Annotated in this window: 53 protein-coding genes; 35 read left to right on the top strand and 18 right to left on the bottom strand. The window is 73.1% G+C overall.

Features of this window, described 5'->3' with window-relative positions:
- Positions 1-94: 94 nt before the first annotated feature.
- Positions 95-304: a winged helix-turn-helix domain-containing protein gene (locus ABZV78_RS15405; RefSeq protein ID WP_355639061.1), complete on the top strand. Its 210-nt coding sequence runs from the start codon at positions 95-97 to the stop codon at positions 302-304.
- 321 nt (positions 305-625) lie between these two features.
- Here ABZV78_RS15405 and ABZV78_RS15410 read toward each other — a convergent pair whose 3' ends face one another.
- Both ABZV78_RS15410 and ABZV78_RS15415 read right to left on the bottom strand, forming a co-directional pair.
- On the bottom strand, positions 626-1,108 hold the full coding sequence (locus tag ABZV78_RS15410; RefSeq protein WP_355638983.1) for a hypothetical protein: 483 nt from the start codon (positions 1,106-1,108) through the stop codon (positions 626-628).
- Between the two features lie 155 nt (positions 1,109-1,263).
- The gene (locus ABZV78_RS15415; protein WP_355638985.1) at positions 1,264-2,943 is read right to left on the bottom strand and encodes a DNA repair helicase XPB; all 1,680 of its coding nucleotides are present in this window, start codon (positions 2,941-2,943) and stop codon (positions 1,264-1,266) included.
- Between the two features lie 175 nt (positions 2,944-3,118).
- Between ABZV78_RS15415 and ABZV78_RS15420 the strand changes: the two genes are divergently transcribed.
- Both ABZV78_RS15420 and ABZV78_RS15425 read left to right on the top strand, forming a co-directional pair.
- Entirely contained in the window at positions 3,119-3,982 is an 864-nt protein-coding gene (locus ABZV78_RS15420; protein WP_355638987.1) for a L,D-transpeptidase family protein, read from the top strand.
- Positions 3,983-4,085: 103 nt separating this feature from the next.
- Positions 4,086-4,322, top strand: coding sequence for a hypothetical protein (locus tag ABZV78_RS15425; protein ID WP_355639063.1), 237 nt, complete (start codon positions 4,086-4,088; stop codon positions 4,320-4,322).
- An 8-nt stretch (positions 4,323-4,330) separates the two neighbouring features.
- On the opposite strand, the gene ABZV78_RS15430 is transcribed toward ABZV78_RS15425, so the two are convergent.
- Complete coding sequence (locus ABZV78_RS15430; protein ID WP_355638988.1) at positions 4,331-6,802, bottom strand: helicase-associated domain-containing protein; 2,472 nt, start codon at positions 6,800-6,802, stop codon at positions 4,331-4,333.
- Between the two features lie 61 nt (positions 6,803-6,863).
- On the opposite strand from ABZV78_RS15430, the gene ABZV78_RS15435 reads away from it, so the two are divergent.
- On the top strand, positions 6,864-7,487 hold the full coding sequence (locus ABZV78_RS15435; RefSeq protein WP_355638989.1) for an HAD hydrolase-like protein: 624 nt from the start codon (positions 6,864-6,866) through the stop codon (positions 7,485-7,487).
- A 28-nt stretch (positions 7,488-7,515) separates the two neighbouring features.
- Positions 7,516-7,902 (top strand): cold shock domain-containing protein, encoded by a 387-nt coding sequence (locus ABZV78_RS15440; protein WP_088997128.1) that lies wholly within the window; start codon positions 7,516-7,518, stop codon positions 7,900-7,902.
- Here the strand turns inward: ABZV78_RS15440 and ABZV78_RS15445 are convergent.
- The gene (locus ABZV78_RS15445) at positions 7,863-8,693 is read right to left on the bottom strand and encodes a 1,4-dihydroxy-6-naphthoate synthase (RefSeq protein ID WP_355638990.1); all 831 of its coding nucleotides are present in this window, start codon (positions 8,691-8,693) and stop codon (positions 7,863-7,865) included. The genes ABZV78_RS15440 and ABZV78_RS15445 overlap by 40 nt on opposite strands.
- Before the next feature lie 543 nt (positions 8,694-9,236).
- On the opposite strand from ABZV78_RS15445, the gene ABZV78_RS15450 reads away from it, so the two are divergent.
- Positions 9,237-10,100 (top strand): GNAT family N-acetyltransferase, encoded by an 864-nt coding sequence (locus ABZV78_RS15450; protein WP_355638991.1) that lies wholly within the window; start codon positions 9,237-9,239, stop codon positions 10,098-10,100.
- On the opposite strand, the gene ABZV78_RS15455 is transcribed toward ABZV78_RS15450, so the two are convergent.
- Positions 10,072-10,722: a futalosine hydrolase gene (locus tag ABZV78_RS15455; RefSeq protein WP_355638993.1), complete on the bottom strand. Its 651-nt coding sequence runs from the start codon at positions 10,720-10,722 to the stop codon at positions 10,072-10,074. The two genes, ABZV78_RS15450 and ABZV78_RS15455, sit on opposite strands and share 29 nt — an antisense overlap.
- A complete protein-coding gene (locus ABZV78_RS15460; protein ID WP_355638995.1) occupies positions 10,719-12,317 on the bottom strand; it encodes an MFS transporter in 1,599 nt (532 codons plus the stop codon). Before ABZV78_RS15460 ends, ABZV78_RS15455 begins: the two co-directional genes overlap by 4 nt.
- A gap of 87 nt (positions 12,318-12,404) precedes the next feature.
- On the opposite strand from ABZV78_RS15460, the gene ABZV78_RS15465 reads away from it, so the two are divergent.
- On the top strand, positions 12,405-13,244 hold the full coding sequence (locus ABZV78_RS15465) for a DUF3027 domain-containing protein (protein WP_355638997.1): 840 nt from the start codon (positions 12,405-12,407) through the stop codon (positions 13,242-13,244).
- A 4-nt stretch (positions 13,245-13,248) separates the two neighbouring features.
- On the opposite strand, the gene ABZV78_RS15470 is transcribed toward ABZV78_RS15465, so the two are convergent.
- Positions 13,249-13,509 carry a DUF2530 domain-containing protein gene (locus tag ABZV78_RS15470; protein ID WP_355638999.1) on the bottom strand — a complete coding sequence of 87 codons (261 nt, stop codon included), beginning with the start codon at positions 13,507-13,509 and terminating at the stop codon, positions 13,249-13,251.
- A gap of 89 nt (positions 13,510-13,598) precedes the next feature.
- Here ABZV78_RS15470 and ABZV78_RS15475 point away from each other — a divergent pair, with 89 nt between their 5' ends.
- The 5 genes from ABZV78_RS15475 (at position 13,599) to thpR (ending at position 18,175) form a co-directional block, all read left to right on the top strand.
- Positions 13,599-15,080, top strand: coding sequence for an NCS2 family permease (locus tag ABZV78_RS15475; protein ID WP_355639001.1), 1,482 nt, complete (start codon positions 13,599-13,601; stop codon positions 15,078-15,080).
- Between the two features lie 71 nt (positions 15,081-15,151).
- Positions 15,152-15,601 (top strand): MarR family transcriptional regulator, encoded by a 450-nt coding sequence (locus tag ABZV78_RS15480; RefSeq protein WP_355639003.1) that lies wholly within the window; start codon positions 15,152-15,154, stop codon positions 15,599-15,601.
- A 76-nt stretch (positions 15,602-15,677) separates the two neighbouring features.
- Positions 15,678-16,964: an MFS transporter gene (locus tag ABZV78_RS15485; RefSeq protein ID WP_355639005.1), complete on the top strand. Its 1,287-nt coding sequence runs from the start codon at positions 15,678-15,680 to the stop codon at positions 16,962-16,964.
- A 119-nt stretch (positions 16,965-17,083) separates the two neighbouring features.
- Positions 17,084-17,593 carry a hypothetical protein gene (locus ABZV78_RS15490; RefSeq protein WP_355639007.1) on the top strand — a complete coding sequence of 170 codons (510 nt, stop codon included), beginning with the start codon at positions 17,084-17,086 and terminating at the stop codon, positions 17,591-17,593.
- A 3-nt stretch (positions 17,594-17,596) separates the two neighbouring features.
- Entirely contained in the window at positions 17,597-18,175 is a 579-nt protein-coding gene (thpR, locus tag ABZV78_RS15495) for an RNA 2',3'-cyclic phosphodiesterase (protein WP_355639009.1), read from the top strand.
- 48 nt (positions 18,176-18,223) lie between these two features.
- Here thpR and ABZV78_RS15500 read toward each other — a convergent pair whose 3' ends face one another.
- The 4 genes from ABZV78_RS15500 to ABZV78_RS15515 form a co-directional block, all read right to left on the bottom strand.
- Positions 18,224-19,210, bottom strand: coding sequence for an aldo/keto reductase (locus ABZV78_RS15500; protein ID WP_355639011.1), 987 nt, complete (start codon positions 19,208-19,210; stop codon positions 18,224-18,226).
- 60 nt (positions 19,211-19,270) lie between these two features.
- Entirely contained in the window at positions 19,271-20,359 is a 1,089-nt protein-coding gene (sepH, locus tag ABZV78_RS15505) for a septation protein SepH (RefSeq protein WP_355639013.1), read from the bottom strand.
- A 188-nt stretch (positions 20,360-20,547) separates the two neighbouring features.
- Positions 20,548-21,675, bottom strand: a complete 1,128-nt coding sequence (gene serC / locus ABZV78_RS15510) for a phosphoserine transaminase (protein WP_355639015.1) — start codon at positions 21,673-21,675, stop codon at positions 20,548-20,550.
- A gap of 248 nt (positions 21,676-21,923) precedes the next feature.
- Positions 21,924-23,030, bottom strand: a complete 1,107-nt coding sequence (locus ABZV78_RS15515) for a citrate synthase 2 (protein WP_355639017.1) — start codon at positions 23,028-23,030, stop codon at positions 21,924-21,926.
- A gap of 273 nt (positions 23,031-23,303) precedes the next feature.
- On the opposite strand from ABZV78_RS15515, the gene pdxH reads away from it, so the two are divergent.
- The 7 genes from pdxH (at position 23,304) to ABZV78_RS15550 (ending at position 29,380) form a co-directional block, all read left to right on the top strand.
- Entirely contained in the window at positions 23,304-23,933 is a 630-nt protein-coding gene (pdxH, locus tag ABZV78_RS15520; RefSeq protein WP_355639065.1) for a pyridoxamine 5'-phosphate oxidase, read from the top strand.
- On the top strand, positions 23,930-25,234 hold the full coding sequence (locus tag ABZV78_RS15525) for an MFS transporter (protein ID WP_355639019.1): 1,305 nt from the start codon (positions 23,930-23,932) through the stop codon (positions 25,232-25,234). Before pdxH ends, ABZV78_RS15525 begins: the two co-directional genes overlap by 4 nt.
- Before the next feature lie 117 nt (positions 25,235-25,351).
- Complete coding sequence (locus tag ABZV78_RS15530; RefSeq protein ID WP_355639021.1) at positions 25,352-26,281, top strand: aldose 1-epimerase family protein; 930 nt, start codon at positions 25,352-25,354, stop codon at positions 26,279-26,281.
- A gap of 2 nt (positions 26,282-26,283) precedes the next feature.
- The gene (locus ABZV78_RS15535; RefSeq protein ID WP_355639023.1) at positions 26,284-26,886 is read left to right on the top strand and encodes a nitroreductase family protein; all 603 of its coding nucleotides are present in this window, start codon (positions 26,284-26,286) and stop codon (positions 26,884-26,886) included.
- 131 nt (positions 26,887-27,017) lie between these two features.
- Entirely contained in the window at positions 27,018-27,323 is a 306-nt protein-coding gene (locus tag ABZV78_RS15540) for a type II toxin-antitoxin system VapB family antitoxin (protein WP_091113285.1), read from the top strand.
- A gap of 31 nt (positions 27,324-27,354) precedes the next feature.
- Positions 27,355-28,515 (top strand): acyl-CoA dehydrogenase family protein, encoded by a 1,161-nt coding sequence (locus ABZV78_RS15545; RefSeq protein WP_355639024.1) that lies wholly within the window; start codon positions 27,355-27,357, stop codon positions 28,513-28,515.
- A 100-nt stretch (positions 28,516-28,615) separates the two neighbouring features.
- The gene (locus tag ABZV78_RS15550; RefSeq protein ID WP_355639026.1) at positions 28,616-29,380 is read left to right on the top strand and encodes a DUF4230 domain-containing protein; all 765 of its coding nucleotides are present in this window, start codon (positions 28,616-28,618) and stop codon (positions 29,378-29,380) included.
- Positions 29,381-29,426: 46 nt separating this feature from the next.
- On the opposite strand, the gene ABZV78_RS15555 is transcribed toward ABZV78_RS15550, so the two are convergent.
- Positions 29,427-29,636: a PspC domain-containing protein gene (locus ABZV78_RS15555; RefSeq protein WP_355639028.1), complete on the bottom strand. Its 210-nt coding sequence runs from the start codon at positions 29,634-29,636 to the stop codon at positions 29,427-29,429.
- Between the two features lie 347 nt (positions 29,637-29,983).
- Between ABZV78_RS15555 and ABZV78_RS15560 the strand changes: the two genes are divergently transcribed.
- From ABZV78_RS15560 to ABZV78_RS15605, 10 genes are all read left to right on the top strand, one after another.
- Positions 29,984-31,354: an L-serine ammonia-lyase gene (locus ABZV78_RS15560; RefSeq protein WP_355639030.1), complete on the top strand. Its 1,371-nt coding sequence runs from the start codon at positions 29,984-29,986 to the stop codon at positions 31,352-31,354.
- Positions 31,355-31,418: 64 nt separating this feature from the next.
- Positions 31,419-32,246 (top strand): ABC transporter permease, encoded by an 828-nt coding sequence (locus ABZV78_RS15565; RefSeq protein WP_355639031.1) that lies wholly within the window; start codon positions 31,419-31,421, stop codon positions 32,244-32,246.
- Positions 32,247-32,990 carry an ABC transporter ATP-binding protein gene (locus tag ABZV78_RS15570; protein ID WP_355639032.1) on the top strand — a complete coding sequence of 248 codons (744 nt, stop codon included), beginning with the start codon at positions 32,247-32,249 and terminating at the stop codon, positions 32,988-32,990.
- Positions 32,991-33,028: 38 nt separating this feature from the next.
- Positions 33,029-34,900: a DUF5941 domain-containing protein gene (locus ABZV78_RS15575; RefSeq protein WP_355639067.1), complete on the top strand. Its 1,872-nt coding sequence runs from the start codon at positions 33,029-33,031 to the stop codon at positions 34,898-34,900.
- A gap of 16 nt (positions 34,901-34,916) precedes the next feature.
- Entirely contained in the window at positions 34,917-37,109 is a 2,193-nt protein-coding gene (locus ABZV78_RS15580) for a bifunctional glycosyltransferase family 2 protein/CDP-glycerol:glycerophosphate glycerophosphotransferase (RefSeq protein ID WP_355639034.1), read from the top strand.
- A gap of 156 nt (positions 37,110-37,265) precedes the next feature.
- Positions 37,266-38,573: an ABC transporter ATP-binding protein gene (locus ABZV78_RS15585; protein WP_355639036.1), complete on the top strand. Its 1,308-nt coding sequence runs from the start codon at positions 37,266-37,268 to the stop codon at positions 38,571-38,573.
- A gap of 697 nt (positions 38,574-39,270) precedes the next feature.
- The gene (locus tag ABZV78_RS15590) at positions 39,271-39,702 is read left to right on the top strand and encodes a VOC family protein (protein WP_355639038.1); all 432 of its coding nucleotides are present in this window, start codon (positions 39,271-39,273) and stop codon (positions 39,700-39,702) included.
- 9 nt (positions 39,703-39,711) lie between these two features.
- Entirely contained in the window at positions 39,712-40,179 is a 468-nt protein-coding gene (locus ABZV78_RS15595; RefSeq protein WP_355639039.1) for a DUF4442 domain-containing protein, read from the top strand.
- Between the two features lie 47 nt (positions 40,180-40,226).
- On the top strand, positions 40,227-40,976 hold the full coding sequence (locus tag ABZV78_RS15600) for a beta-phosphoglucomutase family hydrolase (protein WP_355639041.1): 750 nt from the start codon (positions 40,227-40,229) through the stop codon (positions 40,974-40,976).
- Positions 40,973-43,345: a glycosyl hydrolase family 65 protein gene (locus ABZV78_RS15605; protein ID WP_355639043.1), complete on the top strand. Its 2,373-nt coding sequence runs from the start codon at positions 40,973-40,975 to the stop codon at positions 43,343-43,345. The genes ABZV78_RS15600 and ABZV78_RS15605 overlap by 4 nt, the downstream gene beginning before the upstream one ends.
- Positions 43,346-43,394: 49 nt before the next feature.
- Here the strand turns inward: ABZV78_RS15605 and ABZV78_RS15610 are convergent, their stop codons facing one another.
- The 3 genes from ABZV78_RS15610 to ABZV78_RS15620 form a co-directional block, all read right to left on the bottom strand.
- Positions 43,395-43,574 carry a hypothetical protein gene (locus ABZV78_RS15610; RefSeq protein ID WP_355639045.1) on the bottom strand — a complete coding sequence of 60 codons (180 nt, stop codon included), beginning with the start codon at positions 43,572-43,574 and terminating at the stop codon, positions 43,395-43,397.
- Between the two features lie 61 nt (positions 43,575-43,635).
- Complete coding sequence (locus tag ABZV78_RS15615) at positions 43,636-43,983, bottom strand: thioredoxin domain-containing protein (RefSeq protein ID WP_355639047.1); 348 nt, start codon at positions 43,981-43,983, stop codon at positions 43,636-43,638.
- Positions 43,953-44,345 carry a MerR family transcriptional regulator gene (locus tag ABZV78_RS15620; RefSeq protein WP_091260961.1) on the bottom strand — a complete coding sequence of 131 codons (393 nt, stop codon included), beginning with the start codon at positions 44,343-44,345 and terminating at the stop codon, positions 43,953-43,955. Before ABZV78_RS15620 ends, ABZV78_RS15615 begins: the two co-directional genes overlap by 31 nt.
- A gap of 146 nt (positions 44,346-44,491) precedes the next feature.
- Between ABZV78_RS15620 and ABZV78_RS15625 the strand changes: the two genes are divergently transcribed.
- On the top strand, positions 44,492-45,154 hold the full coding sequence (locus ABZV78_RS15625) for a dienelactone hydrolase family protein (RefSeq protein WP_355639049.1): 663 nt from the start codon (positions 44,492-44,494) through the stop codon (positions 45,152-45,154).
- Between the two features lie 14 nt (positions 45,155-45,168).
- Here the strand turns inward: ABZV78_RS15625 and ABZV78_RS15630 are convergent, their stop codons facing one another.
- Positions 45,169-46,272: an AI-2E family transporter gene (locus ABZV78_RS15630; RefSeq protein WP_355639051.1), complete on the bottom strand. Its 1,104-nt coding sequence runs from the start codon at positions 46,270-46,272 to the stop codon at positions 45,169-45,171.
- 129 nt (positions 46,273-46,401) lie between these two features.
- Here ABZV78_RS15630 and ABZV78_RS15635 point away from each other — a divergent pair, with 129 nt between their 5' ends.
- From ABZV78_RS15635 to ABZV78_RS15645, 3 genes are all read left to right on the top strand, one after another.
- A complete protein-coding gene (locus tag ABZV78_RS15635) occupies positions 46,402-46,584 on the top strand; it encodes an antitoxin (RefSeq protein WP_313723353.1) in 183 nt (60 codons plus the stop codon).
- Positions 46,585-46,714: 130 nt separating this feature from the next.
- On the top strand, positions 46,715-47,452 hold the full coding sequence (locus ABZV78_RS15640) for a cytochrome P450 (RefSeq protein WP_355639053.1): 738 nt from the start codon (positions 46,715-46,717) through the stop codon (positions 47,450-47,452).
- A 25-nt stretch (positions 47,453-47,477) separates the two neighbouring features.
- A complete protein-coding gene (locus ABZV78_RS15645; RefSeq protein ID WP_355639055.1) occupies positions 47,478-47,705 on the top strand; it encodes a ferredoxin in 228 nt (75 codons plus the stop codon).
- Positions 47,706-47,708: 3 nt separating this feature from the next.
- Here the strand turns inward: ABZV78_RS15645 and ABZV78_RS15650 are convergent, their stop codons facing one another.
- A complete protein-coding gene (locus ABZV78_RS15650; protein ID WP_355639056.1) occupies positions 47,709-48,611 on the bottom strand; it encodes an SMP-30/gluconolactonase/LRE family protein in 903 nt (300 codons plus the stop codon).
- Positions 48,612-48,707: 96 nt separating this feature from the next.
- Here ABZV78_RS15650 and ABZV78_RS15655 point away from each other — a divergent pair, with 96 nt between their 5' ends.
- Positions 48,708-49,163 carry an Lrp/AsnC family transcriptional regulator gene (locus ABZV78_RS15655; protein ID WP_355639057.1) on the top strand — a complete coding sequence of 152 codons (456 nt, stop codon included), beginning with the start codon at positions 48,708-48,710 and terminating at the stop codon, positions 49,161-49,163.
- A gap of 55 nt (positions 49,164-49,218) precedes the next feature.
- Here ABZV78_RS15655 and ABZV78_RS15660 read toward each other — a convergent pair whose 3' ends face one another.
- Positions 49,219-49,812: a hemerythrin domain-containing protein gene (locus tag ABZV78_RS15660; protein WP_355639058.1), complete on the bottom strand. Its 594-nt coding sequence runs from the start codon at positions 49,810-49,812 to the stop codon at positions 49,219-49,221.
- Between the two features lie 230 nt (positions 49,813-50,042).
- Between ABZV78_RS15660 and ABZV78_RS15665 the strand changes: the two genes are divergently transcribed.
- The coding region (locus tag ABZV78_RS15665) for an alkaline phosphatase (RefSeq protein ID WP_355639060.1) at positions 50,043-51,210 on the top strand (1,168 nt) is incomplete at its 3' end.

Here is a 51,210-nt window from a genome sequence, read left to right on the forward strand (position 1 = left end):
TCTTCGCCACCGCGGAAGTATCCACGGCCATCGTCGTTTCCGTCATCAGGTGCCGCTCCTTGATCAGGAGTTACACCGTTCTTCTTACAGACCCATGAACGAGTTGATCGAGGATCTGCTGAGGCGGATCGAGGAGGGCGAGTTCCAGCCCGGGTCGCAGATTCCGTCCACCCAGCAGCTGTCCGATCACTACGACGTGTCGGTGTCGACGATCCACCGGGCGGTGGCGACGCTGCGGGAGCAGGGTGTGTTGGTTGGGCGCCCGGGTCGCGGAGTCTTCGTCGCGGAGTCGACCGGGTGCTAAAGGATTGGGACGCACCGCTCGACGGCTGAGCGGAGCGAACGCAGCCCGTGCAGGACCGAGACGTGCTGTAGCTGGAGACGAGTGCTGTAGCTGCTCAACCAACGGGTGGGTTGGCAGCCGGTTCGGACTCGACGGCGGTAGGACGGCGTCAGCAGACTGTCGGGCTGACTTCCGACGCTCCTATTTTCCGCAAGTGGCTGTCGGTGCGGCTCAGACGGAGTTTCCGTCCGATGGACGTGGTCGATCTCGGTGGTGGAACAGGTCGACGTCCGGGATGGTTCGGGCTGTGCTGCGCCGCTCTGCCGTCGCGGGCCGGCACGGTCAGCCGACGTCGGGACCGAGCAGCACCTCAACCGCCTCGGTGGGTGTGTGCGTGAGCAGCCGCGCTCCGTGGTGTTCGTCGAGGAACGCCGCAAGGGTGTCGACCGGCTCGGCCGTCATCAGCGGGTGGTCACCGAGTCGCGGGGCGAAGGCCGCCAGTAGCGCGGCGCGCAGCCCGGCGTCGAGCAGGGGCATCACGTAGGACGCCTGAGCGTCCGGCTCGAAGTCCTCCGGGCAGGTGCCGTGCAGGAACATCAGCGATGACACCCGCTGGGTGGGGCTGGGCGGGTCGCCGTCGGCGGTCACGATCGAGCCGAGGCGGAATCCGGGCGCCACGTCGACGAGGACGTCCAGGACGTCGGTCTCCTTGCAGTTCCACCATCGCCTGACTTCGTCGTCCGGCACGTCGTCGTAGATCGCGACGAGCCACAAGTCCTGGAGCCAGCCCCGCACGCTTGCCCGCTGACCGGTCGCCGACTCCATTCGGTGAGCTTATGGCCGTAAGGCGGCGCCGCGCCACGGCCCCGAAGCGTCACCAGCCGTCGTGGGCGGACGATGGCGGACCGAGACAGCATGTCGGGCATGAGGACCAGGCGGTGGACCAGTGCCAGGGGGTCGACTCGTAATGCGTGAGTCAGTTAGTCGATGGTCGGGAGCTTCGGTCCCAACACGTCGTCCGCGTCCACGATGGTGTAGGCGTACCCCTGCTCGGCGAGGAACCGCTGACGGTGCGCCGCGTACTCGGTGTCGATCGTGTCCCGGGAGACGACGGTGTAGAAGTGCGCCTGCCGTCCATCCGCCTTCGGCCGGAGCACCCGCCCCAACCGCTGCGCCTCCTCCTGCCGCGACCCGAAGGTCCCCGACACCTGGATGGCCACGGCAGCCTCGGGCAGGTCGATGGAGAAGTTCCCGACCTTGGAGATGACGAGGGTCTTCACCTCGCCCGACCGGAACGCGTCGAACAGCCGCTCCCGCTCCTTGTTGGTCGTCGACCCCTGCACGATCGGTGCGTCCAGATACTCCCCAAGCTGGTGCAACTGGTCGATGTACCCGCCGATCACGAGCACCTGCTCGTCCGGGTGCCGGTCCACGAGCGCCCGTACCACCGGCAGCTTCGTCCGCGCGGTCGCCGCCATCCGGTAGCGCTCCTCGGCCTCCGCCGTCGCGTACGCCATCCGCTCCGCATCGGTCAGCGTCACCCGGACCTCGGTGCACTCGGCCGGGGCGATCCAGCCCTGCGACTCGATGTCCTTCCACGGCGCGTCGTACCGCTTCGGGCCGATCAGGCTGAACACGTCGCCCTCGCGGCCGTCCTCGCGTACCAGGGTCGCCGTGAGGCCGAGCCGGCGGCGGGCCTGGAGGTCCGCGGTGAACCGGAAGATCGGCGCGGGCAGCAGGTGCACCTCGTCGTAGACGACCAGGCCCCAGTCGCGGGCCCCGAACAGGTCGAGGTGGGTGAACGCGCCGCCGCGCCGCGAGGTGAGCACCTGGTACGTGGCGATGGTGACCGGGCGGATCTCCTTGCGCTCGCCCGAGTACTCGCCGATCTCCTCCTCGGTGAGCGAGGTGCGGGCGATCAGCTCGCGCTTCCACTGCCGGCCGGCGACCGTGTTGGTGACCAGGATCAGCGTGGTCGCCTTGGCCTCGGCCATGGCCGCCGCCCCGACCAGGGTCTTGCCGGCGCCGCAGGGGAGGACCACCACGCCGGAGCCGCCGGCCCAGAACGCCTCGACGGCCTCCCGCTGGTACGACCGCAGCGTCCACGGCTTGCCGCCGTCCTTGCCGGCCTCGGCCAGCTCGATGGGGTGCGCCTCGCCGTCCACGTAGCCGGCCAGGTCCTCGGCGGGCCAGCCGAGCTTGAGCAGCGCCTGCTTGAGCCGGCCCCGCTCGGAGGGGTGCACCTGGATGGTGTCGTCGTCGAGCTTCGGGCCGAGCATCCCGGCGAGCTTCTTGCTCTTGGCGACCTCGATGAGCACCACCCGGTCGAGGGCGCGGAGCACCAGGCCGTGCGCCGGGTCGTTGGCGAGCTGGAGCCGGCCGTAGCGGTCCATGGTCTCGGCCACGTCGACCAGCAGCGCGTGCGGCACCGGATAGCGGGAGTACTTGATCAGCGTGTCCACCACGCCCTCGGCGTCGTGGCCGGCGGCCCGGGCGTTCCACAGCCCGAGCGGGGTGAGCCGGTAGGTGTGGACGTGCTCGGGGGAGCGCTCCAGCTCGGCGAAGGGTGCGATCGCCATCCGGCACGCCTGCGCGTCGGGGTGGTCGATCTCCAGCAGCAGGGTCTTGTCCGACTGCACGATCAGTGGTCCACCGCTCACGCCAGCGTCCTCTCCAAGAGCCGGAAATTCTCGCCCGCACGGCGGCTGACCTGCCGGAGGCGGACCATCCAGTGTTGCACGCGAATGGGTGTCCGGAAAAAGACTCACTGGACAGGCAACGTCACACTCCTCCCGTACGTCTAGCAAGCGGGACAACTGTCCAAGGGGAGGGCCCATGAAGCGTGTCCGGTTCGCCGTTCGGGCCGTCTGCCTGGCAGTGGTCGTGTTGGTCGGCGTCGGTGCGTGCGCGCTCGATCCGCAGGGCGACGGGACCGGGGCGGCCGCCCCGGCTCCCGTCGGCGTGACGGAGGAGGCATCGGGGGCGAGCGCGCCGCCCACGCCGGAGCAGCCGGCCGCGTCCCCGTCGGCGACGCCGAGCCGGACGGCCACGCCGAAGCCCAGCCGCACCACGCCGAAGCCGGCCACGCCGAAGCCGTCCAAGCCCGCCGGGTGCCCGGAGGGGGAGCACCAGAAGGCCGTGGAGACCTACCTGACCCGGCTGGGCGGTTTCGGGACGCTGACCGTGGACGGCAAGCAGTCGGCCGCCGACTGCAAGGCGATCAAGAAGTTCCAGCTCCGGTACGGGATCAGCCCCGCCACGGGCCGCGCCGGCCCCACCACGTACGACGTGGCGAAGCGGCTGGCGAACACCGACACGGGGCGCTGCAACGCGGGCTCCCGCACCACCTTCTGCGTCGACCTGACCCACCAGACGGTCTGGGCGATGCGCGGCGGGAAGGTGGTCATGGGCCCGACGGTGACCCGCACCGGCATGGCCGGCTACGCCACCCCGACCGGCACCTACTCGGTGGGTGGGAAGAACCTGCGCGAGTGGTCCAACCCGTACGAGGTGTGGCTGCCCTACTGGCAGCGGTTCAACGGGGGGATCGGCTTCCACGAGACCACGACCTACCTGCACAACCCCTGGATCGGCTCGCACGGCTGCGTGAACCTGCTGCACCGCGACGCGGTACGGCTCTGGGAACTGGGCTCGGTCGGCACCCGGGTGGTCGTCTTCGGCCACCGCCCCGGCACCTGAGAGTGACCGTCCCGACCGGATCAGGGTTTTATCCCCTGTCCGGGTGACCCCCTCCGGTGCCACGCTGGAGGTCGGGTCCACCACGGGGCGGGAGGGGCTGCAGATGACCGTCGACCACGACGTGCTTCCCGAGGAAGACCGGGCGCGCCAGCAGGAGGTCCCGACGGCGGTCCTGGTCGGCTACGCAGCCGCCGCCACCGGGATCTTCGGCTGGTTCCTGTTCGGGCTGCTGGTGCAGCGGCAGGGCTTCGTCGACTCGGTCGGCGAGTCGGCCGGGGCCGCGTTCGGCCTGCTGCTCGCCGTCTCGGTGGTCGGCACGCTGCGCCGCAACGGGGACTAGCCCCCGGCTCAGTCCTCCAGCACCGCCGCGGTGATCCGGTGCAGCGCGAAGGTGTGCAGCATCTCGGTGCGCTCGTCCTCCGCGCGCAGATAGCCCGCCCCGATCGAGACCGGCCGGACCAGCCGGGACGCGGTCGCCCCGTGCGCGTCGACGTAGCCGACCCAGACCAGCGCCTTGTCCCGCACCGCCTGCTGGAGCACGGCCAGTGCGTCGCTGTGGGTGTGCGCCGGCCCCGGGCCGGTGCGCGCCGTCCCGCCGCGGACCATCGCCGGGGCCCGCCGCGCCGCCCGGGCCGCCGCCTCGCCACGGCGGATCTGCTCGACCACCCCGAGCAGCCGGGGCATCGGCAGCCGCGGCGCCGCGAGAGGGTCCAGGCCGCGGCCGGTCGTCGGCACCCGGGCCGGGGCCCGCCGGGTCTTCGGCCGGGCGAGCACGGCCGCACCGCCGGCGTCCTCGGGCACCGGCGCGTAGCCGGCGTCGCGCAGCGCCGTCAGCATCCGGTTCACCTGATACGGGGTGACCAGCACCGTCGGGGCCAGCCGGCGGAAGGCGAGCGCCTCCAGCCGCTTGTCGGCCTGCACCTCGGTGAGCAGCGCCTCGTCGTCGCTGCGCACGTAGCCGCCGGCCGAGCCGAGCCGCAGCCCGCCGTGCTTGCGCGCCACGTCGTCGACCAGGTAGGTCAGCCCCTGCGGCACCGGGGTGCGCGACCGGCGGCGGAACAGTGCGTGCAGGTCGTCGGCCGAGTAGCCGGCGTCCAGGGCCCGCCGGACGCTGGCCGTGGTGACCCGGTAGACGCTCGCCCCGCCAGCCGACTCGTGCTCGGCCACCACGTCCAGCTCGGCGGCGAGCGCCGGGTCGGGCGGGCCGGGCACCACCACGGTCAGGTCGGCCTGCACGAGGAAGTGGTCGACCGGCGCGGGCAGCAGCGCGTCCAGCGCGCGGACGGCGGTGGACGGCTCGCCCGACTCGGTCTCGGAGTACAGCCCGAGCGGGTCCTCGGCCCGCTCGTCGGCGTCGCTCAGCTCGGCCAGCAGCAGCCGCCCGTACGAGGTGAGCGCGCCGAGCCCGGTCACCCCGAGCTGCGCGGCCTCGGCCAGCACCTCGCGGTGCGCGGCCTCCCGGCCCCGCGCCCGCCGGGGCGCCCGCCAGTCGAGCAGCTCGAGCACCTCGTCCGGGGTCGGGGCGGTCGCCGGAGGCAGGTCGGCCAGCACGGCGAGCACCGAGCGCCGGGCGGCCGGGGCGCCGGCCCGTTCCGCCTCGGCGGAGAGCACCGAAATGGGCCGGTCCCGGTCGTCGCGCTGGCCGACCAGGCCCACCTGGCGCGTCATGGTCAGCCAGGCCCGGGCCAGCTGCTCCCAGCGCTGGGCCAGCGAGGCGGCCCGCCACACCTCGTACCCGCCGGTGGGCAGGATCTGCTGGTCGCCGCCGTAGCGGCCGGTGACCGTGCCGGTCAGGTCCAGCTCGCCGAGCAGCCCGGCGGCGTAGGCCACCTCGAAGATCAGCGCGGTGGTCGGGTCGTCCAGCCCGAGACCGCGAGCCAGCCGGCGCAGGTCCCGGACGCCCACGCCGCCGGAGCGCAGCACCGGGGCCGGCTCGGCGGCCAGGGCCTCCAGCAGCGCCTCGGTGTGCCGGACCACCTCCATGGTCTGCCCGGCCCCGGCCGAGTCGACGGCCTTGGCCTCGCGCGGCGGGCTCGACACCACGGGCGGGCTGGTGCGCAGCGGGCCGAGCGGGCCGCTGTCCCGGCGCAGCAGCAGCGCCACCTCGCGGGGGAGTTCGACCGTGCCGCCGCCCTTGACGGCCGACATGCGGACGAGCAGCCGGTGCTCCACCAGCCAGCGGATCGGGGAGCCGGTGGCCGCGCCGCCGTTGACCAGGTCCGGCGGGAGGATGTCCTCCTCGCCGACGGCGGGGGCCTCCAGGGCGCCCGGGGGCACGGTGCCGACCGGCGGGCCGGCGGCGAGCCGGTCCAGGATCGCCCGGGCCGAGGGCGGCGCGGCCAGCAGCGTCCGCCGCAGCTTCGCCGGGTCCGTGCAGACGGCCGCCGCCCGCGGGTCCAGCTCCGCGGCCGGCCGGCCCAGCCCCGCCGGGTACGGGGACACCTCGTCGACGCCGCCCAGCACGTGCAGGTCGTGCTCCGGCCCGTACAGCAGGAAGAGGGCGCGGAGCCGGTTCACCGCGCCGCGGACCGCGGTCGGGGCGGGCGGGTTCGGGCCGGCGGTGGCCAGGGCCAGGATCGCCTCGGTGGCGGTGCCGCCGCCCTCCGGGTCCCGGGTGAGCCGGGCGGCGTCCAGGATCTGGAGGGTGAACTGGTCCAGCCCGTCGAGCGCCCGCGCCACGGAGACCCGCGACTGGGCGCGGATGGCGAGGGCGGAGACGTCGGCCGGCACCGGCACGACGAGGTCCGGCCGCAGCTGGAGGAGGGCGGCCAGGGACTCGTCGGGAAGGGTCCGCAGGTGGTCGGCGAGTGAGGTGGTCATCGTCGTTCCACGCTAGCCCGGCGGAGGGCCGTCGCGCCCGTCGGACGGGTACGTTCTCGGCATGCCCCCGCTCATGGTCGGCTTCGACCTCGACATGACCCTGGTCGACTCGCGCCCCGGCATCGCGGCCGCCTACCGGGCGCTGACCGCGCTGACCGGCGTGCCCGTCGACGCCGAGCTGGCGGTCTCCCGCCTCGGGCCGCCGCTGCGCACCGAGATCGCGCACTGGTTCCCGCCGGAGCAGGTCGAGGAGGCGGTGATCACGTACCGGGAGCTCTACCCCGCGTACGCGATCACCCCGACCCTGCCGATGCCCGGCGCGGAGGCCGCCATCGAGGCGGTGCACGCGCGCGGCGGCCGGGTCATGGTGGTGACCTCCAAGATCGGCCGGCTGGCGAAGCTGCACCTGGACCACCTCGGCCTGGCCGTCGACGAGCTGGCCGGCGACCTGTTCGCCGAGCAGAAGGCGACCGCGTTGCGTGAGCACGGCGCGACCCTCTACGTCGGCGACCACGTGGCCGACATGGCCGCTGCGCAAGCTGCGGGAATCCCAGGCGTGGGAGTGGCGACCGGCCCCTGCGCCAGGGACGAGCTGAGCGCCGCCGGAGCGCACGTGGTGCTGGATGATCTCACCGGATTCCCAGCGGCGCTGGACCGGATCATCGGGCTAGCCTTGGAGGGGTAGAGGTTCCGAGCGAAGCAGGGGTTTTCAGGTGCCGACGGGTCGAGTGAAGTGGTACGACGCGGCCAAGGGATACGGGTTCGTCACCAGTGACGAGGGTGGCGACGTGTTCCTGCCGAAGGGCGCGCTACCGGCGGGTGTCACCGACCTGAAGGGCGGCCAGCGGGTCGATTTCAGCGTGGTGGACAGCCGGCGTGGCGCCCAGGCGATGGGGGTCAAGCTGCTGGAGGCGCCGCCCTCGGTGGCCGAGCTGCGCCGCCGCCCGGCCGAGGAGCTGCACGGCCTGGTCGAAGACATGATCAAGGTGCTGGAGGCGAAGGTCCAGCCGGACCTGCGCCGGGGCCGCTTCCCGGACCGGAAGACCGCGCAGAAGATCGCTCAGCTGGTCCACGCGGTGGCGCGCGAGCTGGAGGTCTGAGGGACGAGCCCGGCGTCGGCGGCCCGGCCCAGCAGCGCCTCCACGGCGGCGAAGCCGGCCTCTCCCAGGTCGGCGGTGAACTCGTTGACGTAGAGGCCGATGTGCCGGTCCACCACGTCGGGCTCCATCTCCTGCGCGTGCACGAGGACGTACTCCCGGCTGGCCTCCGGGTCGGCCCAGGCCTGCCGGACCGACTCGCGGATCCAGGCGGCCGCCTCGACCGGGTCCACCGCGCCCTTGCGGGCCAGGATCGCGCCGAGCGGGATCGGCAGCCCGGTGTCGCCCTCCCACCACTCGCCCAGGTCGACCAGGGCGGTCAACCCGTGCCGCGGGTAGGTGAAGCGCGCCTCGTGGATCACCAGCCCGGCGTCGTACCGCCCGGCCGCCACCCCCGGCATGATCTCGTGGAACGGCACCACCTCGATCCGCGCCGGCGCCTGATCCGCCGCCCACAGCCGGAACAGCAGGTACGCCGTGGTCCGCTCGCCCGGCACCGCCACCGTGGCGCCGGAGAGGTCGGTCCGGTCGCCCCGGGTGAGCACCAGCGGCCCACAACCCCGGCCCAGCGCGCCCCCGCAGGGCAGCAGGTGGTAGTCGTCGAGCAGCCACGGCAGCGCCGCGTAACTCACCTTCACCAGGTCGAACGCCCCGCGCTCGGCGGCCGTGTTGGTGACGTCCACGTCGGCGTAGGTCACCTCGACCGCCGGCGCGCCGGGCACCCGGCCGTGCACCAGGGCGTCGAAGACGAACGTGTCGTTGGGGCAGGGCGAGATCGCGAGGGAGAGCGCCACGCCCCCACGGTAACCCCGCCCGATCCGGTGCCCACCACCCCGGCCCCGCCGGGTGTGACGATGAACCGTTCGTGCCACCCGTCAGCCCCGGCGCCTCCTGTTCAGCCGCTAGGAACTTGATGATGTGAATGGATCGCGGCGATCCCTCGACCGTGGGCGCTGCAGTCACCCCTGAGGCCCGGAGCCACCGCTGACGTCGTGAGGCCTGTGCCGGCCTGAGCCCTGTGACGGCCTGAGCCCTGTGCCGGCCTGAGCCCTGTGACGGCCTGAGCCCTGTGACGGCCTGAGCCCTGTGACGGCGCGAGGCCCGGTGACGCCTGGCTCGCCTGGGACACCCTGCCGCCACCTCCGCCCGAGGTCATGAGTCACCTACGTCATCAAGTTCGTAGTCGCTTCAGCAGTGGTGACGGGGTGCCCGGGTCGAGCTGAAGCCGTCGACCAGCGACCACCGCCGTCCCCAGCCGGCCGGGTTTTCCACATGGTTGTCCACAGGTGGATTACCCGGGGTTGAGGCCGAGCGCCGCGCCGCCCGAACATGGCCCGGTGACCGACGCCGAGTCCGTGACCGACCTGGCTGCGACCCTGCGGGCACTGCGCCGCGCGGCCGATCTGAGCCAGCGGGAGCTGGCCGGGAAGTCCGGGGTGCCGCAGGCCACGATCGCCCGCATCGAGTCGGGGCGGTCGCCGGATCCGAGCTTCCGCACCGTCGAGCGCCTCGTGGGTGCGGTGGCCGGTCGGATCGTGCTCCACGGGCCGGTGGGCGGTGAGCTGGCGGCGGTGCCGCACGAGGAGTTGCGGGACGCGGCGGGGCGACACTGTCCCGCGCACCTGGACGCTCGCGAGGTGCGCGAGCCGAAGGACTGGCCCGGCGCCTGGTGGGCGCACTGGTTCAGCGTGCCACCCAACCGCTGGCCTCCGTTGCCAGCCGTGACGTTCCGGCTCAATCGCACCATGCGGGACCGGGATCGGCTGCGCGAGCGGGTGCGCCGCGATCACCTGGTCCGCCGCTACACCGACCCGGCGCTCCCGTCGACCTCCTGGCGGTTCGTCGCCGAGTTGCCGGACGGCGGCCTCGTCGGGGAGTTGCGCGCGCACGAACGCAGCAGCGACCTGCTCATCGGGCATCCCGAGCCGGGTCAGCGGCAGGTCGTGCTGGACGGGGTGCTCGTCGCTCCGGCGTACCGGTTGCTGGGCATCGGGCGGCGGCTGGTCGCCGCGCTCGTGGCGGAGATGGCCCGGGCCGGCGTGCGGTCGGCGCACGCGATCGCCGAGAGCGCTGGTGCCGGCTTCCTGGTCGCGTGCGGGTTCGAGGTGGAGGCGAGCCGGCCGGCGGCGCTGCGGTTCGACCGGGCCAGCCGAGGGTGGCGGCCGCCGGGGTTCAGCGGAGGACGGCTGCCGCCGTGGTGAGGGCGGCGAACGCCTCGCGCATCCGCCACGAGTCGCGGTCGCGGGGGCCGATGGGGTTGGACACCGTCCGCAGTTCGGCGAAGGGGAGGCCGGCCTGGGTGGCGGCGACGGCGACGCCGTACCCCTCCATGGCCTCGGCCACGGCGTCGGGGTGCCGGTCGGCGAGGGTCGCGGTGCTCGCGGCGGTGCCGGTCACCGTGCTGATCGTGAGCACCGTGCCGACGGTGGCCGCCGGCAGGGCGGTCCGCAGGGCGCCCAGCAGGCCCGGGTCGGCGGGTACGACGCTGCCGCCGCCCAGCAGCTCCGCCGGCATGCCCAGCTCCTCTAGCGGGATGAATCCGGCCGGCGACTCGGCGCCCAGGTCGGCGGCGACGCTGCGGTTGGCCAGCACCGTGCCGCCGACCGCCACCCGGCCGACGAAGCCGCCGGCGATGCCCGCGCTGACCACCGCCCGGTACGGCCGTCCGGCGGCCTCGGCGAGCGCCAGCAGCCGCGCGGTGGCCGCGCCGGCGACGGCGGGGCCTACCCCGACCGGTACGACGGTGACCGAAGGGTCGGTGAGGCCCGCCCGGACCGCGTCCGCCTCGGCGGGTACCGCGGTCACCACCAGCAGTCCGCTCACGCCACCGGTCCCCGGGGCTCCCGCCGGTTCTCCTCCTCGGTCCCGCCCGGTCCCCCCACGGAGGAGGAGGGGCGGTAGATGTGGAACCCGGGCGGCGCCAGCTCGTCGTCATCCACCGGCGGCGGCGGGTCGGCCCGGGGCGGGGCCGGCGAGGTGGGGGCAGGGTCGTCGAACGCCGTACCGGCCTCGGTGGCCAGTTCGTCGTCGCCGAGCGGGCGGCCGACCAGGTGCTCGCTGCGCAGCCGGGTGGCCACCAGCACCCCGCGGGCGGCCACCAGCGCGGCCACGCAGGCGGCGACCGCCACGCCGACCCGGCCGGTGAACGGAACCAGGCCGAGCCCGCCGCCGGCCACGAAGGCGAGCATCAGCACGGTCTCCGAGTGGGCGAAGGAACTGGCCCGCAGCCGCTCCGGGATCCGCTCCTGGATCGAGGCGTCGACCGCGAGCTTGGCGATCCCGCTGATCAGGGAGGTGACCAGGCAGAGCAGCGCCACCATGGGCAGCGAGAACTTCAGTGCGGCGAGGACCGCTACCCCGGCCACGATGATGGTGCCGCTGGACTGGATCGCCACGGGGCGGTGGATGCGCAGCCGGGTGCCGACGGCGGTGGCCAGGAAGCTGCCCACCGCCAGCGCGCCGCCGACCAGGCCCAGCGCCCCCTGGGCGCCCAGGTTCCGGCCGAAGAAGTCGGTGGTCAGGTCGCCGCCCTTGATCGCGAAGGCCAGGAAGAGCAGCAGGAAGCCGTAGAGCCCGCGCAGCGCCGCCGAGCCGATCAGGGTGGCGATCACCAGCCGGCCGGCGGGCCGCCCCCGGCCCAGCGGGCGTTCCCCGTCCTGGCGGCGCAGCGCCCGCAGCGGGCGCGGCACCCGCTCCGGCGGCTCCGAGTCCGCCCGCGGCGGCAGCCGGAGCGAGATCACCATGCCGATCAGGAAGATCAGTGAGGCGACCCGGAGCGGCCACTGCGGCCCGAACCAGAACGCGGCCAGCCCGATCGGGGCGACCAGCGCACCGGCCACCGTGCCGTAGACGCTCGCCCGGGCGCCCGCCTGGGACAGCCCGAGCCCCTCCGGCAGCAGCCGGGGCACCGCCGCCGAGCGGGCCACCCCGTACGCGCGGGATAGGGCGAGCACGCCGAACGCGGCGGGATAGAGCCCGAAGCCGCCGATGTAGTCGGAGATCAGCCAGGCCAGGAAGGCCCGGCCGAGCATGGTGGCGGCGAGTGCGTAGCGGCGGCCGTGCCGGAAGTGGTCCAGCAGCGGGCCGACCACGGGGGCGAGCATGGCGAACGGGACCATGGTCACCAGCAGGTAGAGGGCGACCTTGTTGCGCGCCTCGCCGAGCGGCACGTCGAAGAAGATCGTGCCGGCCAGGCCGATGGCGATCAGGGTGTCCCCGGCGCAGGAGAGGGCGTGCAGGTCGAAGAGGCGGACCATGCCGACCTCGTTGCCGGCGCTGCGGGCCCGGGCCGTCCCGGCCCGCCGGGTCATCCACCGCCCGCCGTGCAGCGAGCCCCGGAGCAGCAGGCGGGTGGCACGGATGCCGGTGCCGACGGTCCGCCCGAGGACCGACCGGCCGGAGCGGGAGGACAGCGGCATGTGTCCCATCCTCGCCCATCTGATCCACGCGTGCCGCATCACCCGGAGAGAACGACTCCGGGGAGTGCCTGTCACTCGACCGGTGGCATGGGGAACAATGGTCCGGTGACCAGGCCCGCCTCCGCCCGCGCTCCCCGGCTCGACCAGGTGTGCGCCGCCGCCGTCGACGTGGCCCGCGCCGCCATCACCGAGGTGGACCCCGCCGACGTCGGCGAGCACCTCCAGGCCGTCGCCGAGGGCGACCGGCTCGTCACCCATTACTTCGAGTGCCGCCTCGCCGGCTACCGGGGCTGGCGCTGGGCTGTCACGGTGACCCGGGTGCCGCGCAGCCGCACGGTCACGATCTGCGAGACGGTGCTGCTGCCGGGCGCCGACGCGCTGCTCGCCCCCGGTTGGGTGCCCTGGCAGGAGCGGCTCAAGCCCGGCGACCTTGGCCCCGGTGACCTGCTCCCCACCCCGCCGGACGACGAGCGGCTCGCCCCCGGCTACCTGCTCTCCGACGACCCGGCCGTCGAGGAGACCGCCTGGGAGCTGGGCCTCGGCCGCGCCCGGGTGCTGTCCCGCGAGGGTCGCACCGACGCGGCCCAGCGCTGGTACGACGGCGACCACGGGCCCGACGCCGCGATCTCGGTGGCCGCCCCGGCCGCCGCCCGCTGCGGCACCTGCGGCTTCTACCTGCCGCTCGCCGGCGCGCTGCGCCAGTCCTTCGGCGCCTGCGGCAACTTCTACGCCCCCGACGACGGCCGGGTGGTGAGCGCCGACCACGGCTGCGGCGCCCACTCGGAGACGCTGATCGAGGCGGCCGAGACCCCGGTGGACGAACTGCCCACGGTCTACGACGACAGCGCCGTGGAGGCGGTGTCGGTGAGCCGGGCCCCGGGCTCGGTGGAGGCGGCCGAGCCGGCGGAGCCGTACGGCCACCCCTGACGGATCAGCCCTGACGGGCGGTGGCTGCGCGGCGGCGGCGCCGGTTGGCGTCGTGCCGCATCATCACGGCCAGCCCGGGAAAGCCCCACAGGAAACCGGCGAGGCAGGTCCAGAGCCAGTTCTGGTGGCCGTGCTCGGTGAGCCAGTCACGGAAGAAGAGCAGCAGCACCAGCCCGGCCACCGCCCAGACGACCAGCCCGACGAGGGCGAACGGCACCATCGGCGGGTCGAGCGGCTCGGGCCGCGGCGGTTGCTCCTGGGGCACGCGCCCAGCGTACGCGATCGTTCTTCCCTGCCCGTGAGTGATCTGGGACGATGCGCGCGACAACCGGTCGATCGATATGTGAGGACCCGATGGCCATAGCGCCGCCGCCGGACCACGGCACCCCACCCGATCCCGCGCACCCGCGCAACGCCTTCGACCGCTTCTTCGAGATCTCCGCCCGCCGGTCCACGCCGGGCCGGGAGGTCCGGGGCGGCCTGGCCACGTTCTTCACGATGGCGTACATCGTGGTGTTGAACCCGCTGATCCTGGGCAGCGCGGTCGACGGGGACGGACGCAAGCTCGCCATCCCGGCGCTGGCGGCGGCCACCGCGCTGGTCGCCGGCGTGATGACCATCCTGATGGGCGTGGTGGCCCGGTTCCCGATCGCGCTGGCCGCCGGGCTGGGCGTGAACGCGCTGGTGGCGTTCGAGATCGCGCCGCAGATGACCTGGGCGGACGCCATGGGGCTGGTGGTGATCGAGGGTGTGCTGATCGGCATCCTCGTGCTCACCGGCTTGCGTACCGCGGTGTTCCGCTCGGTGCCGACCCAGCTCAAGACGGCGATCGGCGTCGGCATCGGCCTCTTCCTGACCATCATCGGCCTGGTCGACGCCGGCTTCGTCCGACGGGTGCCGGACGTCGCGAACACCACCGTGCCGGTCGGGCTGGGCATCAGCGGCAAGATCGTCAGCTGGCCCCTGCTGGTCTTCGTGGTGGGGCTGCTGCTCACGCTGGTGCTGGTGGTGCGCCGGGTCCGCGGCGCGATCCTGATCGGCATCCTGGTCTCCACGGTGCTGGCGATCGTGGTGGAGGCGGTCGGCAACATCGGGCCGTCCTTCGTCAACGGCAAGCCGAACCCCAAGGGTTGGGCGTTGAACGTGCCCGAACTGCCGACGAAGGTGGTGGACGTCCCCGACCTCTCGCTGCTCGGCAACTTCAACCTGCTGGACTCGTGGACCCGGGTCGGCTGGCTGGTCCCGCTGATGTTCGTGTTCACCCTGCTGATCACGGACTTCTTCGACACCATGGGCACGATGGTCGCCATCGGCCAGGAGGGCGACATGCTCGATGAGCGGGGCACCCCGCCGCGGGCCCGGGAGATCCTGCTGGTCGACTCGATCGCCGCCGCCGCGGGTGGCGCGGCCTCGGTGTCGAGCAACACGTCGTACATCGAGAGCGCGGCCGGTGTCGCGGAGGGCGCCCGGACCGGGGCGGCCAACCTGGTCACCGGCGGCCTGTTCCTGCTGGCCATGTTCCTGGCGCCGCTGTCGGTGGTGGTGCCCTTCGAGGCCGCGTCGACGGCGCTCGTGGTGGTCGGCTTCCTCATGATGACCGCGGTCCGCACCATCGACTGGACCGACTACGAGATCGCCATCCCGGCGTTCCTCACCATCGTCCTGATGCCCTTCACCTACTCGATCTCGAACGGCATCGGCGCCGGCGTGATCACCTACGTGCTGCTGAAGCTGGCGAAGGGCAAGGTCCGCGAGGTGCACCCCCTGTTGTACGGGGTGGCCGCTCTGTTCATCCTCTACTTCCTGCGCGGGCCGATCGAGTCCGTGCTGCTCTGACCCCTCTGACATCTGGTGAGCCTGGTCATATCGCATGTCGTTAGCCAGGCTCATTAGTTAAGCTAACTAATGTGACGGAGCGGACGGTGACGGCGAAACGCGTGCCACCGGCGCAGCTGGCCCCTCAGCTGCGTGATGCGATCACCCGACTCAACCGGCGGGTCCGACAGGCCCGGCCGGTCGGCGACCTCACGGTCACTCAGCTCTCGGCGCTCACCAGCCTCAAGCTGGCAGGCGCCCTGACACCCCGGGAGCTGGCCGACATCGAGCGGGTGCAGCCGCCCACGATGACGAAGATCGTCGCGAAGCTGGAGGAGCGCGGCCTCGTGCAGCGCACCCCCCACCCGACCGACGGACGGCAGGTCATCCTGGCGGCTACCGAGGGAGGACGGGCCGTGCTCGACCAGTTCGAGCGGGCCCGCAACGAGTGGCTGGCCAGCCGACTGGCCGCCCTGACCGAGGAGGAACGCGACACGCTGCAGCGTGCCGCCGACATTCTCCAGGGCATCGCTCGCGCCTGAGCGGGTACCCGCGCCTCGCGGTCCGCTTCGTCCGCTGTGGATGAGGCGTACCTGATCGCGAGGAGGCGCACCTAGAGTGCAGGCCAAGTTGAGCACGATGTTCCAGTCCCTACGAGTCCGCAACTACCGACTCTTCGCCACCGGACAGCTGATCAAGTTGATCGGCGTCTGGATGATGTACATCGCCCAGGACTGGCTCGTCCTCGACCTCACCGGCAACTCCGCGACCGCGCTCGGCGTGGTCACCGCGCTCCAGTTCACCCCCGTCCTGCTGCTGACCCTGATCTCCGGCCGCCTCGCCGACCGCTACGACAAGCGGATGCTGCTCTTCATCGCCAACCTCTTCTGGACCGTGCTGGCGCTGGCGATGAGCCTGCTGGTGGTGACCGGGCTGGTGCAGCTCTGGCACGTCTTCGCGTTCGCCGCCCTGCTCGGGGTGTTCAACGCGGTGGAGACCCCGGTGCGGCAGGCGTTCGTCTCCGAACTTGTCGGCATGCCGCTGCTGCCGAACGCGCTCTCGCTCAACGCGGCCACCTTCAACTCGGCCCGGATCCTCGGCCCGGCCGTCGCCGGCCTGGCCATCGCCGCCTTCGACGTCGGCCCGGTCTTCCTGATCACCGCGTTCAGCTCGATCGCCCCGCTGGTCAACGTGGTCCGGATGCGCACCGACGAGCTGTACCGCAAGGACCTGCCGCCGGCCGGCGAGCGCGATCAGGCCCGGGTGGTCGACGGCCTGCGGTACGTCGCGCGGCGCCCCGACATCCTGCTGCCGATGGCCCTGATGTCGGTGGTCGGGATGAGCCTGTTCAACTTCCAGCTCACCCTGGCCGCGCTGGCCAAGACCGTGTTCAACACCGGCGCCGCCTCGTTCGGCCTGTTCACCACCGCGCTGGCGGTCGGCGCGCTGATCGGCGCCCTGGCCGGCACCGGCCGGCGCAGCCGCCCCACCGTGTGGCTGGTGCTCGGCGCGGCGGTCGGCTGTGCCAGCTTCGGCACGCTGGTCGGGCTCGCCGGGTCGTACTGGCTGGTGGTGGCGCTGCTGCTGCCCACCGGGTTCTTCATGGTCTTCTTCGCCCAGGCCGCCAACCAGCGGGTCCAGCTCGGCGTCGACGCCGCCTTCCGGGGCCGGGTCATGGCGCTGTGGGTGCTCGTCTTCCTGGGCACCAACCCGGTGGGCGCGCCGATCATCGGCTGGGTGGCCGAGACCTTCGGGGCCGGCGCGAGCATCTGGATCGGTGGCCTGATCTCGCTGGCCGCCGCGCTGCTGGCGCTCACCTGGCAGCTGCGCCGCTCCGGCGCCCGGCTGCGGATGCGGGTGCTGCCCATGCCGCGCTTCTACGTGGTGTCGCCCGGGGCGGAGTGACCCGTCGACCGCGCGAAGGACCGGTTCCCGCCCGTGGGGACCGGTCCTTCCTCATTCATTCGCGTCCGGATGTCGCCAAACGGGTGGCGGGCGGGGACGGCGGGGCTTAGCGTCGATACGTGGGAGTGGGGCGGGGTCTTCTGCTGATGCTGGCGATCCTTGCCGTCTGCTGCCTGCCGGCCCTCTTCGCGCTGATCTTCTGCGCCGACGAGATCCTCGACCGGGTGGCCTGCGGGTGGGCCGAGTGGCGCGAGGAGCGCCGGGAGCGCCGCACCATCGCCCGGCTGGACCGGGCCATCGAGGCCGAGTCGCTCACCCGGGACATCGACCTCACCGAGCTCGACCGGGCGGACCGCCGCCCGCTGGAACAGCTCGCCATCGACCTGCGCCGCCTCGGCGGCCACCGGCTCGCCGCTTCCGACCGCTCGGTGGTCTGGCACGGCGCGGTCATCGACGCGTACGACGAGCGGCTGCGGGCCGCCTGCCGGGCGTTGGGCATCGCCGAGCACCTGACCGAGCTGGAGGGCGTCGACCGGGAGATCGAACGGGTCCGCGTCGAGGGTCTCCTGCACGCCGCCGGGCTCACCCTGCCCGCCGCCCGCCCCGGCCACCACCAGCGGCACCGCTGACCGGTGCGGCTCTTCGTCGCGGTCTACCCGCCGAAGCCGGTGGTCGACGACCTGAGCGCCCAGGTGGCCGCGCTCCGGACGGGCGCCGCCTCCGCCGCCGGCACCAACGTCCGGCTGGCCGACCCGGCCAACGCCCACCTGACCCTGGCCTTCCTCGGCGACACGCCCGACGACCGGCTGGTCGACGTGGAGAGCGCGCTCGGCCTGGCCGCGCAGACGTTCCGCGACGCCCGGGGCAGCTCGCCGCGGCTGCGGCTCGGCGGCGGGGGCAGCTTCGGGCGCGGCCGGTTCACCGTGCTCTGGGTGGACGTACGCGGCGAGGTCGACGGGCTGATGATGCTCGCCCGGCTGGTCCGGTCCGGGCTGCGCCGGGCCCGGCTGCCGCACGACGAGAAGCCGTTCCGGGCCCACCTGACCATCGCCCGCCCCGGCGACCGGATCGACCGCGCCGACGTGCTCGCCGACCGGGAGACCCTGCACGACTACCTCGGCCCGGAGTGGAGCGCCGACCAGTTGGTCCTGATGCGCAGCCACCCCGGCCCACACCCCACCTACGACCGCCTCGCCGCCTGGCCCGTCTGACGGACCGACCGGGTTGACCGGGCGGGCCCGGTCAACCCGGTCGGCGGGTCACCAGGCCCAGGCCTCCGGCCCCGGGCCGCCGTTGCCGACCGGCGGGAAGAGCTCGTCGAGCTTCTCCAGGGTGGCCTCGTCGAGCCGTACGGCCAGCGCGCCGAGGTTGCGGTCGAGCTGGTCCATGGTGCGCGGGCCGACGATGGGGGCGGTCACGCCCGGGCGGGAGAGCAGCCAGGCCAGCGCCACGTCGGCCGGGTCGTGGCCGAGGTCGGCGCAGAGCTTCTCGTACGCCTCGATGGTGGACCGGTGCTCGGCCAGCGCGTCGGCTGACCGGCCGCTGGCGCCGCGGGCCGCGCCACCCTCGGCCATCTTGCGGATGACCCCGGAGAGCAGCCCGCCGTGCAGCGGCGACCAGGGGATGATGCCCAGCCCGTAGTGCTGGGCGGCCGGGACCACCTCCAGCTCGACGTGCCGGGTCATCAGGTTGTAGATGCACTGCTCGGAGACGAGGCCGAGGAAGTTGCGGCGGCCCGCCGCGGCCTGCGCCTGGGCGATGTGCCAGCCGGCGAAGTTGGACGAGCCGACGTAGAGGACCTTGCCCTGGGCGACCAGGGTCTCCATGGCCTGCCAGATCTCCTCCCACGGGGTGCTCCGGGAGATGTGGTGCATCTGGTAGAGGTCGATGGTGTCGGTCTGGAGCCGGCGCAGCGAGTCCTCGCAGGCCCGGATGATGTGCCGGGCGCTGAGGCCCTGCTCGTTGGGCCACTCGCCCATCTTGCCGTAGACCTTGGTGGCCAGGACGACCCTGTCCCGGCGCCCGCCGCCCTGGGCGAACCAGCGGCCGATGATCTGCTCGGTGACGCCCTCGCCGGTCTTCCAGCCGTAGACGTTCGCGGTGTCGAAGAAGTTGATCCCGTGTTCCAGCGCCCGGTCCATGATGGCGAAGCTGTCCGGCTCGTCGGTCTGCGGCCCGAAGTTCATGGTGCCGAGGCAGAGCCGGCTCAGCGAGAGACCGGTGCGTCCCAGGTTCGTGTACTCCATGGGTCCACCCTGGCACGCGGGCACTTCGAGTGCCTCACATTGCCAGGGTGGCCGTTGGGGTCAGGAGGACTCGCGGGCCGCCGGGCCGGTGCCGAAGAGGACGTCGTCCCAGCTCGGCAGCCGCTTGCGGGGCTTGCCACCGGCCTCGGTGGACTCGGCGCCGGTGCCGCCCGTCGCCGCCGCGGCACCCGTGCGGCGCGGCCGGAGCACGGCCAGCGACGGCACGGCCGGGATCTCCTTCGGCGCGTCCGAGTCGTCGTCGAACGCCGAGCCCTGGCCGCCGCCGAGCAGCGCGGCCGCGCCCCCGGTGACCGCCCGCTGGCGCGGCGCGTCGGGCCCGGTCAGCGCAGCCGGGGAGCGGGTGTCCAGACCGCGACCGGACGTGCCGCCGAGCGGCCGGTCCAGCGAGGCGAGCAGCGCGTCCCGGCCGGCGCGGATCGGGTCCCGCCCCGGGCGGGCGTGCTCGGCGGGCGACGGCAGGCCGTGCCCGCCCCGGCTCGGCTCGCCGCGCGACGGGCCGGGCAGCGCGTGGCCGCCCCGCTCCGGCGCCGGCTCCTGGCCGAGGATCGGCGTGGGACGCTCGGCGCACAAATATTGCGCCATGTCGTCGTGCGGGGTGACGTTCTGCCGAAGCTTGTCGAGGTCCCAGACCGCCTGCGCGGTGGCCTTGCCGGACGGCCAGGTGGCGACGATCCGCCAGGTGCCGTCGTCGCGCCGGTAGGCGTCCCACGAGATCTTCTCGGTGTCGATCCCGTGCTGGGCCAGCCGGCCGTTGACCACCTCCGCCAGCGGGGTCGGCTTCTCCGCGCCCTTGAGCCGGGTGCGCCGCGCGTGCTGGGCGAGCATGGCCCGCTCCTGGAGCACCGGGCCGGCGTAGCGCAGGACGCGGTCGACCGGCACGCCGGCGATCCGGGCGACGTCCTCGGCGGACTCGCCGGAGCGGATCCGGGCCTGGATGTCCCGCGGGGAGAGCGACGGCGTGGGGTCGGCGGCGGACGGCACCACCGCGAGGGGCGTCGCGCCCGGCTCGGCGTGCATCGCCGAGGCGATGCGCTCGTCGATGGGGAGGGCGAGCAGGCGCCCGACCTCGTCGGCGAGCACCAGTGCCTGGCCGTCCTCCGAGAGGGCGACGAAGCGTACTGGGCGCATGGGCTTGCCTCCGTCCCGCTTCGCTGGCCGTCACGCCACGAGCTGGCCACCCGGGCGTCTCGGACCACCGTACGCTCATCTACCCGAAGGTGGGGGATGCGACACCCGGCATGTTGCGACTGAGCTGCGGCGATGATCACGGTGGGTGGTCGCCGGGGGCCCGACGACCACCCACCGTCACCAGGTGATCAGAGTCGCTCGACCACGTAGTCGATGGACGCGGTGAGCGCCTCCACGTCGGCCGGCTCGATCGCCGGGAAGAGCGCGACGCGGAGCTGGTTGCGGCCGAGCTTCCGGTAGGGCTCGGTGTCGACGATGCCGTTGGCGCGCAGCGCCTTGGCGATCGCCGAGGCGTCCACCCCGTCGGCGAAGTCGATGGTGGCGACCACGTTGGAGCGCAGCGCCGGGTCAGTCACGTACGGGGTAGCGAACGCCGAGCGCTCGGCCCAGCCGTAGACGATGCCGGCGCTCTCGGCGGTGCGCTTGGCCGCCCAGGCCAGTCCGCCCTGCGAGTTCATCCAGTCGGTCTGCTCGGCGGCCAGGAAGATGGTGGCCAGCGCGGGCGTGTTGTAGGTCTGCTCGAGCCGCGAGTTGTCGATGGCGGTGACCAGGTCGAGGAAGGCCGGGATGTAGCGGCCCGACTCCTTGATCTCGGTGGCCCGGGCGAGCGCGGCCGGCGACATGAGGGCCAGCCAGAGGCCGCCGTCGGAGCCGAAGCACTTCTGCGGCGCGAAGTAGTAGACGTCGGTCTCGCCGACGTTGACCTCCAGGCCGCCGGCGCCCGAGGTGGCGTCGACGAGCAGCAGCGAGCCCTCGTCGGCGCCCGGCACCCGGCTGATCGGCACCGCCACGCCGGTGGAGGTCTCGTTGTGCGGGGTGGCGTAGACGTCCACGCCCGCCTCGGCCACCAGGGCCGGCGCGCTGCCGGCCTCGGACCTGCGCACGGTCGGCTCGCCCAGGAACGGGGCGTCCTTGACCGACTTGGCGAACTTGGCCCCGAACTCGCCGAAGCTGGCGAACTGGGCCCGGTCGCGGACCAGGCCGAAGGTGGCGACCTCCCAGAAGGCGGTGGTGCCGCCGTTGCCGAGCACCACCTCGTAGCCCTCGGGCAGGGAGAAGAACTCGGCGATGCCCCGGCGCAGCCGGGCCACCTCGTCGCGGACCGTCTTCTGCCGGTGCGAGGTGCCCAGGTAGCTGGTGGCGACGTCGGCGAGCGCGGAGACCGCCGCCGGACGGACCTTGGACGGCCCGCAGCCGAAGCGGCCGTCGGCGGGCCTGATGTCGTCGGGAATCCGGATGGTCGGTGCGTCAGCCACGGTTCTCTCGATCCTTCCGCGTGGGCGAGCGGGCCCTGTCAGCGGGGCGCGGAGCGACGGCGGCCACGCGGGGGCGCGCGGCGGAGCCGGGTCCGAGCCCCGGTCCGGCGGCACTGCCGGCCTTCATCCTCGCACCTGCGCCACCCGCCCCGGCGGCTGGTCCCACAGCCGGGGGTGAGGGATGCGCCACAACGCGCCAGGGCCCGGTCCGTCGCGGACCGGGCCCTGGCGAGGGGTACGGGGAAGGATCAGACGCCGTGCGGGATGGCGTCCCAGCCCTCGACCTCCTGCGGCTTCCGGCTGCCCGGGCCGACGTAGCGGGCCGACGGGCGGACCAGCCGCTGGAGCTTCTTCTGCTCCAGGATGTGCGCGGACCAACCGCCCATCCGGGCACAGGTGAACATCGAGGTGAACATGTGCGCCGGCACCTCGGCGAAGTCCAGCACCACGGCCGACCAGAACTCGACGTTGGTGGCGAGCACCCGGTCCGGGCGGCGGGCCTGGAGCTCGGCCAGGGCGGCCTTCTCCAGCGCCTCGGCGATCTCGAAGCGCGGCGCGCCCAGCTCCTTGGCGGTGCGGCGGAGCACCCGGGCGCGCGGGTCCTCGGCCCGGTAGACCCGGTGGCCGAAGCCCATCAGCCGCTCGCCCCGGTCGAGGACGCCCTTGACGTAGCCCTCGGCGTCGCCGCTGCGCTCGACGGCCTCCAGCATGCTGAGCACCCGGGACGGCGCGCCGCCGTGCAGCGGGCCGGAGAGGGCGCCGATGCCGGAGGAGATGCAGGCCGCGGCGTCGGCGCCGGTGGAGGCGACGATCCGGGTGGTGAAGGTGGAGGCGTTCAGGCCGTGCTCGGCGGCCGAGATGAAGTAGGCGTCGACGGCCTTGACGTGCCGCGGGTCGGGCTCACCCCGCCAGCGCTTCATGAACCGCTCGACGATGGTCTCCGCCTTGTCGATCTCCTTCTGCGGCACGGCCGGCAGGCCGAGGCCGCGGGCCGACTGGGCGACGAAGGAGAGCGCGGTGACCGACACCCGGGCCAGGTCCTCGCGGGCCTGCTCGTCGGAGATGTCGAGAAGCTGGCTGAGTCCCCAGTACGGGGCGAGCATGGCGACCGCGGACTGGACGTCGACGCGGATGTCGCCGGAGTGCACCGGCACCGGGAACGGCTCGGCCGGCGGCAGGCCCGGGCCGAAGCGCCCGTCGACCAGCAGCGCCCAGACGTTGCCGAAGGAGACCTGCCCGATCAGATCCTCGATGTCCACGCCGCGGTAGCGCAGCGCACCACCCTCGCGGTCCGGTTCGGCGATCTCGGTCTCGAAGGCTACGACGCCCTCCAGGCCCGGTTTGAAGTCGGACATGTCGTCTCCTGGCTTCCGGCGGTGGTGGTGGCCGCGCGGGCTCGACGGGCCCGCGGCTTAGGCGACCCTCAGGGATGTGTTCGGAACATCTTGCCTGCTCGGTAACCGGATGCGCGACCCGCGGCGACTGTGCGCCACATGACATCCCCGCCGGTGGACAAGCTCACCGGCTGGAGAAGACTGGACGGTGGGGCCTGGCCAGCGTCGGGGGACGCCGGCATCCCCGGGAGAGGGACGACGAGAGTGACGGGCGACACACCCGCCCCGGCCGGCATGCGTAACGAGTACGCCGCCGACCTGGGCCTTTCCGAATCGGATCTCGCGCCGGACTGGCACACCCAGTTCGCCCGCTGGTTCGCCGACGCGGTGGCGCACCCGCTGCCCGAACCGAACGCCATGGTGGTCGGCACCGCCGACGCCGACGGGCGGCCGAGCGGCCGCACCGTGCTGCTCAAGGGGTACGACCCGGACGGCTTCGTCTTCTACACCAACTACGACTCCCGCAAGGGCGGCGAGGCGACCGCCAACCCGTGGGCCAGCCTGGTCTTCCCCTGGTTCCCGATGCAGCGGCAGGTGACGGTCACCGGTCGGGTGACCCGGGTCGACCGGGCCGAGACCGAGGCGTACTTCGCCAGCCGGCCGCGCGGCTCCCAGCTCGGCGCCTGGGCCAGCACCCAGTCCCACGTCGTGGCGGACCGGGCGGCGCTGGACGCGGCGTACCGGGCGGCGGCCGAGCGCTTCGCCGGCGTGGACGAGATTCCCGCGCCGCCGCACTGGGGCGGGTTCCGGGTGCGGCCGGAGACGGTCGAGTTCTGGCAGGGCCGGGCCAGCCGGCTGCACGACCGGCTGCGGTTCCGGCGTACCGGGGACGACGCCTGGGCGATCGAGCGGCTGGCCCCGTGACGGGGGTGCAGGAGGCCCGGCCGCGCGGAGCGCGCCGCTGGGCGATCGACCTGCGCCCGCTGGGCGTGCCCGCGTACCGCCGGGTGTGGCTCGGCAACGCCGTGGCGATGTTCGGCTTCCAGTTCACCGCCGTGGCGGTGCCGGTGGAGATGTTCGACCTGACCGGCGGCTCGTTCTGGGTCGGCCTGCTCGGGATCGCCGGCTTCCTGCCGCTGCTGGTCTTCGGGCTCTGGGGCGGGGCGGTCGCCGACGCCCGGGACCGGCGGCGGGTGCTGCTGGCCGGGGGCGCCCTGCTCTGGGCGTCGACCCTGGCGCTGCTGCTCCAGTCGGCGCTGCGGGTGGGCAGCCCGGTGCTGCTGCTGGCCCTGGTCGCGGTGCAGTCGATCGCGTTCGCGATCACCTCGCCGACCCGCAGCGCGATCCTGCCCCGCCTGGTGCCGGCCGACCTGGTCCCGGCGGCCAGCACGCTGAACTTCACCACGTTCACCGCCACCTCGGTCTTCGGGCCGCTCGCCGCCGGTGTGATCTTCGCGACCTGGCGCACCGACGTGGGGCTGCCGATCGCGTACGGGGTCGACGCCCTGCTGTTCACCGTGTCGCTCTGGGCGACCCTGCGGCTGCCGGCCATGCCGCCCGAGCCGGACCCGGGCGGCGACGGCACGCCGCGCAAGGCGGGGCTGGCCAGCATCGTCGACGGGCTCCGCTACCTGGCCACCACGCCGGTGCTGCTGCTCTCCTTCGCCATCGACCTGATCGCGATGATCCTGGCCATGCCCCGGGCGCTCTTCCCTGAGCTGGCGCACGCGCGCTTCGGCGGCGGGGCGGCGGTCGGCTGGCTCTACAGCGCCATCGCCATCGGCGCGATGCTGGGCGGCCTCACCTCCGGCTGGATCGGCCGGGTACGCCGGCAGGGGCTCGCGCTGGTGGTGGCCGTGGTCGGCTGGGGCGTGGCGATCGCCGCCGCCGGGCTGGCCCGCCAGCTCTGGCTGGTGGTGGCGCTGCTCGGTTTGGCCGGCGCCGCCGACCTGGTGAGCGCGACCCTGCGGCAGTCGATGCTGCTGGTCTACGCGCCGGACCGGATGCGCGGCCGGCTCCAGGGCGTCAACACGGTGGTGGTCGCCGGTGGCCCGCGCCTGGGCGACCTGCGGGCCGGCGCGATGGCGGCCGGATTCGGCACCGGGGCCGCCATGGTCGCCGGTGGCCTGGCCTCCGCCGTCCTCGCGGTCGCGCTGGTCGCGATCTTCCCGGCGCTGCTCCGCTACCGCGCCGCCGCCCAGGCCACCGACCGGGAGCGGTCCTGACGCCGGGCGGCGGCCGTCGCCGTCCCCGGCGGCCCTCGGCGCACCGGGCGCCCCGCGGGCTGGGAGGCCGGCCGGCATCCCCGCGCCGCGTCGGAGCGACGGGCTAAGGTCGCCGGCATGGAGACCGACGCGCGCCCGTCCCCCTCCGGGACACAGTGGACCATTGCCGCCGACGGCCACGAGGCCGTCGTGGTGGAGGTCGGCGGTGGCCTGCGGACCTACCGGCACGACGGGGTCGACTACCTCGACGGGTACGAGGCGGACGAGCTGGCCCCCGGTTCGGCCGGGCACGTGCTGGCCCCGTGGCCGAACCGGATCCGGGACGGCGCGTACACCTTCGGCGACCGGTCGTTGCAGCTCGACCTGAGCGAGCCGGCCCGGCACAATGCCATCCACGGCCTGGTCAACTGGGTGTCCTGGCAGCTCGTCGAGGAGTCGCCGGAGAGCGTGACGCTCGGCTACGAGCTGCCGCCCAGCCCGGGCTACCCGTGGGCGTTGCGGCTGCGGAGCCGGTGGAGCGTCGGGGCGGACGGGCTGCGTGCCGAGCACGAGGTGACCAACCTGTCGGGCGAACCGGCGCCCTTCGGCTTCTCCGTGCACCCCTACCTCCAGCTGCCGAAGGTCGGCGTGGACGAGCTGACGCTGCGGGTGCCGGGGCGGACCCGGGTGCTGCTGGACACCCGGCTGCTCCCGGTGGCCGCGACCGAGGTGGCCGGCACCGAGTTCGACTACACCGAGGCGCGGCCGATCGGCGACGCGGTGCTCGACCTGGCCTTCGGCGACGTGATCCGGGATGCCGACGGCGGCTCGGCGGTGACCCTGGCCGCCCCGGACGGCTCGGCCGCGGTGCACATCTGGGCCGACGGCGAGTTCGGCTGGTGGCAGGTCTTCACCGGGGACACCCTCACCGGCGAGCGGCACCGGCGCTCGGTGGCCGTCGAGCCGATGACCTGCCCGGCGGACGCGTTCCGCTCCGGCAAGGACGTGATCACGCTGGCCCCCGGGCAGACCTGGCGGGGCGCCTGGGGCATCCGGCCCGGGGCCTGAGCATGGAGTTCGCCGAGGTCGTCCGGCGCCGCCGGATGGTCCGCAACTACGACCCGGATCGCCCGGTCCCGCCCGACGTGGTGGACCGGCTGCTGGACCACGCCGTCCGGGCCCCGTCGGCCGGGTTCGCCCAGGGCTGGGGCTTCCTGGTGCTGGAGGAGCCGGCGGACCGGGAGCGGTTCTGGGCGGCGGCCACCCCGGGCGGCGGCGGCCGGGAGCGCTGGCTGGCCGGGATGCGCACGGCCCCGCTGATCGTGGTGCCGCACGCCAATCGCTCCGCCTACCTCGACCGCTACGCCGAGCCGGACAAGGGCTGGGCGGACCGCTCCGAGGACCGCTGGCCGGTGCCCTACTGGTACGTCGACACCGGCTTCGCCGCCCTGCTGATGCTGCTCACCGCCGTGGACGAGGGGCTGGGCGCCTGCTTCTTCGGCATCCCGCCGCAGCGGATCGGGGCGTACCGGGAGGCGTTCGGGGTGCCGGCGGAGTACCACCCGGTCGGCGCGATCACGGTAGGTTACCGGGCACCCGACCACCGGTCGCCGTCGCTGCGCCGCGGCCGCCGGCCGGTGGACGAGGTGGTCCGGCGGGGCCGCTGGAATTGAGGGTGGTTCAGCGCGTCCGGCCTGGGTATCGGCGGTAGCGAAACCGACATGAGGGAGTAAAACGCAGTGTGGCGGGTGCGGCTAGGCTGGCACCGACATCATCAGGCCGGCCGGGGGGAGGGGAGCGTGCCGTGATCTTCAGGGCGGTCCGGGACGGGCGTCCCTACCCGGAGCACAACCTCACGCTCAAGCAGTGGGCCGAGATCCCGCCGCGCCCGCTGCGGCTGGACCAGCTCATCACCACGAAGCGCGAGCTGGCGCTCGACAAGCTCCTCGCCGAGGACTCCACCTTCTACGGCGACCTCTTCCCGCACGTGGTGCAGTGGAACGGCGGCCTCTATCTGGAGGACGGCCTGCACCGGGCGCTGCGCGCGGCGCTCCAGCAGCGCAACCAGATCCACGCCCGGGTGCTGGTGCTCAGCCCGCAGGGCGAGTGACCTTCCCCTGAGTCTTCGTTAAGGTGACGGCATGACCCCTCTCGACCTGCTGGACATCGACGCGTCGCTGGGCGAGGAGGAGCGGCAGATCCGCGCCGTCGTGCGCCAGCTGGTCGACGACCGGGTACGCCCGCACGTCGCCGGCTGGTACGAGGACGGCGACGTCCCGGCCCGCGAGCTGGCCCGCGAGTTCGGCAAGCTCGGCCTGCTCGGCATGCACCTGACCGGCTACGGCTGCGCCGGCGCGTCGGCCGTCGCCTACGGGCTGGCCTGCCTGGAGCTGGAGGCCGGCGACTCCGGCATCCGCTCGCTGGTCTCGGTGCAGGGTTCGCTGGCCATGTACGCCATCTGGCGCTACGGCAGCGAGGAGCAGAAGCAGCGCTGGCTGCCCGCCATGGCGACCGGCGAGGCGATCGGCTGCTTCGGGCTGACCGAGCCGGACCACGGCTCCGACCCGGCCTCGATGGCCACCCGCGCCCGCCGCGACGGCGACGACTGGATCCTCTCCGGCAGCAAGCTGTGGATCACCAACGCGCCGATCGCCGACGTCGGGGTGATCTGGGCGCGCACCGACGAGGGCGTCCGCGGCTTCGCCGTACCCATGGACACCCCCGGGGTGACGGCGCGGGAGATCCGGCACAAGATGTCGCTGCGCGCGTCGCTGACCGGCGAGATCGCCCTGGACGACGTGCGGTTGCCGGCGGACGCCCGGCTGCCGGAGGCGACCGGGCTCAAGGCGCCGCTGAGCTGCCTCACCGAGGCCCGGCACGGCATCGTGTGGGGCGCGCTCGGCGCGGCCCGGGACTGCCTGGAGACCGCGCTGTCCTACGCCACCACCCGGACCCAGTTCGGCCGGCCGCTGGCCGGCTTCCAGCTCACCCAGGCCAAGCTCGCCGACATGGCGGTCGAGTGGAACAAGGGGTTGCTGCTGGCGCTGCACCTGGGCCGGCTCGCCGACGCCGGGAAGCTGCGCCCCGAGCAGGTCAGCGTGGGCAAGCTGAACAACGTCCGCGAGGCCATCGCCATCGCCCGGGAGTGCCGGACCATCCTCGGCGCGAACGGCGTCTCGGGTGAATATCCGGTGATGCGGCACGCCAACAACCTGGAGAGCGTGCTGACCTACGAGGGCACCTCGGAGATCCACCAGCTCGTCATCGGGCAGCGGCTGACCGGGCTCTCCGCGTTCGCCTGAGCTGCGGATTCACCCGATCGGGTCGCTCGGCGAGCGACTGTCGCACGGTGGCCGTACCGTCATTCTCAGTCGATGTGTCTGACGAGGACGGTGAGGGGCGATGGCCCGCGACGGTGACATCAACGAGCCCACCAGGGAGTTCCCGGAATACCCGACCGGCGAGTCCCTCCGGGCCCGGTCGGACGTCCCATCCGACCCCCGGCCCGGCGCCCCGGCGTCTGCCGGCGCCCCGGCCCGCGGCCTGCTCTGGGTGCTCGGCGCGGCCGCGCTGGCCGTGGTGGTGCTGCTCGGCGTGCAGGCGACCGGCCTGCTGCCGGAGTTCCGCAACCCGTTCGCCAAGGAGCAGACCGACCGGAGCCAGCCGCCGCTGCTCAAGTCGATCCGCGACCTGAGCCGCTACGTGGCCGCGGAGGGCAACTTCCAGGTGGTGGTCGACGTGCAGAAGGACCGGCGCAACGTGCCCGACTTCCTGCTCAACGAGCGCACGCTCTTCGTGGGGGCGGGCCGCATCGAGGCCTACGTCGACTTCGCCAAGATCGCCGACGGGGCCGTGGTGGTCTCCGACGACGGCAAGTCCGTCGAGATCAAGCTGCCCGCGCCGCAGCTCGGCGAGACCGACCTCGACATGGACAAGAGCTACGTCTTCGCCGAGCAGCGCGGCCTGATCAACCGGCTGAACGACCTGGTCGGCGGCGACCCCAACCGGCAGCAGCAGGTCTACCAGCTCGCCGAGGACCGGATCACCGCGGCGGCCCGCGACAGCGGGCTCACCGCCCGGGCCGAGGAGAACACCCGCAAGATGCTGGAGGGGCTGCTCCGCTCCCTCGGCTACGAGAAGGTGACGGTCACCTACACGGCGACCTGACGCCGCCGGCGCCCGCCGCGGATAGTCCCGGGGCGGGCAGCGCGGATCAGTGGCGGCTGGTGGCGAGGTAGCGGTCCTCGTTCGGCATCAGGACCCAGAGGATCAGGTAGACGATCACCTGGGTGCCGGGCAGCAACAGCGACAGCAGGAACAGCAGCCGGACCATGCCGGCCGACATGCCGAACCGCTGGGCCAGGCCGGCGCAGACGCCGGCGAACATGCGCCCCTGGCGGGGCCGGACCAGTTTGCGACTCATCGTCGAACTCCCACTTCTGCGGCGATCCGCCGCGCTGAATTCCACGGTAGGAACGGGTGCGCGTCCCGCCCTCGGCCCCGAGGAGGATCGGCGGCCCGGGCACCCGTAGGTGCTTACCCCGGCCGGCCATGATCAACTCCCCGGCCGTTCAGCCGGACGAGACGGTGGGTTGACGGATGGCGTGGAGGCTGGGGTGGGTATGTGCACGGGGCAGGGGGTGACCTGGGCGGGTAGGCTCGCCGGTCGGGCGCCCACACCCCGGGTGCCGCCTGCCGCCTCCCGGACCGGGGAGCGGCACACACCGGGCCGGACCCGCACAACGGGGACGACGGCGAGGAAGTGCAGCCATGATCAGTGTTTTCGACCTCTTCAGCGTCGGCATCGGGCCGTCCAGCTCGCACACCGTCGGGCCGATGCGGGCCGCGCGGACGTTCGTGGCCGGGCTCAAGGCCGACGGCCAGCTCGCCGACGTCACGCGGGTGCAGGCCGAGCTGTTCGGCTCGCTGGGCGCCACCGGCCACGGGCACGGCAGCGACCGCGCCGTGCTGCTCGGGCTGGAGGGGGAGGCCCCGGAGACGGTCGACACCGACTCGGTCGGGCCCCGGGTGGAGCGGATCCGCGCCGAGCGGCGGCTCAGCCTGCTCGGCAGCCAGGAGATCGACTTCGACCCGGACCGCGACCTGGTGCTGCACCGCCGCCGCTCCCTGCCGTACCACCCGAACGGGATGACCTTCGCGGCCTTCGACGCGGCCGGGGAGCAGGTCCGGGCGCGCACCTACTACTCGGTCGGCGGCGGGTTCGTGGTCGACGAGGCGGCCGCCGGGGCGGACCGGATCAAGCCGGACAGCACCCGGGTGCGGCACCCCTTCCTCACCGGCGCGGAGCTGCTGGCCGTGACCTCCGAGACCGGCCTGTCGATCAGCGAGGTGATGCTCGCCAACGAGCTGTCCTGGCGCAGCGAGGTGGACGTGCGGGCCGGGCTGCTGGAGATCTGGCGGGTGATGCAGGAGTGCGTCGAGAGCGGCTGCGCCCGCGACGGCGTGCTGCCGGGCGGGCTGAAGGTGCGTCGCCGGGCGGCCGAGCTGCGCCGCAGCCTGGAGGCGGAGGTCGACGCCACCGACCCGCTGCACGCCATGGACTGGGTCACCCTCTTCGCGCTCGCGGTCAACGAGGAGAACGCGGCCGGCGGGCGGGTGGTCACCGCGCCGACCAACGGCGCCGCCGGGATCATCCCGGCCGTGCTGCACTACTACACCCGGTTCGTGCCGGGCGCCTCCGAGGAGGGTGTGGTCCGGTTCCTGCTGGCCGCCGGCGCGATCGGGGTGCTTTTCAAGGAGAACGCCTCGATCTCCGGGGCCGAGGTCGGCTGCCAGGGCGAGGTCGGCTCGGCCTGCTCGATGGCCGCCGCCGGGCTGGCCGAGGCGCTGGGCGGCACGCCCGAGCAGGTGGAGAACGCGGCCGAGATCGGCATGGAGCACAACCTGGGGCTCACCTGCGACCCCGTCGGTGGCCTGGTGCAGATCCCCTGCATCGAGCGGAACGCGGTGGCCAGCATCAAGGCGATCACCGCGGCCCGGCTGGCGCTGCGCGGCGACGGGGTGCACGCCGTGTCGCTGGACAAGGTCATCAAGACCATGCGGGAGACCGGCGCCGACATGAAGATCAAGTACAAGGAGACGGCGCGGGGTGGCCTCGCCGTCAACGTCATCGAGTGCTGAACCCGAAGGGGTGACCCGGCGCGTCCGTACGCCCGGTCGGGGCGGTCGGGGCGAGGATGGGACGGTGACGTCCGGCGTCGCCGCGCTCTGGTCCGCCCGCACCTCGCTGCGCATCCTGGTCCGGCGCGATCTCGCGGTGAAGTACCAGCAGTCCGTGCTGGGCTACCTCTGGTCGCTCATCGAGCCGCTCGGCATGGGCCTGATCTACTGGTTCGTCTTCGGGGTGCTCTACTCCGGCGCCACCCAGCGGCACCTGGGCGACGCGGCCGGGTCGTACCCGCTGTTCCTGATCACCGGGATCTTCGCCTGGATGTGGGCCAGTTCGGCGCTGACCGAGGCGGCCAACGCGTTGACCGGGCAGGCCCGGTTGATCACCACGATGAACCTGCCCCGGCAGGTCTTCCCGATCGGCCGGGTCACCGGCCGGTTCGCCGAGTACGCCGCGGGCCTGCCCATCCTGGTCGCCATCGCGGCCCTCTACGCATCCCACGGCCGGATCCACCTCGGCTGGACGCTGCTCGCCCTGCCGCTGGCCGTGTCGATGCAGTTCGTCCTGCTGGTGGGGCTGGCGCTGCTGCTGTCGGCGGGCAACGTGCTGATGCGCGACATCGAGCGCTTCATGCGACTGATCATCCGGGTGCTCTTCTACGCCACCCCGATCATCTACCCGCTGAACCTGGTCCGGGACTCGGGCATGCCGGGCTGGCTCAAGATCGCGTACGAGCTGAACCCGCTGGTCGGGATCTTGCAGCTGCACCACGCGATCTGGTATCCGGACGAGTTCCCCGACGCCCGGCTGCTCACCGTCACGGTGGCGGGCAGCCTGCTGGTGCTCGTGGTCGGCTGGTGGTCGTTCCGCCGCCTCGAACCGGCCGTGCTCAAGGAACTGTGAATGGCGGCGATCATCGAGGCGGACGGGCTCGGCATCCGGTTCGTCCGCAACCGCCGCCGCCAGCTCCGGCTGCGGGAACTGCTCATCCATCGAGGTGCCCGGGACCCGGACGCCGGCCGGTTCTGGCCGCTGCGGGACGTGTCGTTCCGGATCGAGCCCGGGGAGACGGTCGGTGTGGTCGGGCGCAACGGCACCGGCAAGAGCACCCTGCTTCGGCTGATCGCCGGGGTGCTGATCCCCGACGAGGGCTCGATCCGGGTGCGCGGCCGGGTGGCCCCGCTGCTGGAACTCTCCGCCGGTTTCTCCGGTGACCTGACCGGCCGGGAGAACCTCTACCTGGTGGGCGGGCTGCACGGGCTGTCGTCGGCCTATCTGCGGCGGCACTTCGACGAGATCGTCTCGTTCGCGGGTGAGCAGGTGGAACGGGCCATCGACACCTCGGTCCGGCACTACTCGTCGGGGATGAAGGTCCGGCTGGGCTTCGCGGTGATCGCCCACCTGCCGCACCCCGTGCTGCTGGTCGACGAGGTGACCGCGGTCGGGGACGCGGAGTTCCGCGCGAAGTGCTATGCGACCATCGAGCGACTTCTCGCGGAAGGGCGCACGCTGGTGCTGGTGTCACACAACGAAAAGGACCTCACCCGGTTCTGTCGTCGGGGGCTCTATCTCGACGCCGGGCGGCTGACCGTCGACGGGACGATCGACGAGGCGCTGCACGCCTACGCCAGCGCCACGCAGCGGTGACGCTCGCGATCGTGCTCGCCGCCGGGCCGGCGGCGGGCCTGACCACCGACGCCGGGGAGCGCCTGGCCGACCGGCTCGCCGGGCAGTGGCGCCGGGCCGGGGCGGACGAGGTGCGGGTGGCCGCCGACCTGGCCGAGCTGGCCGACCTGGTGGCCGCCGCCACCGGGCCGGTGCTGGTCAGCGGGGCCGACCTGGTGGCGCACACCGCCGTACTGAAGCACCTGGCGACCAGCCCGGTGGGGCCGACGGTGGCCCTGGTGCTCACCGATCCGCCGGCCGCCGGGCAGGTGACGGTCCGCGAGGAGCGTGGCCAGGTCGTCGCGGTGGACGACCCGGCCGGCGCGACCGGCGTGTTCGGCGGCGCGCTGCGGGTCGGCCCGGCCGACCTGCCGGCCCTCGCCGCCGCCGCCCGGTCCGCGGCGGGGGGCGGCATCGACCGCCTCTTCGCCGACCTGGCCGGTTGCGGCACGCTGACCTTCGCCCACCGGGTACGCCTGCTCGTGGCGCACCGGGTCGGCGACCCGGCGGAACTGGCTGCGGCGCAGGCCGCCGTGGCCACGGTCGACGAGGACAAGGCCGAGCTTCGGCTGTCGGTGAAGGAGCGGGACGACTTCTTCACCACGTTCTTTGTGAGCACCTGGTCCCCGTACGTGGTGAAGGCCGCCGCCCGGATCGGCCTGGGTCCGACCGCGGTCACCATGATCTCGGTGGCCTTCGCGGTGGCCGCGGCGGTGCTCTTCGGCGTCGGCGGGCGGCCCGCGCTGGTGGCCGGCGGGGTCCTGCTCTACCTGGGCTTCGTGCTCGACTGCGTGGACGGCCAGTTGGCCCGCTACACCCGGCACTTCAGCGCCTGGGGCGGCTGGCTGGACACGATGGCCGACCGGGCCAAGGAATACGTGGTCTACGCCGGCCTCGGCTACGGCGCCACGCACGCCGGTTTCCGCTACGGCTGGGCGCTGGCGATCGCCGCCATGACCCTGCAGACCGTGCGGCACATGACCGACACCTGGTACGGCGTGCTGCACGACGAGGCGGCCCGCCGCCCCCGCGCGGCGACCGGGGACGCGGGCGGCATCGGCGGGAAGCTGAACGCCGCCTCGACCAAGGTGCAGGCGGACACCGGCTCGGTGTCCTACTGGCTGAAGCGGACCGTGGTCTTCCCGATCGGCGAGCGGTGGGCCCTGATGGCGGTGGCCGCCGCGCTGTTCGGGCCGCTGGTGGCGCTCTGCGCGGTGCTGGTGTGGGGGGTGCTGGCGTTCGCGTACACCGGGGCACTGCGCACCCTGCGGGCCTGGTGGATGCGCGTGCCCGTGCTGACCACGGTCGACGCCGGCCTGCACCGCGACGACGGGCCGCTGGCCCGGACGCTGCCGGTGGCACGGCAGCCGCTGGCGCTGGCCGTGCTCGGCGCGCTGGGCGCGGCGGCGCTGCTGGTCGTCGCGTTGCGGGTGGTGCACGCGGGCGGCGACCTGCGTGGCTGGGTGGTGCCGGTCGGGCTGCTGGTCCTGCTGGGCGGCGCGCTGGGCGCGCGGGCCGCGCACGACGGGCCGTTGGACTGGCTGGTCCCGGCGGCGCTGCGGGCCGGGGAGTATCTCTTCGCCATCGCCGTCGGGGTGGCCGGGCGGGTGCCGCCGTGGCTCATCTTCGGGTACGTCTTCGTGCTGACCCTGCACCACTACGACCTGACCGCCCGGCTGGAGAAGCGGCAGGTCGCCCCGCCGCTGCACGCCGCCACGCTCGGCTGGGAGGGGCGTTCGGCGGTGCTGACCGTCGGGTCAATCGCCGGAATTGCGAGCATCGCTCTGGCTACACTCGGTGCGTACCTTCTCGTGGTTTTTGTCGCGAGCGTGGTCCTCGCCTGGGTGGTCCTGCCGGCCCGCGCCCGTGGGGGTGACCGCTCGCCGGGCTGACGGAGGGGCGGCCGGGATGACCCTGATCAGCTTCGTCGTACCGGCCTTCAAGGTGCAGGGTTACCTGCGGGAGTGTCTCGACTCGATCCTCGACCAGCCGTTCGACGACATCGAGGTGATCGGGATCGACGACGCCTCCCCGGATGACAGCGGCGAGATCCTGGTCGAGTACGCGGCCCGCGACCCCCGGGTCCGCCCGGTCCGGCTCGTCGAGAACGTCGGGCTCGGTCCGGCCCGCAACATCGGGCTGGACCGGGCCGCCGGCGAGTACGTCTGGTTCGTCGACGGCGACGACTGGCTGGTCCCCGGTTGCCTGCCGCACGTGGCCGACCGGCTCCGCGCCACCCGCCCGGACGTGCTGATCGTCGACCACGTCCGGGTGCACTGGAACAACGTCGGCACCCGCAGCGCCATGCGGGACGTGTTCCCCGAGCCGCCCGGCGACGCGACGTTCCGGCTGCGGGACCGGCCGGAGACCCTGCGGCTGCTGCACACCGCCTGGAACCGGCTGGTCCGCCGGGAGTTCCTGGTCGAGCAGGGACTGCGCTTCGCACCCGGCTGGTACGAGGACGTGTCGTTCAGCTATCCCGTGCTGATGGCCGCCGAGCGGATCGGCGTGCTGGACCGGGTCTGCCTCAACTACCGGCAGCGCCGCACCGGGGCGATCACGCGGACCCGTGGCGACCGGCACTTCGAGGTCTTCGCCCAGTGGCACCGGGTGTTCCGGCTGATGGACCAGTGGGGGCTGGCCGTGGTGGACGGCCTGCGTCCGGCCGTCTTCGAGCGGATGATCTGGCACTACCTGACCGTGCTCGGCAACGGCGAGCGGATCGCCCCCGACCTGCGGCCGCCGTTCTTCGCCCAGATCCACGCCGATTACGTCCGTTTCCTGCCGCCCGAGGGCTACCCGGTCCCGTCCGGCCTGGAGGGGGTGAAGCACCGGCTGGTGGCGGCCGGTCGGTGGCGGGTGTTCAGCGCGCTGCGCGCCGCCCACCAGGCCGAGGAGCGGGCCCGGCGCTCGGCCCGGCGGGTCAAACGGCGGGTGCTGCCGGTGGCCCGGCGGAACGCCCGCAGGGCCCGGAACGCGGCGCTGCGCGAGTACTACCGGGCCGAGTTGCACCGCCCGCTCGACCCGACGCTGGCCGTCTACGCGGCGTACTGGTATCGGGGCTACTCCTGCAACCCGGCCGCCATCTACACGGCCGCCCGCCGGATCGCCCCGCAGGTGCGCGGCGTCTGGATCGTCCGCCGGGATCGGGTCGCCGTGCTGCCGCCCGGCGTCGAGTACGTGGTCGCCGGCACCCGGGACTACTACCGGGTGCTGGCCCGGGCCCGCTGGCTGGTCAACAACGTCAACTTTCCGGACTTCGTCCGCAAGCGACCCGGCTCGGTGCACGTGCAGACCCACCACGGCACCCCGGTCAAGGTGATGGGGCTGGACCAGCAGCGCTATCCGGTCGGCGCGATGGGCATGAACTTCACGAAGCTGCTGCACCGGGTGGACCGCTGGGACTTCAGCGTCAGCGCGAACAGCTTCTCCAGCCAGATGTGGGAGCGGGCCTACCCGGCCGACTACACCACACTGGAGGTCGGCTATCCGCGCAACGACCGGCTGGCGCTGGCCAGCGCCGAGGAGTGCCGCCAGGTCCGCGCCGGGCTGGGCATCGGCCCCGACGAGTACGTGGTGCTCTACGCGCCGACCCACCGGGAGCACCTGCCCGGCTGGCGGCCTCCCTTCGATCCGGACCGGATGCGTGACGTGCTCGGCCCGTCCGGGCGGCTGCTCATGCGCAGCCACTACTTCCACGACCGGGAGCGGCAGTTGCGGGGCGCCTCCGACGGCGCGGTGCTGGACGTGAGCACGTACGACCGGGTGGAGGACCTCTACCTCGCCGCGGACGTGCTGGTCACCGACTATTCCTCGGCGATGTTCGACTACGCGGTGCTGGACCGGCCGATCGTGGTCTACGCGCCGGACTGGGACGCCTACCGGGTGGCCCGGGGTGTCTACTTCGACCTGCTGGCCGAGCCGCCGGGTGCGGTCGCCGTCGACTTTCCCGGGCTGCTCGACGTGTTCCGCGGCGGTGCGGTGCGCGGGGCGGCGGCCGAGCAGGCCCGGCAACGGTTCCGGGCCCGGTTCTGCGCGCTGGACGACGGGCACGCCGCCGAGCGGGTGGTCCGCCGGGTTTTCCTCGGCGAACCGGCCTGAAAGTGGTTACTGAGCGGTCGCTTTACTGATGGAAGGCCGCCAATCTCGTTAATGGTCTTTTCACGAGCCGAACATGGCACGTTTACCCGATGTGCGGGGGCCATGATCCTGGTCACAGTCATTCCCGGGTTCGGCCGAGAGCTGGGGAGGCAGACGGTGACGACCGTCGCGCTCAAGGATGTCACCAAGGTGTTCCAGGACGGGACAGTCGCGGTCGACACCATCAATCTGGACGTCAACGACGGCGAGTTCATGGTGCTGCTCGGCCCCTCCGGCTGCGGCAAGTCCACCGTGCTGCGGATGGTCGCCGGGCTGGAGGATCCCACCTCGGGCGCGGTGATGCTCGGCGGCGAGGTGGCCAACGACCTGCCACCCCGGGAGCGGAAGATCGCCATGGTCTTCCAGGACTTCGCCCTCTACCCGCACATGACCGTGGGCGACAACATCGGCTTCCCGCTCCGGCTCTCCGGCATCGAGCCCGGGCCGCGCGGCGAGCGGATCCAGGACGTGGCGGGCGCCCTGGGCATCGGCGACGTGCTCGGGCGCAAGCCGAGCCAGCTCTCCGGCGGCCAGCGGCAGCGGGTGGCCATGGGGCGGGCGATAGTGCGCCGGCCCGGCCTGTTCCTGATGGACGAGCCCCTCTCCAACCTGGACAGCGGCCTCCGCGCCGAGTTGCGCGCCGAGATCTCCGGGCTGACCCGCGAACTGGGCGTCACCACCATCTACGTCACGCACGACCAGGCCGAGGCGCTGACCATGGCCGACCGGGTCGCCATCATGCGCAAGGGCGTGCTCCAGGACGTGGGCACCCCCACCCAGGTGTACGGCCGCCCGGCCACCCTCTACGTCGCCGCGTTCCTCGGCAGCCCCCGGATGAACCTGCTGGAGGCCTCCGTCTACGTCCACCTCGACCGGTACGTCACGCTGAGCCTCGGCGAACAGGCGCTCTACCTGCCCTGGGACGACATCCGCAGCCGGGCCGTGGCGCACTACCACGGCGAGCGGATAGTGGTCGGCATGCGGGCCGAGGCGCTCACCCCGGTCGCCCCGGACACCGCCGGCGACGTGCTCCACGGCCGGATCCGCTACCTGGAGCACCACGGCCACGAGTCGCTGGCCTTCCTCGACATCGGCGCCACGGCCATCGTGGTGGACGAGATGGGGACCCCCGCGGAGAACGCGGCCTCCGGCCAGCGCGGCCTGCGCCGGTTCGGCCAGGTGATGCAGCGACTCGCCGGGCGGTCGGCCGACGCCCCGGTCTCCACCCCGCCGAGCGGCAGCGGTAATCGGACCAGCGTGCTTCCCGACCCGGGCCGGCACCACCGCCGCCCGGCGGAGCTTGCCGTGCGGCTGGCCCCGTATCCGGCGGTGTCGGCCGGGCACCCGCTCGCCGTGCAGGTGCGGATGGACGCGCTGCACTTCTTCGACGAGCGCGGCGACCGGATCGACGTCGGCTGGCGCTGAGGGGCTTGCACCGGCGGGTCTCCCCGGCGGCTGCACGCTGGTTTGCCCATCCGCCGGTTGCCCATCCGCTGGTTGCCGGCGGTAGGCCACGCTGGGTGACGGCCGGTCCGGCCCGGGGAGGACTCCTCCGCGCCTTTGCTCTGCAGCCACGGAGGCAGCACTTGCGCTGAGTGACCGCATCGGCCCGGCGGTGCGCTGGATGCCGCGGAGAAGCAGCAGCTCAAGCCGGTGATGCGTGGAGGGCTGCAGAGCAAAGGCGGGAAGGTGCCTCCCCGGACCTCGCGGGGGGGCGTTACTCACGGTGAACCCAGTGTCCCTGCACGCAGAGTGACCTCAGTCGCCGGGCGGAGCGTCGGACCGGTCAACGGTGGCGGAGCCCGGGTGACCGCTACGGCGGGTCCACGACCGGCCGCCGGTAGGGGCCCCAGGCCACGAAGCGCCGGAACAGGTCTGCGGCGGACGGGCCGGCGTCCGGGTTCAGGCGATAGAGGTCGTCGAGCGGACCGTGGACGTAAACTCCCTGCGGCAGATCTGGGAGTCCGTGCGGGCGGAGGCCATGCCGCAGGGTGCGACCCTGGCGGCGATCTCGGAGGCGGCAGAGCGATGGACCTGACCGGCGCGGGACCGGCGCTCACCTTCACCCCGACGAGCTGGGCGTCCTTCGTCGCGTACGCCAAGCGCCGCTGAGGGGGTCGGGATGGGGACCGTGATCCGCAACGTCGCGTTCGACTGCGCCGATCCGTACGAGCTGGCGCGATTCTGGAGCAGGGTCTTCGACTGCCCGGTCGACCCGGATTCGGAGCCCGATGACGAGGAAGTCGCCATCGAGCCGCCCGACGGCCCGACGCTCTACTTCCAGCGCGTGCCGGAGCCGAAGACCGTGAAGAACCGCGTGCACATCTGCCTGCAACCGGATGTGCCGCGCGACCTGGAGGTCGAGCGGGTCCAGGCGCTGGGTGCCGCCGTCGTCGCCGACCGACGTGACCCCGACGGCAGCGGCTGGGTCGTGTTGGCCGACCCCGAAGGCAACGAGTTCTGCGTGCTGCGCAGCGATGCCGAGCGCGCCGCCGGGCAGGCCGTGCCCGGCACCGACCCGAGGGCTCTTGCCCGGGAAGTTACCGGCGAGTAGCGTCTGGGCATGTCCATCGACTCTCGCCAGGTGGCGGCCGGTCTGCTGGAGGCCGTGCCGTTCGCCCGCACGCTCGCTATCGAATTCGTCGAGGTCGCCCCCGAGGCCGAGGGTGGCGTCCGGGCGGTGGTCCGGCTCCCCGACATCCCGGAGCACCACAACCACGTCGGCGGCCCGCACGCCGGGGCAATGTTCACCCTCGGGGAGACCGCCTCCGGGGCGGTGGTGCTCGCCGCCTTCGGGCAGGTGCTCGACCGGGCCGTGCCGCTGGCCGTGACCGCCACCATCCGCTACCAGAAGGTCGCCCTGGGGCCGGTGCTGGCCACCGCGCGGCTGGGGCGTACCCCGGCCGAGGTGGTCGCCGAGCTGGACGCCGGGCAGCGGCCGGAGTTCCCGGTCGAGGTGGAGATCGGCACCGAGGACGGCACCGTGACCTCGGTGCTCACCGTGATCTGGACACTTCGCCCGAACCGCTGAGGTCCGAATCGGGTTTGCCCGGCCGGTGCCGTGGATAGATTCAGGCAATGCTGGGTCTACCCGCGCAGGTGACCGCCTGTCTCTTCGATCTGGACGGTGTGCTGACGCAGACCGCCAAGGTGCACAACGCCGCCTGGACCGAGACCTTCAACGCGTTCCTCCAGGCGCGCGCGGTGGCCACCGGCGAGCCGTTCCGCCCGTTCGACCCCGGACCGGACTACAACCGGTACGTGGACGGAAAGCCGCGGGCCGACGGGGTGCGCTCCTTCCTGGCCTCGCGCGGGATCACCCTGCCCGAGGGCTCGCCGGACGACCCGCCCGAGGCGGAGACGGTCAACGGCGTGGGCAACCGGAAGAACGTCATCCTGCTCAAGCGGATCCACACCGACGGCGTCGAGGTCTACGAGGGCTCGGTGCGCTACCTGGAGGCGGCCGCCCGGGCCGGGCTGCGCCGGGCGGTGGTCTCGGCCAGCGCCAACTGCCGGGACGTGGTCGCCGCCGCGGGGCTGGACCCGCTGCTGGAGGCCCGGGTGGACGGGCTGGTGGCCCGCGAGCGGGGGCTGCGCGGCAAGCCGCACCCGGACACCTTCCTCGCCGGCGCGGAGCTGCTCGGCGTGGCGCCGGCGAACGCGGCCGTATTCGAGGACGCGCTGGCCGGCGTCGCCGCCGGGAAGGCCGGTGGCTTCGGGTACGTGGTCGGCGTCGACCGGGTCGGCCAGGCCGACGACCTGCGCGCGCACGGTGCCGACGTGGTCGTCACCGACCTGGCGGAGCTGCTCGCCGAGGCCCACGCGTGATCCGGGAACGGGCGTACCCGGTCGAGCCCTGGCACGTCCGGGAGACCCGGCTCGACATGGACGTGCTGGCCCAGTCCGAGTCGGTGTTCGCCCTCTCCAACGGCCACGTGGGGCTGCGCGGCAACCTCGACGAGGGCGAGCCGCACGGCCTGCCCGGCACCTACCTGAACTCCTTCTACGAGCTGCGCCCCCTGCCCTACGCGGAGGCCGGCTTCGGCTTCCCCGAGTCCGGGCAGACCATCGTCAACGTCAGCAACGGCAAGTTGCTCCGGCTGCTGGTCGACGACGAGCCGCTCGACGTCCGCTACGGCGAACTGATCGCCCACGAGCGGGTCCTCGACCTGCGCGCCGGCACCCTTCACCGCGAGCTGCACTGGCGCTCGCCGGCCGGCCGGGACGTGAAGGTCCGTAGCACCCGGCTGGTGTCGTTCACCCAGCGGGCGGTCGCCGCGATCCACTACGAGGTCGAGGCGCTGGAGGGGCCGCTGCGCCTGATCCTCCAGTCCGAGCTGGTGGCCAACGAGACGCTGCCGCCGCAGAGCAGGGACCCCCGCGTCGCCGCCGTGCTGGAGTCGCCGTTGCAGGCCGAGGAGGAGCTGACCACCGACGACGGGGGGCTGCTCATCCACCGCACCAAGGTCAGCGGCCTGCGGGTCGCCGCCCAGATGGCGCACGACGTGGACGCCCCGGAGCGCACCACCATCGAGTCCGAGGGCTACGAGGACTGGGTCCGCACCACCATCGGGTGCGTGCTCAAGCCCGGCCAGACGCTGCGGGTGGTCAAGTACCTGACGTACGGCTGGTCCAGCCGGCGGTCGCTGCCGGCGCTGCGCGACCAGGTCGGAGCGGCGCTGGCCGCGGCCCGGCTCGACGGTTGGGACGGGCTGCGCCGGGAGCAGCGGGAATACCTCGACGAGTTCTGGGACGCGGCCGACGTGCGAGTGGAGGGCGACCCGGAGGTGCAGCAGGCCGTCCGGTTCGGCCTCTTCCACGTGCTCCAGGCCGGCGCCCGCGCGGAACGCCGGCCGATCGCCGCCAAGGGCCTCACCGGCCCGGGGTACGACGGGCACGCGTTCTGGGACACCGAGATGTTCGTGCTGCCGGTGCTCACCTACACCCAGCCGGGCGCGGTGCGGGACGCGCTGCACTGGCGCCACTCCACCCTCCCGCAGGCGCAGGAGCGGGCCCGGACGTTGAACCTGGCGGGGGCCGCCTTCCCGTGGCGGACCATCGAGGGGCCGGAGTCCTCGGCGTACTGGCCGGCCGGGACGGCCGCGTTCCACATCGCCGCCGACATCGCCGACGCGTTGCGCCGCTACGTGCTGGTCACCGGCGACCAGGCGCTGGAAGACGAGATCGGGCTGGAGCTGCTGGTCGAGACCGCGCGGCTGTGGCGCTCGCTCGGCCACCACGACCGCACCGGGCGGTTCCACATCGACGGGGTGACCGGCCCGGACGAGTACACCGCGGTCAAGAACGACAACGTCTACACCAACCTGATGGCGCAGCGGAACCTGCTCACCGCCGCCGACTGCGCGATGCGCCACCGGGACCAGGCCCTCGACCTCGGCGTCACCGAGGAGGAGGCGGCCGCCTGGCGGGACGCGGCCAACGCCATGCACCTCCCGTACGACCCGGAGATCAACGTGCACGGCCAGGTGGAGGGCTTCACCCGGTTGCAGGAGTGGGACTTCGAGCACACCCCGCCGGAGAAGTACCCCCTGCTTCTGCACTACCCGTACTTCGACCTGTACCGGAAGCAGGTAGTCAAGCAGTCGGACCTGGTGCTCGCCATGCACTGGCGGGGCGACGCGTTCACCGGCCCGGAGAAGGTGCGCAACTTCAACTACTACGAGCGGCGCACCGTGCGGGACTCCTCGCTGAGCGCCTGTACGCAGGCGGTCATGGCGGCCGAGGTGGGTTACCCCGAGCTGGCCCACCGCTACCTGCGCGAGGCCGCGCTCATGGACCTGCACGACCTGAACGAGAACACCCGGGACGGGGTGCACATGGCCTCACTCGCCGGGGCCTGGATCGCCCTGGTCGCCGGCTTCGGCGGCCTGCGCGACCACGACGGGACGCTCTCGTTCTCGCCCCGGCTCCCCAGTCGGCTCAGCAGGCTGGAGTTCTCCCTCCAGTGGCGGTCAATGCGGCTGCGGGTGGACGTCCGGCCGCACCAGACGACCTACTCGCTCCGCAACGGAGGACCGCACACGGAGGTGGAGCTGCGCCACCACGGCGAGCCGATCCGCGTCACCGCCGCCCAGCCGGTCACCGTGCCAGTGCCGCCGGCGCACCCGTCCGGGCCGCAGCCGGAGCAGCCGCCGGGCCGGGCGCCCCTGCTGCACCTGCCCGAGAACATGAGCTGAGCGAAGCCCCGACCCGCGAGCACGCGGGCCGGGGCTTCGTCGGCGTACGTCAGAACTGGCGGCCGTTGGACGGCCGGCCGCCGGCGTCGCGCGGCGCCGTTGCCCGCGGGTCGTCGGCGGTGCGTGCCACGGAGGCGCGGTCCGCCCAGTCCGGCGAGCCCTTCAGCTCCTGTTTGCGGCGTTCCTGCTCGGTGAGCTCCTGCTCCCGGGACCTGTCCTGTTTCGCCATGACGATCCTCGCGATCCGTCGGGGTCCGTGGTCACCCCGCGCCTTCCCGATCCGGGCCGGCTCAACCGTCGAGGTGCCGGGCGAAGCTCAGCCGCAGGTGGTTCTTCGGCCGGGCGCCGACGATCGAGCCCACCACCTGGCCGTCCCGGAACACCAGCATCGTCGGCATCGACATCACCTGGCACGCCCGGGTGCTCTGTGGGTTCTCGTCCGAATTCACGGTGACGAAGCGCAACGCGTCGCCGAACTCCTCGGCCAGCTCCGCCAGGTGCCTGGAGACCGGGCGGCAGGGCGGGCACCACTCCGCCCAGAAGTCGACCACCACCGGCCGGTCGGCGGCCAGCACGGTGGCCGCGAAGGTCTCGTCGGTGACCGCGGTCAGTCGGCCCTGCTGCGTGTCCTGAGGCATGTTTCCTCCCGATGGGCGATCGCGCGGGCGAGCTGGTCGTGCAGTTGGTGGCGGACCGCCCCGAGCCGGTCGAGGTAGTCGTCCACCTCGGCCAGCTTGCGGCGCAGCACCGCCACCGAGTCGGGGCAGACGTCCCCGGAGCTGTTGCCGGCCCGCAGGCAGGCCACGAACGGCCGGATGTCGTCCAGCCCGAAGCCGACCGCCAGCAGCGCCCGGATCTCGTGCACGACGCGCAGCTCCGCCTCGTCGTAGACCCGGTAGCCGTTCGCCGACCGGCGTGGGCACACCAGCCCCTGGGACTCGTAGTAGCGAAGGGTCCGGGTGCTGGTCCCGGCCCGCTCGGCCAACTCGCCGATCCGCATTCCACCCGCCCCCACCTGCGTGCTCGCCCCCTGACCGCCCTCACGCTAAACCTTGCCGCCGACGTCAAGGCAACTGTCGAGCCTCGGCGGGTGCGGAGGTGAGGGGATGGGGGTGCGGGGTATGCCGGGGGTGGGAGGTGTGGGGTATGGGGGATTCCCGTGAGGTGAGCGTGCCGGTGGTGGACGGTGGGTTGCCGGCGGACGTGATGGTGCCGTCGGGGGCCGTGGGGGTGGTGCTGTTCGCACACGGGAGCGGCAGTTCGCGGCACAGCCCGCGCAACGTGGCGGTGGCGCACGAGTTCAACGGGCGGGCGCTGGGCACCGTGCTGGTCGACCTGCTCACCCCGGAGGAGGACGAGCGGGACGCCGTCACCGCCGAGCTGCGTTTCGACATCGGCATGCTCGCCGAGCGGCTGGCCGCCATCGTGGACTGGATGGCCGCCGAGCCGACGCTGGGCCGGCTGCCGATCGGGCTCTTCGGCGCCAGCACCGGGGCGGCCGCCGCCCTGGTCGCCGCCGCGGCCCGGCCGGAGCAGGTCGGCGCGGTGGTCTCCCGGGGCGGCCGTCCGGACCTGGCCGGCAGCTCGCTCTCGGCGGTACGTGCCCCGACGCTGATGCTCGTCGGTGGGCTGGACGAGCAGGTCATCGTGCTGAACGAGCAGGCCCGGGCGGAGCTGGGCGACATCGCCGAGCTGCGGATAGTGCCCGGCGCCACCCACCTCTTCGAGGAGCCGGGCACCCTGGAGCAGGTGGCCGACCAGGCCGGGACCTGGTTCACCACCCACCTCCGCCAGCCGCACCCGGCCTGACCGGGCGGGGCGGGTCAGCCGGGCAGGGCGGCCCGGTGGCGTTGCACGGTGTCCAGCACCCGCCAGGTGACCGCGGCGATCGGCACCGAGACGAACGCGCCCGCGATGCCGGCGATCAGCGTGCCGGCGGTGACCACCACCAGGATGACCGCCGGGTGCAGTTGCACCTGCCGCTTCATCACCAGCGGCTCCAGCAGGTTGCCCTCGATCTGCTGCACGGCGATCACCGCGGCGAGGGTGAGCAGGGCCGTGGTGGGGCCGTTGGCGGCCAGGGCGACCAGCACCGCGATCGCGCCGGCCACGGTGGCGCCGATGATCGGCACGAACCCGCCGAGGAAGGTGATCAGCGCGAGCGGCAGGGCGAGCGGTACGCGCAGCACCACCAGCGCCAGCCCGATGCCGATGGCGTCGATCGCCGCGATGATCATTGTGCCCCGGCTGTACGCGCCGAGCGTCCGCCAGCCGGCCCGGCCCGCCTCGGCGGTCAGCTCGCGGCGCGGCCCGGTCATCCGGCGCAGCACCCAGTGCCACATCGACCGGCCGTCCTTGAGCAGGAAGAAGAGCAGCACCAGGCCGAGCAGGATCGAGCCGGCCACCTCGGCGGCCGTCCGCGCCCCGGCGACCGGGTCGGGGGCGCTGCCGCTGAGCCCTTCCCGGATCTGCTTGATCTGGCGGTCGAGCTGCTCGTCGGTGACCGGCAGGCTCGAGGTGACGAAGTCCCGGCTGCGCTCCAGGCCCTGGTCGAGCTGCTGGCTCAGCTCGCCGAACTGGCTCGCCGTCAGGTTCCACACCAGCGCCCCGACGCCGACCAGGACGCCGAGCAGCAGCAGGACGCTGAGCAGGGCGGCCAGCGCCGCCGGCACCCGGAGTCGGCGCAGCCGGAGCAGCACCGGGTCGAGCAGCGCGGTGAGGAAGAGCGTGCCGGCCAGCGCCACGGCCAGCGGCGCCAGCAGCACCGCGATCTTCCCGAGCAGCCAGAGCGCGGCGACCACCACCACGAGGCAGGCGCTCCAGGTGACGGCCGTCCGTACCGGCCAGGGCAGCCCGGCCCAGGTCTGTCGCGGTCCCGCCGCCCGGCCGCGCTCCGCCGACTTCGGCGTTCCAGCGTCCTCGTCCACGTCGCCTCCTCGATCGTGGCCGTTGGTACCCGACGCACGCGAATCCGACACCCGGGCGAGCTCCGGACATGGCGCGTTTGGGCCTCCGGCCCCAGGGAAGGCATTCACGGTATCGAAGGGAGAACCGACATGAGCGACTTCATGGACAAGGCCAAGGACTTCGCCGACAAGCACGACAAGCAGGTCGACCAGGGGATTGAAAAGGGCGGCGACATGGCCGACAAGCGGACCCAGGGCAAGTACGACGAGAAGATCGACAAGGGCGTCGACATGGCGCAGCAGCGGACCGGCGAGGGCGACACCGGCCGCTGACCGGGCCCCGATCCCGGGCCGTCCCGCGCGGGCGGCCCGGGATCGTCGTGTCGGGACCGGAACAACCCTCTGGTCTCCATCGACCGTTCTCGCTACCATCCGCAGTCGGGGCATGGCTCAGCGTCGAGTCGTGCGGAGTCGACCCGCACCGCCCGCGGAACACGCCGCGCCAGCAGGAGACCGGCATCCTCTCGACCCCGGTCTCGCCCAGCACTACCTCGACAGCCTGCTCGCCTACATGGGCGGGCTGGTCGCCCGGCGTCGGGTGGAGCCCACCGGCGACCTGCTCAGCGCCATGGTCCGGGCGCGCGACGACAACGTCGACCGGCTCACCGAGCAGGAGCTGGTCACCCTCGCCGCCGGGCTGCTCGCCGCCGGCCACGAGACCACCGTGACCCAGATCCCCAACATGGTGTACGTGCTGCTCACCACCCCCGGCGCCGGGGACACCCTGCGGGACCGGCCGGAGCTGGTGCCGGTCGCCGTCGAGGAGTTGATGCGGTTCATCCCGCTCGGCGCCACGGCGGCCTTCCCCCGCTACGCCACCGAGGACGTCGAGCTGGGCGGGGTGCTGGTCCGGGCGGGCGAGCCGGCGGTGGTGAACATCGCGGCGGCCAACCGGGACGACACCGTCTTCACCGACGCCGACCGCCTCGACCTGACCCGGCAGGTCAACCCGCACCTCGGCTTCGGCCACGGCGTGCACCACTGCGTCGGGGCGCAACTGGCCCGGATGGAGCTGCGGGTGGTGCTGGAGACTCTGCTCGACCGGGCCCCCGGCCTTCGGCTCGCCGTGCCGGTGGAGGAGCCGACCTGGAAGAGCGGCCTGCTGGTGCGGGGCCTGGTGGCGATGCCGGTGGCCTGGTGAGCCGGGTCGGAGCGGGGGAGGACGCGTGAGCGGGGAGACCGAGTGGCGGCTGCACGTCGACCCGACCCGGTGCATCGGGTCCGGGATCTGCGCCGGCGTGGCGCCGCAGCACTTCGCGCTGGTCGACGGGCTGTCCCGGCCGGTGGCGGAGCGGATCGCCGCCGACGAGTCGGTGCTGGACGCGGCCGAGTCCTGCCCGCTGGAGGCGATCGTCGTGTCCGACAGCCTCCGGCGGATCGCGCCGGAGGGTTGACGGTCACCAGCCCGGGTAGCGCGCCCCGTTGACGTTGACCCGCAGGCTGAACAGCGAGCTGGAGGCGCAGATGTAGAGCTGGTTGCGCTTCGGGCCGCCGAACGTGAAGTTGGCGACCACCTCCGGCAGGTGCAGCTTGCCGAGCAGCGTGCCGTCCGGGTCGAAGCAGTGCAGCCCGTCGTGCGCGGCCACCCAGACCCGGCCGGCGTCGTCGAGGCGCACGCCGTCGAAGGAGCCGGCGTCGCAGGTGGCGAAGACCTCGCCGCCGCGCAGCGTGCCGCCCTCGGTCACGGCGAACCGGCGCAGGTGTTTCGCCCGGGTGTCGACCACGTAGAGCAGGGACTCGTCGGGGCTGAACGCCAGCCCGTTCGGCTGCCCGAAGTCGTCGGCGACGCGGCGCACCTCGCCGTCGTGCGGGTCGACCCGGTAGACGTGGTTGCCGCCGATCTCGCTCTCGGCCCGGTGGCCCTCGTAGTCGCTGTCGATGCCGTAGCTCGGGTCGGTGAACCAGATCGAGCCGTCGGAGTGCTCGACCACGTCGTTGGGGCTGTTCAGCCGCTTGCCGCGCCAGCGATCGGCGAGCACCGTGTCGGTGCCGTCGGCCTCGGTCCGGGTGACCCGCCGCCCGCCCTGCTCGCAGCTCACCAGCCGCCCCCGCCGGTCGACGGTGTGCCCGTTGGCGTAGCCGGCCGAATGGCGGAACACCCCGACCGCCCCGGTGGTCTCGTCCCAGCGCAGCAGGCGGTCGTTGGGGATGTCGCTGAAGACCAGGTAGCGCCCGGCGGAGAACCAGGCCGGGCCCTCCAGCCAGCGGCCCCCGGTCCAGAGGCACTCCGTCCATTCGTCGCCGTTGACCCGGCGGAACCGCTCGTCCCGCACCTCGAAGCGCGTCCTGAACCGATCCACGTTGACCGCCTCCACCCGTGACTGACGTTCGGCATGACGCTAACATGACCGAACGGCATTCGGCCGTGAGGTGGGACACCGAACGGAGGCGCGGTCATGGACGACGTCGACCGGAAGCTGCTCGCGGCGCTGCAACACGACGCCACCCAGTCGTACGCGACGCTGGCCGGGGTCGTCGGGCTTTCCACCGGGGCGGTCCACGAACGGGTGCGCAAGTTGCGCGAGCAGGGGGTGGTCCGGCGGACCACGGTGGACGTCGACCCCGCCGCGGTCGGCCGGGGAGTCCTGGCGTTCGTGCTGGTGGAGGCGAACGCCTGGATGGGCGACCGCCCCACCCGGGATGCGCTCGCCGCGCTGCCCGAGGTGGAGGAGGCACACGTCATCGCCGGCCCCGCCTCGCTGCTCGTGAAGATCCGGGTCGGCACGCCCGAGCAGCTGCAGGCCAGCCTGCGCCGGCTGTTCCAGGTGGAGGGTGTCACCGGCACGCAGACCGTGGTGGTGCTGGAGAGTTTCTTCGAACGTCCGCTCGACCCGTACCCGCAGACCCCCTGACACGCGGCGGCGGCCCCGCCCCCCGCGCCGGGGGCGTGGCCGCCGCGGTCGGGGGTCAGGACTTTTCGCGCAGCTCCCGCATCGAGGTGGGCCGGCCGCTGGGCGCGTCGCGCATCCGGTCGACCAGGCCGGTGCCCGGGGCGAGCAGCTTGTTCGCCGGCGGGTGGTCCGGTGCGGCCGGGTGCGGCCGGGTCGGCGCCGACTTCTTCGCCGCCTCCACCTTGCCGGCCAGCTCGATGAGCTCCTCGCGTGCGCAGGCCGCGCGGAGCCGGGGGAAGAGGTCGTTCTCCTCGTCCTGCACGTGGTGCCGGATGGTCCCGGTCAGCTTGGTCAGCAGCTCGTCGAAGCGCGGGTCGGAGGGGTCCAGCGACTCCAACTCCTTCATGGTCCGCTCGGCGTCGGCGTGCTCGGAGATCTCGTGCTCGGCGATCTGGTCGCCGTCGGGGAGGGCCTTGCGGGCGGCCGGATAGACATGGACCTCCTCGGCCACGGAGTGCCGGACCAGCTCGGCGATCACCACGTCGGCGAGCTGCCGCCGGTGCTCCGGGGTGCCCTGTCGGCTCTCCAGCTCGACGAAGATCGCCTCGACCTCGCGGTGGTCGGTCATCAGGACGTCGACGACGTCCCGTTCCGTCTGTACGTCGGTCATCTCAACAGCCCCTTACCGGTGGGTTGCGGAACGGCTTGCCTGGGCCACTACCCCCGCCCGGTCGATCGAACCAGCCAAATTTCCGTTGCCTCGGGCGACAAAGTCCCGGCAACGGCCGCCCTTCGTTCATCTGCCGGCCAGGCTTTCGGCCAGTGGCTGCGGTTGCGTGATGGCCGCCAAGCGTTCCATCCGTCCAGGAGGACACCCGTGACCCCGTCGTCGCGGGGGCGGTGGCCGCCGCCGGACTGAGCCTGGCCAACCCGATCACCGCCGCCGACGCCGGCGCGGCCAAGGGCAAGGCCCGCAACGTCATCTTCATCAACGGCGACGGCATGGCCGCCGCCCAGCGCGAGGCGGCCCGCCTCTACCTGGCCGGACTCGACGGCCAGCTCACCATGGACAAGCTGCCGTACTCCGGGCAGCTCACCACCAGCCCGCACGACCCGAAGACGCCGATCACCGACTCGGCCGCGGCGGCGACCGCCTGGGCCACCGGCGAGCAGACCTACAACGGTGCGATCAGCGTCGACGTGGACGGCAAGCCGCTGCCCGTCCTCGGCGCTCAGGCCAAGGCGGCCGGCAAGGCCACCGGCCTGGTCACCACCGCCCAGGTCACCGACGCCAGCCCGGCGGCCTTCTTCGCGAACACCGCCGACCGCTCCGTGCAGGACGAGATCGCCCGGCAGTACCTGGAGGTCACCCGGCCGGACGTGATCCTGGGCGGCGGCGAGGACTGGTGGCTGCCGGCCGGCAACGCCGGCGCGTACCCGGACCAGGCGGCCGAGGACCCGTCCGAGGCCAGCAAGGGCACCAAGGGCGACCTGGTCGCCGAGGCCAGGACCAAGGGCTACCAGTACGTCTCCACCGCCGCCCAGCTCCAGGCCGCCAAGGGCGGCAAGCTGCTCGGCCTCTTCGGCAACGAGGAGCTGTTCCAGCAGCGGCCCGAGGGCCAGGGCGACGTGTACGCCCCGCCGGTCAGCCTGGCCGCCATGACGGAGAAGGCGCTGTCGACGCTGTCGACGAACAAGAAGGGCTTCTTCCTCTTCGTCGAGGAGGAGGGCATCGACGAGTTCGCCCACAACAACAACGGCACCCGGATGCTCCAGGCGCTCGGCGAGCTGGAGAATGCCGTGGCGGTGGCCCGCAACTACGCGGCCAGCCACCCGGACACGCTGGTCGTGGTGACCGGCGACCACGAGTGCGGCGGCCTGACCGTCGAGGACACCGCCACCTCCGACGAGTCCGGCGACGGCGTCTCGGCCGAGGACGGGCCGTTCGCGATCAAGGGCAGCGGCCAGAGCTTCAACCTGGACTGGACGACCAGCGGCCACACCGGCGCCGACGTGGTGACCGCGTACGGTCCGCTCGCCGAGCAGTTCACCGGTAAGCACCCGAACA

Origin of the sequence: Micromonospora sp. NPDC004540 (assembly GCF_040610095.1) — a bacterium.
In the GTDB taxonomy this organism is placed as follows: domain Bacteria; phylum Actinomycetota; class Actinomycetes; order Mycobacteriales; family Micromonosporaceae; genus Micromonospora.

What these genes read in the sequence shown, in the direction of transcription:
- ABZV78_RS15545 (WP_355639024.1), top strand. Translation starts at nt 27,355, where the DNA reads ATGACCCCTCTCGACCTGCTGGACATCGACGCGTCGCTGGGCGAGGAG.
- ABZV78_RS15595 (WP_355639039.1), top strand. Translation starts at nt 39,712, where the DNA reads ATGTCCATCGACTCTCGCCAGGTGGCGGCCGGTCTGCTGGAGGCCGTG.
- ABZV78_RS15420 (WP_355638987.1), top strand. Translation starts at nt 3,119, where the DNA reads ATGAAGCGTGTCCGGTTCGCCGTTCGGGCCGTCTGCCTGGCAGTGGTC.
- sepH (WP_355639013.1), bottom strand. Translation starts at nt 20,359, where the DNA reads ATGCGCCCAGTACGCTTCGTCGCCCTCTCGGAGGACGGCCAGGCACTG.
- ABZV78_RS15460 (WP_355638995.1), bottom strand. Translation starts at nt 12,317, where the DNA reads ATGCCGCTGTCCTCCCGCTCCGGCCGGTCGGTCCTCGGGCGGACCGTC.
- ABZV78_RS15620 (WP_091260961.1), bottom strand. Translation starts at nt 44,345, where the DNA reads ATGCGGATCGGCGAGTTGGCCGAGCGGGCCGGGACCAGCACCCGGACC.
- ABZV78_RS15615 (WP_355639047.1), bottom strand. Translation starts at nt 43,983, where the DNA reads ATGCCTCAGGACACGCAGCAGGGCCGACTGACCGCGGTCACCGACGAG.
- ABZV78_RS15535 (WP_355639023.1), top strand. Translation starts at nt 26,284, where the DNA reads ATGGAGTTCGCCGAGGTCGTCCGGCGCCGCCGGATGGTCCGCAACTAC.
- ABZV78_RS15655 (WP_355639057.1), top strand. Translation starts at nt 48,708, where the DNA reads ATGGACGACGTCGACCGGAAGCTGCTCGCGGCGCTGCAACACGACGCC.
- ABZV78_RS15580 (WP_355639034.1), top strand. Translation starts at nt 34,917, where the DNA reads ATGACCCTGATCAGCTTCGTCGTACCGGCCTTCAAGGTGCAGGGTTAC.
- ABZV78_RS15660 (WP_355639058.1), bottom strand. Translation starts at nt 49,812, where the DNA reads ATGACCGACGTACAGACGGAACGGGACGTCGTCGACGTCCTGATGACC.
- ABZV78_RS15550 (WP_355639026.1), top strand. Translation starts at nt 28,616, where the DNA reads ATGGCCCGCGACGGTGACATCAACGAGCCCACCAGGGAGTTCCCGGAA.
- ABZV78_RS15435 (WP_355638989.1), top strand. Translation starts at nt 6,864, where the DNA reads ATGCCCCCGCTCATGGTCGGCTTCGACCTCGACATGACCCTGGTCGAC.
- ABZV78_RS15515 (WP_355639017.1), bottom strand. Translation starts at nt 23,030, where the DNA reads ATGTCCGACTTCAAACCGGGCCTGGAGGGCGTCGTAGCCTTCGAGACC.
- ABZV78_RS15560 (WP_355639030.1), top strand. Translation starts at nt 29,984, where the DNA reads ATGATCAGTGTTTTCGACCTCTTCAGCGTCGGCATCGGGCCGTCCAGC.
- ABZV78_RS15635 (WP_313723353.1), top strand. Translation starts at nt 46,402, where the DNA reads ATGAGCGACTTCATGGACAAGGCCAAGGACTTCGCCGACAAGCACGAC.
- ABZV78_RS15405 (WP_355639061.1), top strand. Translation starts at nt 95, where the DNA reads ATGAACGAGTTGATCGAGGATCTGCTGAGGCGGATCGAGGAGGGCGAG.
- ABZV78_RS15625 (WP_355639049.1), top strand. Translation starts at nt 44,492, where the DNA reads ATGGGGGATTCCCGTGAGGTGAGCGTGCCGGTGGTGGACGGTGGGTTG.
- ABZV78_RS15475 (WP_355639001.1), top strand. Translation starts at nt 13,599, where the DNA reads ATGGCCATAGCGCCGCCGCCGGACCACGGCACCCCACCCGATCCCGCG.
- pdxH (WP_355639065.1), top strand. Translation starts at nt 23,304, where the DNA reads ATGCGTAACGAGTACGCCGCCGACCTGGGCCTTTCCGAATCGGATCTC.
- ABZV78_RS15570 (WP_355639032.1), top strand. Translation starts at nt 32,247, where the DNA reads ATGGCGGCGATCATCGAGGCGGACGGGCTCGGCATCCGGTTCGTCCGC.
- ABZV78_RS15500 (WP_355639011.1), bottom strand. Translation starts at nt 19,210, where the DNA reads ATGGAGTACACGAACCTGGGACGCACCGGTCTCTCGCTGAGCCGGCTC.
- ABZV78_RS15430 (WP_355638988.1), bottom strand. Translation starts at nt 6,802, where the DNA reads ATGACCACCTCACTCGCCGACCACCTGCGGACCCTTCCCGACGAGTCC.
- ABZV78_RS15600 (WP_355639041.1), top strand. Translation starts at nt 40,227, where the DNA reads ATGCTGGGTCTACCCGCGCAGGTGACCGCCTGTCTCTTCGATCTGGAC.
- ABZV78_RS15555 (WP_355639028.1), bottom strand. Translation starts at nt 29,636, where the DNA reads ATGAGTCGCAAACTGGTCCGGCCCCGCCAGGGGCGCATGTTCGCCGGC.
- ABZV78_RS15465 (WP_355638997.1), top strand. Translation starts at nt 12,405, where the DNA reads ATGGGGAACAATGGTCCGGTGACCAGGCCCGCCTCCGCCCGCGCTCCC.
- ABZV78_RS15425 (WP_355639063.1), top strand. Translation starts at nt 4,086, where the DNA reads ATGACCGTCGACCACGACGTGCTTCCCGAGGAAGACCGGGCGCGCCAG.
- ABZV78_RS15610 (WP_355639045.1), bottom strand. Translation starts at nt 43,574, where the DNA reads ATGGCGAAACAGGACAGGTCCCGGGAGCAGGAGCTCACCGAGCAGGAA.
- ABZV78_RS15590 (WP_355639038.1), top strand. Translation starts at nt 39,271, where the DNA reads ATGGGGACCGTGATCCGCAACGTCGCGTTCGACTGCGCCGATCCGTAC.
- ABZV78_RS15410 (WP_355638983.1), bottom strand. Translation starts at nt 1,108, where the DNA reads ATGGAGTCGGCGACCGGTCAGCGGGCAAGCGTGCGGGGCTGGCTCCAG.
- ABZV78_RS15530 (WP_355639021.1), top strand. Translation starts at nt 25,352, where the DNA reads ATGGAGACCGACGCGCGCCCGTCCCCCTCCGGGACACAGTGGACCATT.